The 55,200-nt window shown below is 70.2% G+C and carries 53 protein-coding genes and 1 pseudogene (1 of these 54 only partly in view); 32 read left to right on the forward strand and 22 right to left on the reverse strand.

Annotated elements, in window-relative coordinates:
* Positions 1-345: pseudogene (locus RISW2_RS10400) on the forward strand (heavy metal translocating P-type ATPase); the annotation flags it as partial.
* A 77-nt stretch (positions 346-422) separates the two neighbouring features.
* Positions 423-1,154, forward strand: a complete 732-nt coding sequence (locus RISW2_RS10405; RefSeq protein WP_043770232.1) for an SDR family NAD(P)-dependent oxidoreductase — start codon at positions 423-425, stop codon at positions 1,152-1,154.
* A gap of 8 nt (positions 1,155-1,162) precedes the next feature.
* Here RISW2_RS10405 and RISW2_RS10410 read toward each other — a convergent pair whose 3' ends face one another.
* From RISW2_RS10410 to RISW2_RS10430, 5 genes are all read right to left on the reverse strand, one after another.
* Complete coding sequence (locus RISW2_RS10410; protein ID WP_043770235.1) at positions 1,163-1,687, reverse strand: cell wall hydrolase; 525 nt, start codon at positions 1,685-1,687, stop codon at positions 1,163-1,165.
* A 94-nt stretch (positions 1,688-1,781) separates the two neighbouring features.
* A complete protein-coding gene (locus RISW2_RS10415; protein ID WP_043770237.1) occupies positions 1,782-3,098 on the reverse strand; it encodes a TRAP transporter large permease in 1,317 nt (438 codons plus the stop codon).
* A complete protein-coding gene (locus RISW2_RS10420) occupies positions 3,098-3,652 on the reverse strand; it encodes a TRAP transporter small permease subunit (RefSeq protein WP_043770239.1) in 555 nt (184 codons plus the stop codon). Before RISW2_RS10420 ends, RISW2_RS10415 begins: the two co-directional genes overlap by 1 nt.
* A 63-nt stretch (positions 3,653-3,715) precedes the next feature.
* On the reverse strand, positions 3,716-4,729 hold the full coding sequence (locus tag RISW2_RS10425; protein ID WP_043770243.1) for a TRAP transporter substrate-binding protein: 1,014 nt from the start codon (positions 4,727-4,729) through the stop codon (positions 3,716-3,718).
* Between the two features lie 2 nt (positions 4,730-4,731).
* Positions 4,732-5,268 carry a gluconokinase gene (locus RISW2_RS10430; RefSeq protein ID WP_043770246.1) on the reverse strand — a complete coding sequence of 179 codons (537 nt, stop codon included), beginning with the start codon at positions 5,266-5,268 and terminating at the stop codon, positions 4,732-4,734.
* A gap of 102 nt (positions 5,269-5,370) precedes the next feature.
* On the opposite strand from RISW2_RS10430, the gene gntR reads away from it, so the two are divergent.
* The gene (gene gntR, locus RISW2_RS10435) at positions 5,371-6,405 is read left to right on the forward strand and encodes an HTH-type transcriptional regulator GntR (RefSeq protein WP_043770250.1); all 1,035 of its coding nucleotides are present in this window, start codon (positions 5,371-5,373) and stop codon (positions 6,403-6,405) included.
* Between the two features lie 12 nt (positions 6,406-6,417).
* Here the strand turns inward: gntR and RISW2_RS25040 are convergent, their stop codons facing one another.
* A complete protein-coding gene (locus tag RISW2_RS25040) occupies positions 6,418-6,849 on the reverse strand; it encodes a c-type cytochrome (protein ID WP_043770253.1) in 432 nt (143 codons plus the stop codon).
* 160 nt (positions 6,850-7,009) lie between these two features.
* Between RISW2_RS25040 and RISW2_RS25045 the strand changes: the two genes are divergently transcribed.
* Positions 7,010-7,312, forward strand: coding sequence for a hypothetical protein (locus tag RISW2_RS25045; RefSeq protein ID WP_043770256.1), 303 nt, complete (start codon positions 7,010-7,012; stop codon positions 7,310-7,312).
* Positions 7,313-7,357: 45 nt separating this feature from the next.
* Here the strand turns inward: RISW2_RS25045 and RISW2_RS10450 are convergent, their stop codons facing one another.
* Positions 7,358-8,185, reverse strand: a complete 828-nt coding sequence (locus RISW2_RS10450) for a universal stress protein (RefSeq protein ID WP_043770258.1) — start codon at positions 8,183-8,185, stop codon at positions 7,358-7,360.
* Positions 8,186-8,390: 205 nt separating this feature from the next.
* Between RISW2_RS10450 and RISW2_RS10455 the strand changes: the two genes are divergently transcribed.
* From RISW2_RS10455 to RISW2_RS10475, 5 genes are all read left to right on the forward strand, one after another.
* Positions 8,391-8,807 (forward strand): c-type cytochrome, encoded by a 417-nt coding sequence (locus RISW2_RS10455; RefSeq protein WP_043770261.1) that lies wholly within the window; start codon positions 8,391-8,393, stop codon positions 8,805-8,807.
* On the forward strand, positions 8,804-9,517 hold the full coding sequence (locus tag RISW2_RS10460) for a VIT1/CCC1 transporter family protein (protein ID WP_051491930.1): 714 nt from the start codon (positions 8,804-8,806) through the stop codon (positions 9,515-9,517). Before RISW2_RS10455 ends, RISW2_RS10460 begins: the two co-directional genes overlap by 4 nt.
* 137 nt (positions 9,518-9,654) lie before the next feature.
* Entirely contained in the window at positions 9,655-10,836 is a 1,182-nt protein-coding gene (locus tag RISW2_RS10465; RefSeq protein ID WP_043770264.1) for an efflux RND transporter periplasmic adaptor subunit, read from the forward strand.
* Entirely contained in the window at positions 10,833-13,949 is a 3,117-nt protein-coding gene (locus RISW2_RS10470; RefSeq protein WP_043770266.1) for an efflux RND transporter permease subunit, read from the forward strand. The genes RISW2_RS10465 and RISW2_RS10470 overlap by 4 nt, the downstream gene beginning before the upstream one ends.
* A 103-nt stretch (positions 13,950-14,052) precedes the next feature.
* Positions 14,053-15,072: a hypothetical protein gene (locus tag RISW2_RS10475; RefSeq protein WP_043770270.1), complete on the forward strand. Its 1,020-nt coding sequence runs from the start codon at positions 14,053-14,055 to the stop codon at positions 15,070-15,072.
* Between the two features lie 66 nt (positions 15,073-15,138).
* On the opposite strand, the gene RISW2_RS10480 is transcribed toward RISW2_RS10475, so the two are convergent.
* Both RISW2_RS10480 and katG read right to left on the reverse strand, forming a co-directional pair.
* Positions 15,139-15,792 carry a nucleoside/nucleotide kinase family protein gene (locus tag RISW2_RS10480; RefSeq protein WP_084615335.1) on the reverse strand — a complete coding sequence of 218 codons (654 nt, stop codon included), beginning with the start codon at positions 15,790-15,792 and terminating at the stop codon, positions 15,139-15,141.
* 110 nt (positions 15,793-15,902) lie between these two features.
* Entirely contained in the window at positions 15,903-18,131 is a 2,229-nt protein-coding gene (gene katG / locus RISW2_RS10485; protein WP_043770274.1) for a catalase/peroxidase HPI, read from the reverse strand.
* Positions 18,132-18,405: 274 nt separating this feature from the next.
* Here katG and RISW2_RS10490 point away from each other — a divergent pair, with 274 nt between their 5' ends.
* From RISW2_RS10490 to RISW2_RS10500, 3 genes are read left to right on the forward strand one after another with little or no spacing between them, the layout of a single operon-like run.
* Complete coding sequence (locus tag RISW2_RS10490; protein WP_043770278.1) at positions 18,406-19,332, forward strand: LysR substrate-binding domain-containing protein; 927 nt, start codon at positions 18,406-18,408, stop codon at positions 19,330-19,332.
* Between the two features lie 29 nt (positions 19,333-19,361).
* On the forward strand, positions 19,362-19,598 hold the full coding sequence (locus RISW2_RS10495) for a type II toxin-antitoxin system Phd/YefM family antitoxin (protein ID WP_043770281.1): 237 nt from the start codon (positions 19,362-19,364) through the stop codon (positions 19,596-19,598).
* The gene (locus RISW2_RS10500) at positions 19,595-19,981 is read left to right on the forward strand and encodes a type II toxin-antitoxin system VapC family toxin (RefSeq protein ID WP_043770285.1); all 387 of its coding nucleotides are present in this window, start codon (positions 19,595-19,597) and stop codon (positions 19,979-19,981) included. Before RISW2_RS10495 ends, RISW2_RS10500 begins: the two co-directional genes overlap by 4 nt.
* A 3-nt stretch (positions 19,982-19,984) precedes the next feature.
* Here RISW2_RS10500 and RISW2_RS23485 read toward each other — a convergent pair whose 3' ends face one another.
* From RISW2_RS23485 to RISW2_RS10520, 4 genes are all read right to left on the reverse strand, one after another.
* Positions 19,985-22,147 (reverse strand): sensor histidine kinase, encoded by a 2,163-nt coding sequence (locus RISW2_RS23485; protein WP_051491931.1) that lies wholly within the window; start codon positions 22,145-22,147, stop codon positions 19,985-19,987.
* A gap of 43 nt (positions 22,148-22,190) precedes the next feature.
* Entirely contained in the window at positions 22,191-25,832 is a 3,642-nt protein-coding gene (locus RISW2_RS23490) for a PAS domain S-box protein (RefSeq protein ID WP_084615336.1), read from the reverse strand.
* Positions 25,833-26,212: 380 nt separating this feature from the next.
* Positions 26,213-27,310, reverse strand: coding sequence for a ParB/RepB/Spo0J family partition protein (locus RISW2_RS10515; RefSeq protein ID WP_043770288.1), 1,098 nt, complete (start codon positions 27,308-27,310; stop codon positions 26,213-26,215).
* Positions 27,307-28,611, reverse strand: coding sequence for an AAA family ATPase (locus RISW2_RS10520; protein ID WP_043770291.1), 1,305 nt, complete (start codon positions 28,609-28,611; stop codon positions 27,307-27,309). Before RISW2_RS10520 ends, RISW2_RS10515 begins: the two co-directional genes overlap by 4 nt.
* Positions 28,612-29,098: 487 nt before the next feature.
* On the opposite strand from RISW2_RS10520, the gene RISW2_RS10525 reads away from it, so the two are divergent.
* Positions 29,099-29,782, forward strand: a complete 684-nt coding sequence (locus RISW2_RS10525) for a helix-turn-helix domain-containing protein (RefSeq protein WP_043770294.1) — start codon at positions 29,099-29,101, stop codon at positions 29,780-29,782.
* 11 nt (positions 29,783-29,793) lie between these two features.
* Here the strand turns inward: RISW2_RS10525 and RISW2_RS10530 are convergent, their stop codons facing one another.
* From RISW2_RS10530 to motA, 3 genes are read right to left on the reverse strand one after another with little or no spacing between them, the layout of a single operon-like run.
* A complete protein-coding gene (locus tag RISW2_RS10530; protein ID WP_043770297.1) occupies positions 29,794-30,213 on the reverse strand; it encodes a hypothetical protein in 420 nt (139 codons plus the stop codon).
* Positions 30,210-30,434 carry a hypothetical protein gene (locus tag RISW2_RS10535; protein WP_043770300.1) on the reverse strand — a complete coding sequence of 75 codons (225 nt, stop codon included), beginning with the start codon at positions 30,432-30,434 and terminating at the stop codon, positions 30,210-30,212. Before RISW2_RS10535 ends, RISW2_RS10530 begins: the two co-directional genes overlap by 4 nt.
* Positions 30,434-31,303: a flagellar motor stator protein MotA gene (gene motA, locus RISW2_RS10540; protein WP_043770303.1), complete on the reverse strand. Its 870-nt coding sequence runs from the start codon at positions 31,301-31,303 to the stop codon at positions 30,434-30,436. The genes RISW2_RS10535 and motA overlap by 1 nt, the downstream gene beginning before the upstream one ends.
* A 134-nt stretch (positions 31,304-31,437) precedes the next feature.
* On the opposite strand from motA, the gene RISW2_RS10545 reads away from it, so the two are divergent.
* The 9 genes from RISW2_RS10545 to RISW2_RS10585 all read left to right on the forward strand — a co-directional run bounded on the left by RISW2_RS10545 (position 31,438) and on the right by RISW2_RS10585 (position 41,031).
* Positions 31,438-32,469 (forward strand): hypothetical protein, encoded by a 1,032-nt coding sequence (locus tag RISW2_RS10545; RefSeq protein WP_051491933.1) that lies wholly within the window; start codon positions 31,438-31,440, stop codon positions 32,467-32,469.
* Entirely contained in the window at positions 32,466-33,761 is a 1,296-nt protein-coding gene (locus RISW2_RS10550; protein WP_043770309.1) for a glycosyltransferase family A protein, read from the forward strand. Before RISW2_RS10545 ends, RISW2_RS10550 begins: the two co-directional genes overlap by 4 nt.
* Positions 33,739-35,556 (forward strand): tetratricopeptide repeat protein, encoded by a 1,818-nt coding sequence (locus RISW2_RS10555; RefSeq protein WP_043770312.1) that lies wholly within the window; start codon positions 33,739-33,741, stop codon positions 35,554-35,556. Before RISW2_RS10550 ends, RISW2_RS10555 begins: the two co-directional genes overlap by 23 nt.
* 375 nt (positions 35,557-35,931) lie before the next feature.
* A complete protein-coding gene (locus tag RISW2_RS10560; RefSeq protein ID WP_043770315.1) occupies positions 35,932-36,393 on the forward strand; it encodes a Ros/MucR family transcriptional regulator in 462 nt (153 codons plus the stop codon).
* Between the two features lie 40 nt (positions 36,394-36,433).
* Positions 36,434-37,423, forward strand: a complete 990-nt coding sequence (locus RISW2_RS10565) for a flagellar motor protein MotB (RefSeq protein ID WP_043770319.1) — start codon at positions 36,434-36,436, stop codon at positions 37,421-37,423.
* Positions 37,424-37,844: 421 nt separating this feature from the next.
* Positions 37,845-38,396, forward strand: coding sequence for a hypothetical protein (locus tag RISW2_RS10570; protein ID WP_156943826.1), 552 nt, complete (start codon positions 37,845-37,847; stop codon positions 38,394-38,396).
* An 86-nt stretch (positions 38,397-38,482) separates the two neighbouring features.
* Positions 38,483-39,199, forward strand: a complete 717-nt coding sequence (locus RISW2_RS10575; protein ID WP_043770325.1) for a sigma-70 family RNA polymerase sigma factor — start codon at positions 38,483-38,485, stop codon at positions 39,197-39,199.
* A 140-nt stretch (positions 39,200-39,339) separates the two neighbouring features.
* Complete coding sequence (locus tag RISW2_RS10580) at positions 39,340-40,344, forward strand: flagellar hook-length control protein FliK (protein WP_043770328.1); 1,005 nt, start codon at positions 39,340-39,342, stop codon at positions 40,342-40,344.
* 12 nt (positions 40,345-40,356) lie between these two features.
* Positions 40,357-41,031, forward strand: a complete 675-nt coding sequence (locus RISW2_RS10585) for a flagellar hook assembly protein FlgD (protein WP_051491934.1) — start codon at positions 40,357-40,359, stop codon at positions 41,029-41,031.
* 24 nt (positions 41,032-41,055) lie between these two features.
* On the opposite strand, the gene RISW2_RS10590 is transcribed toward RISW2_RS10585, so the two are convergent.
* The 5 genes from RISW2_RS10590 to flgF all read right to left on the reverse strand — a co-directional run bounded on the left by RISW2_RS10590 (position 41,056) and on the right by flgF (position 44,675).
* Positions 41,056-41,622: a flagellar basal body-associated FliL family protein gene (locus RISW2_RS10590; RefSeq protein WP_043770331.1), complete on the reverse strand. Its 567-nt coding sequence runs from the start codon at positions 41,620-41,622 to the stop codon at positions 41,056-41,058.
* Positions 41,623-41,702: 80 nt separating this feature from the next.
* Positions 41,703-42,452 carry a flagellar basal body L-ring protein FlgH gene (flgH, locus tag RISW2_RS10595; protein WP_043770334.1) on the reverse strand — a complete coding sequence of 250 codons (750 nt, stop codon included), beginning with the start codon at positions 42,450-42,452 and terminating at the stop codon, positions 41,703-41,705.
* Entirely contained in the window at positions 42,449-43,108 is a 660-nt protein-coding gene (gene flgA, locus RISW2_RS10600; RefSeq protein WP_043770337.1) for a flagellar basal body P-ring formation chaperone FlgA, read from the reverse strand. Before flgA ends, flgH begins: the two co-directional genes overlap by 4 nt.
* Complete coding sequence (flgG, locus tag RISW2_RS10605) at positions 43,105-43,890, reverse strand: flagellar basal-body rod protein FlgG (protein WP_043770339.1); 786 nt, start codon at positions 43,888-43,890, stop codon at positions 43,105-43,107. Before flgG ends, flgA begins: the two co-directional genes overlap by 4 nt.
* 41 nt (positions 43,891-43,931) lie before the next feature.
* Positions 43,932-44,675: a flagellar basal-body rod protein FlgF gene (gene flgF, locus RISW2_RS10610; RefSeq protein ID WP_043770342.1), complete on the reverse strand. Its 744-nt coding sequence runs from the start codon at positions 44,673-44,675 to the stop codon at positions 43,932-43,934.
* 98 nt (positions 44,676-44,773) lie between these two features.
* On the opposite strand from flgF, the gene RISW2_RS10615 reads away from it, so the two are divergent.
* The 4 genes from RISW2_RS10615 (at position 44,774) to RISW2_RS10630 (ending at position 50,570) form a co-directional block, all read left to right on the forward strand.
* Positions 44,774-46,636: a hypothetical protein gene (locus RISW2_RS10615; RefSeq protein WP_162164319.1), complete on the forward strand. Its 1,863-nt coding sequence runs from the start codon at positions 44,774-44,776 to the stop codon at positions 46,634-46,636.
* A 126-nt stretch (positions 46,637-46,762) separates the two neighbouring features.
* Positions 46,763-48,067 carry a flagellar hook protein FlgE gene (locus tag RISW2_RS10620; protein ID WP_043770348.1) on the forward strand — a complete coding sequence of 435 codons (1,305 nt, stop codon included), beginning with the start codon at positions 46,763-46,765 and terminating at the stop codon, positions 48,065-48,067.
* Between the two features lie 36 nt (positions 48,068-48,103).
* Positions 48,104-49,519 carry a flagellar hook-associated protein FlgK gene (flgK, locus tag RISW2_RS10625; protein WP_043770352.1) on the forward strand — a complete coding sequence of 472 codons (1,416 nt, stop codon included), beginning with the start codon at positions 48,104-48,106 and terminating at the stop codon, positions 49,517-49,519.
* A gap of 13 nt (positions 49,520-49,532) precedes the next feature.
* Complete coding sequence (locus RISW2_RS10630) at positions 49,533-50,570, forward strand: flagellin N-terminal helical domain-containing protein (protein WP_043770356.1); 1,038 nt, start codon at positions 49,533-49,535, stop codon at positions 50,568-50,570.
* Positions 50,571-50,594: 24 nt separating this feature from the next.
* Here the strand turns inward: RISW2_RS10630 and RISW2_RS10635 are convergent, their stop codons facing one another.
* Entirely contained in the window at positions 50,595-51,305 is a 711-nt protein-coding gene (locus RISW2_RS10635; protein ID WP_043770360.1) for a response regulator transcription factor, read from the reverse strand.
* A gap of 188 nt (positions 51,306-51,493) precedes the next feature.
* Between RISW2_RS10635 and RISW2_RS10640 the strand changes: the two genes are divergently transcribed.
* From RISW2_RS10640 to RISW2_RS10665, 6 genes are all read left to right on the forward strand, one after another.
* A complete protein-coding gene (locus RISW2_RS10640; RefSeq protein WP_051491935.1) occupies positions 51,494-52,612 on the forward strand; it encodes a flagellar basal body P-ring protein FlgI in 1,119 nt (372 codons plus the stop codon).
* An 8-nt stretch (positions 52,613-52,620) separates the two neighbouring features.
* Entirely contained in the window at positions 52,621-52,914 is a 294-nt protein-coding gene (locus RISW2_RS10645) for a rod-binding protein (RefSeq protein ID WP_043770363.1), read from the forward strand.
* A complete protein-coding gene (locus RISW2_RS10650; RefSeq protein ID WP_043770366.1) occupies positions 52,911-53,300 on the forward strand; it encodes a hypothetical protein in 390 nt (129 codons plus the stop codon). Before RISW2_RS10645 ends, RISW2_RS10650 begins: the two co-directional genes overlap by 4 nt.
* 114 nt (positions 53,301-53,414) lie before the next feature.
* Entirely contained in the window at positions 53,415-54,278 is an 864-nt protein-coding gene (locus RISW2_RS10655) for a flagellin N-terminal helical domain-containing protein (protein ID WP_043770369.1), read from the forward strand.
* A gap of 126 nt (positions 54,279-54,404) precedes the next feature.
* Complete coding sequence (locus RISW2_RS10660) at positions 54,405-54,803, forward strand: flagellar biosynthesis regulator FlaF (RefSeq protein ID WP_043770373.1); 399 nt, start codon at positions 54,405-54,407, stop codon at positions 54,801-54,803.
* 4 nt (positions 54,804-54,807) lie between these two features.
* Positions 54,808-55,200 carry the 5' portion of a flagellar biosynthesis repressor FlbT gene (locus RISW2_RS10665; RefSeq protein ID WP_084615337.1) on the forward strand. Its footprint extends 60 nt past the window's final position, so the window shows 393 of its 453 coding nt (coding positions 1-393); the start codon lies at positions 54,808-54,810; its stop codon lies off the right edge, out of view.

Consider the following 55,200-nt stretch of genomic DNA (forward strand, 5'->3'; position numbering starts at 1 on the left):
ACCGGCACCGACGTCGCCATCGACGCGGCCGACGTCGTGCTGATGTCGGGCGACGTCACCGGCGTTGCGAACGCGGTTGCGGTCAGCCGCGCCACCATGCGCAACATCCGCCAGAACCTGTTCTGGGCGTTCGGCTACAACACCGCGCTGATCCCGGTGGCGGCGGGGGTGCTCTATCCGCTGAACGGCACGCTCCTGTCGCCGGTGCTGGCCGCGGGCGCCATGGCGCTGTCGTCGGTCTTCGTGCTGTCGAACGCGCTGAGATTGCGGTGGACCGCACCCGCGCAGGCGGCGGAGCGGGCGCCCCTCCGGGCGTCGCGTCCCGCCGCCGCTTCGGCCGCATGAGCCGCGAGATGGCGTGTTGCCGTGCCGGACGGGCAGTGCGATGGTGAGCCCTCACGGGGCCGGAGGCTGGACACGCGATGACGGGCGGAACGCTACTGCTGACGGGGGCGAGCCGCGGAATCGGGCACGCCACGGTCAAGGTCTTCCAGGCGGCGGGGTGGCGGGTGCTGACCGTGTCGCGCACGGCCTTCGACGAGCGCTGCCCGTGGCATGCGGGATCGACGGACCATTTCCAGGGTGACATCGCCGAGCCCGGCTCGCGCGCGGCGCTCGTCGCGCAGGTGCGCGACACCCTCGGGCCCGAGGGGCTGACGGCCATCGTCAACAATGCCGGCATCTCGCCCAAGGGCCCCGACGGCGAACGCATGGGCATCGCCGAAAGCGACGACGGGCTCTGGCAGCAGGTGCTCGGCGTGAACCTGATCGGGCCCGCGGCGCTCATGCGCGACCTCCTGCCGGAACTCGAGGCGGCGCGGGGCGCGGTGGTGAACGTGGGCTCGATCGTCGGCTCGCGCGTGCATCCCTTCGCCGGCGCGGCCTATGCCTGTTCCAAGGCGGCGCTGGCCGCGCTCACCCGGGAAGCCGCGGCCGAACTCGGGCCGCGGGGCATCCGCGTCAACATGGTCACGCCCGGCGAGATCGAGACCGAGATCCTGTCGCCCGGGACCGAGGAGATGATCGCGGAGATCCCGCTGCGCCGTCTCGGCACGCCGGACGAGGTCGCGCGCGTGGTGCTGTTCCTGTGCTCGCCGCAGGCGTCCTACGTGAACGGCGCCTCAATCGACGTGAACGGGGGCCAGCACGCCTGACGGGCGGCTCAGCCCCCGGTCAGGCCCTCGACCGGCGCGGGCGGTGTCGGCCGCGTGACGAGGTGCGGGCGGCGCTTCTCGTAGAAGGCGTTGCCGCCCGTGGTCACCACGTAATGCATGTTGTCATAGCCCGCCCGGTAGGTCGCCGCGTGGAAGAACCGCGCGCGCTCGATCATCGGGTGACGTTCGCCGGCGAGGGTCGCGATGGCCGTCTCGCGGGCGACGGCGGCCCAGGGGCCGTCCATGGTCCGGGTCAGGACGCCCGGCGCGAACTGGTTGGGCTGACCCACCACGGCGCAGACCGTGTCGGGAAAGTCGGGCGAGGCCAAGCGGTTCATCACCACGGTGCCGACCGCGACCATGCCGTCGCGGCTCGACCGGACGGATTCGAAGAACATCGCGCGCGCCATGCAGTCGACCTCGGTCTGGCGCAGCGACACGATCCGTTCCGACTGGCCGCAGGCCGAAAGCGCCACGAGCGCCGCAAGCCACAGGGCGCCCCGCCGCGCCGTCCGCTGCCGTTTCCCTGCCATTCCGTCCCCCCCGGTCGGTCCTGTCCTCTGTCGCGCCCGTCTCTAACGGGCGGGGGCCGGCGCGGCAATCGTCGCCGCGCCGCGCCGGCGGATCTCAGAGCCAGGCGATGCCCGGAAAGGCTATGAGCACCGCCAGCGCCAGCACCTGCAGCGCGATGAAGGGCAGGAGCGAGCGGAAGATGTCACCGAGGCTGATGTCGGGCGGCGCCACCGATTTCAGGTAGAACGCTGCCGGCCCGAACGGCGGCGACAGGAAGCTCACCTGCATGTTCATGCAGAACACCACCCCGAACCAGACAGGGTCGAAGCCGAGGTCGGTGATGATCGGCACGAAGATCGGCATGGTCAGCAGCGCGATGCCCACCCAGTCGAGGAACATGCCCAGCACGAAGAGGATCACCATCATGAAGATGAGGATGACGTGGGGGTTGTCCGACACCCCGGTGATCAGCGCCGACACGAAATCGATGCCGCCCATGAGGTTGAACACGCCCACGAGCGCCGAGGCGCCGATCCCGATCCAGACGATCATGCCCACGGTCTGCAGCGTCTGCAACGCCGCGTCCTTGAGCAGCGTGAAGGTGAACTCGCCGCGCACGACGGTGGACAGGATCACGCCCGCGACCCCCACGGCCGAGGCCTCGGTCACGCTGGCGATGCCGCCGTAGATCGAGCCGAGCACCGCGATCACCACGAGGATCGGCAGGACGAGCCCGCGCAGGAGCCGGAGCTTTTCCGACGTGGACGGCGCGGGCCCGGTCAGCGCCGGCGCCGCCTTGGGGTCGAGCCAGGCGCGGATCAGCACGTAGGCCACGTAGAACCCCGCGAGCATCAGGCCCGGGATGAGCGCCGCCTGGAAGAGGTCACCCACCGACACGTTCGCGGTCAGCCCGTAGATGATGAGCACGATGGAGGGCGGCACCATGGTCCCGAGCGCGCCGCCCGCGCAGACGACGCCGATGGCGAGGTTGCGGTCGTAGCCGAGCCGCAGCATCTGCGGCAGCGCGATCAGCCCCAGCAGAACGACCTCGCCCCCGATGATGCCCGACATGGCGGCGAGGATCACGGCGACGAAGATCGTCTGGATCGCGACGCCGCCGCGCAGCCGCCCGCCCACCAGCCGCATGGCGTCGAAGAGGTCGCGCGCGATGCCCGACCGGTCGAGAATCGCCGCCATCAGCACGAACATCGGCACCGACACGAAGACGAAGGAACCGACGAAGGAATAGACCCGCGAGGTGATGAGCGGCACCGCCATCGGACCGAACCAGCCAAGCGCGAAGACGAGCGCCACGAGCAGCGTGACGAAGGCGAGCGGGATGCCCGTGACGAGCAGCACCAGCAGCATCGCGAACATCAGGAGCGTCGCGGGACCGACGCCCAGACCCTGCAGAGAACCGAAGATTTCCATCAGCGGCGCCCCCGCGCATGGTTCCACGCCAGCACGACGAACTGGACGGCGAGCGCCGCCATCACCAGCAGGAGGAAGATCTTGACGAGGCCCGGATAGGGGGGGTTCCAGGCGCTGCCCGAGCGTTCCAGCCGGATCGCGCCGTCGGGCGCGAAGGCCGCGCGCGACACCATGAGCCACGCCGCCCACGCGAAGAACGCCGAGGCCACCGCGCAGACGGCGGAGATGGCGATGTCGAAGAGGCGCCGCATGCGCGGCCCGAGCGTGTCGTAGACCAGCACCACCCGGATGTGGCTGTCACGCGCGGCGCAGTAGAGCCCGCCATAGACGAAGGCGACCCCGCACAGGAACACAGTCGTCTCGTGCGCCCAGATCGTCGGGTCGTTGAACACGTAGCGCAGCACGACCTCCTGGATCAGGATCAGCATCGCGACGACGATGCCCGCGGCAAAGACCAGTCCGCCGCGGTCGACCCAGCGTCCGAGCGCGCCCGCCTCGGGGATCGCGCCGCGGTTCTCCCGCACGTCCGGGTGCTCCGGCTCGCTCTCGCTCATGTGGTGTCTCCTCCCCCTTGCGGTCGGCGGGACGCGGAGGCGCCCCGCCGGATCGGTCCGGCCTCAGTTCAGCAGGCCCTGGCTCTCGAGATACGCGGTCAGCGCGTCGTAGACCTTCTGCGCGTTCTCCGACCGCTGGGCGACCTTCTCCCATTCGCCCTGGGCGATGGAGCGGAATTTGGCGCGCTCCTCGTCGGACCAGTCATGCACTGTCACCTCGCCCGAGGCTTTCGCTTCCTCGACCGCGGCCTGGTCCGCCTCGGCCAGCGCCGCGACCTGCGCCCGCGAGAAGTCGCGCACGGACTGGGTGAGCACGTCCTGCAGCTCGGCCGGCAGCGCGTCCCACTTCTGCTTGTTCATGCTGATCTCGACGAGCGGCATGGAGTGGAAGCCGGGATAGACCGGGTGCGGCGCCACGTCGTGCAGGCCCTGCGCCTGGTTGGTCGAGAACACGGTGTAGTCCGCGGCGTCGATCACGCCCTTGTCGAGCGAGGTGAAGACCTCGGAGCCGGGCAGGTTGACCGGCGAGGCGCCGGCCGCCGCGAAGACCTGCTGCACCAGCCCCTCGGGCGCGCGCATCTTCAGGCCCTGCAGGTCGTCCACGCCCTCGAGCGGGACGGCCGAGACGAAGGATTCGAGGCCCGGGGTGGTCGCCCCGATGAAGTGCAGGCCGTAGGGTTCCACGAGCTCGTTCATGAGCTCGGCGCCGCCGCCGTCCTCCATGAAGCCGAACATCTCCTCGGGCGCGGACCACGCGCCGACCGGGTTCGCGATCAGGCCGAAGGCCGCGTCGCGCCCCGCGAAATAGGAGGTGTCGGTGACGTGCCCGTCGAGGATGCCCGCGGCGATGGCGTCCTGCGTCTCGTTGTGCGCGACGATGGATTCGACCGGCAGGAGGTCGATCTCGATGGCGCCGTCCGACATCTCGGCGACGCTCTCGGCCCATTGCTGCTGCAGCTGGAAGTTCGGGTTGCCCGCGGGATCCGAGGACTGGAAGCGGAACGTGTGCTCCTGCGCAAGGACGGCGCCCGCGCTGAGGCTCAGCGCGGTCGCGGCGAGAAGGGTACGGATGGTCATGGTCAGTTTCCTCCATCTGACATGTCGTGGGTCGAAAGGACGCCGGCCCCGAGAAAGGCCAGCGCGGCGTCGACGAGCCGCCCGGTCGGGGCGGCCACGTCGAGGTGAAGGCAGTCCGGTCCCGGCGCGGGCGGCTCCAGAAGCGCGAGCTGGCTGTCGAGCAGCGAGACCGGCATGAAGTGGTCGGTACGGGCCAGCATGCGCTCCGCGAGAAGCGCCCGGTCGCCGTAGAGGTGGATCAGCGTGATCGGGCCGATGCCCGCGCGCAGGCGATCGCGGTAGGATTCCTTCAGCGCCGAGCAGCTGACGATCGCCCCCGGCGTCGCCCGTGCCGCGGCGGCAATCGCGTCGAGCCACCCCGCCCGCATCTCGTCGGTCAGCGGGCGCTGCGCGCGCATGGCCGCCACGTTCTGCGGCGGATGAAAGCTGTCGCCCTCGAGGAACGGTCGCCCCGTGCGCCGCGCGAGCGCGGCCGCGAGCGTCGTCTTGCCGACGCCGCAGGTCCCCATGACGACGATGGTCCGCCCTTGGGCCGTCATGTGATCGCCTCCCTCGAATCTGTATGACAGCGCTTTCATCTAGATGACAGCGCTGTCATCTGTCAATAAAACGTTGCACGTGAACGTGCGGGGAGGTCGGTCTTGTCGGGAACGAAACTGCGGAGGGCTCGGCTCGCCGATGTGGCGCGGGCGGCAGGCGTCAGCGAATCCACGGTATCGCGCACGCTCCGCGACCCCACGCTGGTGGCCGAGGCGACGCGCCAGCGAATCCTCGCCGCCGTCGCCGCGACCGGCTACGTGCCGAGTTACGCGGCGCGCGCGCTGGCCTCGGGGCGCGCGGACGTGATCGGCGTGCTGGTTCCGTCGGTGACGAACCACGTCTTCACCGACGTGCTCGAGGGCATCTATTCCGGGATCGAAGGCACGGGTTTCGACATCCAGCACGGCAACACGCGTTACCAGCCCGAGCTCGAGGAGGGCCTTCTGCGCGTCTTCCTCAGCCAGCGGCCCGCCGGGATGATCATCGCGGGCGTCGACCAGACCGACACCTCGCGGCGGCTCCTGGCCGACGCCCAGTGCCCGGTGGTGCAGATCATGGATATCGGTCCCGAACCCGTCGACATGATGGTGGGCTTCTCGCACGAGGCGGCGGCGCACGCGGCGACCCGGCACCTTGTCGACGCGGGCTACCGCAATGTCGCGTTCCTTGGCGCGCAGATGGACCCGCGCACCCTGCGCCGCTTCGCCGGCTACCGCGCGGCCCTGTCCGAAGCCGGCATGTTCGACGCGGGACGGGTGGAGACCACGGCGGATCCGTCAAGCGTGACGGCGGGCGCGGCGCTCTTCGCGCGCCTCGCCGATCGGTGCCCCGAAGTGGACGCGGTCTTCTGCAACAACGACGACCTGGCGCTCGGCGTGCTGTTCGAGGCGCTGCGCCGCGGCTTCGACGTGCCTGACCGGCTCGGGCTCTGCGGCTTCAACGATTTCGAGTTCGCCGCGGCGAGCGAGCCGGGCATCACCAGCGTGCGCACGAACCGGCGCGAGATGGGACGCCGCGCGGTCGAGCTGCTGCTCGGCCGCCTCGACGGGACGGACCCGGCCGCGCGTGTGGTCGACCTGGGCTTCGAGGTCGTCGCGCGGCGCAGCACAGCCGGACGCGCCGCGATGCCCGCCTGACGCGACCGGTCCTCAGGGCACGCGCCGCCCGGGCGGCGGCACCTGCAGCGTCTCGAGGTATCGCGCGACCGCAACGAGGTTCGCGCGCACCTCGCGGACCATCCCGTTGCCGCTGTCGAAGGGCACGCGCGGCCCCTCGGTCAGCGCGGGCACGACCGGCATGCCGGGCCGGGGCGTGGTGCGGCGCGCGTAGCCGTCGAGGATCGACATGACTTCGAGCACCGGCCAGACCCCGTCCCGCCGCGCCGCGATGCGCGTGAGATCCGCGGGCTGCAGGCCCGCCGCCGCCGGCCCGTCGCCCTGGCCGGACGCCCCGTGGCACCCCGCGCATTGGGCGAGGAACAGCGCGCGGCCCTGCACGACCCCGGACTCGGGCGGCGGTGTCTCGGGCCCGCATGCCCCGAGGAGGATGCAGGCGAGAACGTGGACGGGGCGGACGGACATGGGGCGGCTCCTCTGCATGCGGCACCGCCGCGGAACGGGCGCGGCGGGCAGGGGCCACCCTGACGTCCGCGCCGCGGCGCGTCGTTGACCTCGATCAACGCGCAGGGCGCGCGGACGCGGCAGGATGGACGCGCAAGCGGCGCATCGAAGGAGGAACATCATGACGAGCGCGACGAAGACGGAGCCCGGTGCCGGGACGGCGGCGCCCGAGGTCCCGGCGGGCATCCGGGCGATGCAGGCATGGGTCGAGATCGGCACGGAGCTCTGGGGCTTCCTGGCGGACCGGCTCCTGACCGATGTCGAGACGCAGCGCGCGCTCATGCGCTGCACCAATCCCATCGATGCGCAGGTGGCGCTCCTGCGGCACGGCCACCGGGCGCTCGAGGATTACCACCGCGAGGCCGGCCGGCTGGTGCAGATGCTGCATCGCGTGCCGGGGGCAGCCGAGGCGCTCGACGCCTGAAGCGGTGCCCGGCCGCGGCGCGGAACGCCGCGGCCGGGAGGGTCCTCAATGGGCCACGAGCAGGTTCAGGTCGGTGCGCTGCAGCGCCTCGCGGGTGACGCCGCCGAGAAGGCTCTGGCGCAAGCGCGAATGGCCGTACGCGCCCATGACGACGAGCCCCGCGCCGATGTCGCGCGCGCAGGCGAGGATGTCGCCCGCGACCGACCCGCTGCCCGCCTCCAGCGCGCGCACGTCCGCGTGCACGTCGTGGCGCGACAGGAAGGTCGCCGCGTCGCGCGCGCCCTCGATCAGCGCCTGCCGCGTCGCGCCGTCCTTGACCGACACGGCAAGCGCCACGCTGTCCGCGGCCCGCAACACCGGCAGCGCCGCGCGCGCGGCCGCCAGCGCCACCGCGCTGCCGTCCCACGCCACGAGCACGGTGCGGTAGTCGGGCTGGGCATCGTTCACGGCCACGAGAACCGGCAGCCGCGCATCGAACAGCATCGCGTCGAAGAACACCGAATCCCAGTCGCGCGCGCCGGGGCCCAGGGGCCGTGGCAGCACCGCGATGTCGGCGCAGCGCGACTGCCGGACGAAATCGCGCGCGGCGCCGCCCGCTGGGGCCGGGCGGGTCTGGCAGGTCCAGCGCACGCCCGACCGCTCGAGCCGCATGCGCGCCGCGTCGGCCAGCGTGTCGCACCGGTCCTGCGCGGTGCCGGCGGTGCGCACCAGCATCGCCGTGCCGTAGAGGCCGATGCCCGGCTCGACCTCCTCCTCGGCAAAGCAGCTGACGTCGAGATGCGCGTCCCAGTGCCGGGCGTGCTCGATGGCAGCGTCCAGCGCGTCGGAGCCGTGACGGTCGATGAGCGCGGTCGAAACGGTTCTGTAGGTCATGGGCCTTCCTCCTGTCAGCGGTCCGGTGCGGGCAGCAGGGCGGGACGCCCTGCCGCGGCCGGTCCTGTCGAGTCGTGGGGGCATGATCGCTCGTGCGGACGGCCCGCGCGTTGATGCGGATCAAGGTCCGCGCGGACGATCCGCGCCATGCTCGGGCTCGCGCCCCGCGGCCGATCCGCCGGGGCAATCGCCGAGGAGAGAGACCATGCGCCCCGTTGCCCTTGCCCTGACCGCCCTGCTCGCCGCGGCGCCGCTCCGCGCGGCACCCGACGACGACCCCTCGCCCGAGGCCGGGCACGAGGTCTATTCCGTCTTCTGCCAGAGCTGCCACGGCACCGGGGGCAGGGGCGACGGCGACTTCGCCGACCTGCTGTCGCGGCCCCCCGCGGACCTCACCCGCGTCGCCGCGCGCAACGGCGGCACGTTCCCGGCGCTCGAGGTGATGCGCCGGATCGACGGGCGGGCCGATGTTCCGGGCCACGGCGTCATCATGCCGGTCTTCGGTCCGCTCTTCGAGCTCGAGGTGGCGATCACGCGCACCGAGTCGGGCCAGCCGGTCGTGACCAGCCGGTCGATCGCCGATCTCACCGCCTGGATCGAGAGCATCCAGGTCCCCGAATGACCGCAGCGCCCGAGGGGCGCGTCGCCTCTCCCGGGCCGCCCGCCCACCTGCGCGACGCCGTCTACGGCAGCATCGACGGCGCCGTGACCACGTTCGCTGTGGTGGCGGGCGTGCAGGGCGCGGACCTTCCGCAGCCGGTGATCCTGGTGCTGGGTCTCGCCAACCTCCTGGCCGACGGCGTGTCGATGGCGCTTGGCAACTATTCCGCGACCCGCACGGAGGCCGAGGACATCGCGCGGCTGCGCATGCTCGAGGCGCGGCGCATCGAGCATGCGCCGGACCGTGCGCGGGCGGATCTGGGAGCGCTCCTTGCCGCGCGGGGCTTCGACTCGGCGATCGTGCCCGCGGCGGTCGGGGCGTTCGAGCGGCGGCGCGACGCGTGGCTCGACCTCGTCCTGACCGACCGCTACGGCAAGTCGCTGGCCACGCCGCGGGCCGGCGCGGCGGCCCTGGTCACCTTCGCGGCCTTCGTCGCGGCGGGCGCGGTGCCGCTGCTGCCATTCGTGGCGGGCGCGCCGGCGCCCTTCGCCGCGGCGACGGTCGCGACCCTCGCCGCCTTCTTCGCCATCGGCGCGCTCAAGAGCCGCTGGTCGCTCCGGTCGTGGTGGCGCACCGGGATAGAGACGCTCCTCGTCGGGGGGACGGCGGCCGCGGTCGCCTACGCGGTCGGCGCTGCGCTGCGCGCGCTCGGGGCAGCGGGCAGCGGCTGAACCCCGGCCTTCCCGGGGTCGTCCGCCCGGTCACGTTCGTGTATCCTGCACGCCGCGCGGGTTGCAATCCGCCCGCCAGTCGGCATCTGGGGCCATGGGGCCGATCCCGTCGCGACAGGCAGCGAAGAGGACATCACATGAGCGCTCGAGAGACCGGGCAGCAGGGCGCCGGGGCGTCCGACCTGCGCTTCGACACGGATCGCGGATCGTCGCGGTCGTTCTGGATCGCGCTCCTGCTGCTTCTGGCGATCGTGGGCTGGATGGGCAGCGGCCTAGTCCTGCCCGGAGGTGACGAGGCGCCGGTCGCAACCGAGGCCGCGGCGCCCGAGCCGCCCTCGGTCCTGGTGCGGCAGTCCGAGGCGGAGCAGGTGACGCTGACATTCCGCGCGGAGGGGCAGGCGGAACCCGACCGCGACACCACCGTGCCCGCCGAGGCCGCCGGCAACGTGGTCGAGCTGCCGGTGCGGAAGGGCGACAGCGTCGAGCGGGACGAGGTGCTGGCGCGGCTCTCCTCGGACCAGGCGGAAGCCGCGCTGCGGCAGGCCGAGGAGGAGCTCGCGCGGGCGCGGCGCGAATTCGACAATGCAAGCCAGCTGCTCGAGCGCGGCGTGGCGACGGCCGACCGCGTGGCGGAGGCGCGCGCCACGCTGGCGGCGGCCGAATCCCAGCTCGCGGCGGCGGAGCGGTCGCTGCAGGACCTGACCGTGCGCGCGCCCTTCGCCGGCCGGGTCGAGCGGCTCGACATCAACGAGGGCGAATATGTCGGGACCGGCGAGACCGTCGCCCGCATCGTCGACAACGATCCCCTGACCATCGCCGTGCAGGTGCCGCAGCAGGCCCTGAACCGTCTCGAGGAGGGGCAGTCGGCGCAGGTCAGCTTCATCACCGGGCAGACGCGCGAGGGCACGGTGACCTTCGTCGGCACCGCCGCCGCGTCCGAGACGCGGACCTTCCTCGCCGAGATCGAGGTGCCGAACCCGGGCGGCGAGATCCCCGCGGGCGTGTCGGCGGGCATCGTCGTGCCTACCGGAACCGCGTCCGCGCATTTCGTGCAACCCTCGATCGTCTCCCTCGACCCCGACGGCGAGATCGGCGTGAAGACCGTCGAGGACGGACTCGTCCGGTTCCACCCGATCGAGGTGGTGCGGGCCGAGATCGACGGCGTCTGGGTGCGCGGCCTGCCCGACAGCGCGCGCATCATCACCGTCGGACAGGGTTTCGTCCGCGAGGGCGAGGAGGTCCGCGCCAGCGAGGCCGGAGAGGAGGACGCGGCGCCCGCGGCGGCGCAGGCCGACGCGGCACCGGAGATCACGGAATGAACGCGATCATCGACGCCGCGTTCTCGCGCACCCGCGCGATGGTGATCGTGCTCGGCATGATCCTCGCCGTCGGCGCGATCGCCTACGTGGCGATCCCCAAGGAAGCGAACCCGGAAGTGCCGCTGCCGCTGGTCTACGTGTCGACCACGGTGGACGGGATCAGCCCGAGCGACGCCGAGCGGCTCCTGCTCGAGCCCATGGAGGCCGAGTTCGGGGCCATCGAGGGACTCGAGCAGATGTCGAGCGAGGCGGCCGAGGGCTTTGCCAGCGTGCAGCTCGAATTCGCCGCGGGCGGCGACATCGACGAGGCGCTCGACAAGGTGCGCGAGGCGGCGGACCGGGTCGAGAGCGACCTGCCGCAGGACGCGACCGATCTCAACGTGACAGAGATCAACACCGCGCTCTTTCCCATCGTGACCGCGGTCCTGTCGGGCCCCGTGCCCGAGCGCACGCTGAACGACCTTGCCGACGCGGTGCAGGACCGGGTCGAGGCGCTGCCCGGCGTGCTCGAGGTCGACATCGGCGGCGCGCGCGAGGAATTCCTCGAGGTGCTGATCGATCCGACGGTGTTCCAGACCTACAACCTCAGCTTCGAGACGCTCATCAGCCAGCTGCAGCGCAACAACCAGCTGATCGCGGCGGGCGCCATCGAGACCGGCGGCGGGCGCATCGTGCTGAAGGTGCCGGGCCTCATCGAGGATCTCGAGGACGTCATGGCGATGCCGGTGAAGGTCGAGGGCGACACCGTCGTGACCTTCGGCGACGTGGCGACGGTACGTCGCGCCTTCGAGGATCCGACCGGGTTCGCCCGCATCGACGGGCAGCCGGCGCTTGCGCTCGAGGTGACGAAGCGGTCCGGCGCCAACATCATCGACACGGTGGCCGCGACCCGCGACGCGATCGAGACGTTGCGCACGGACTGGCCCGAAAGCGTGCGCGTCACCTACCTGCAGGACCAGTCGGAGCAGGTGAAGACGCTGCTCTCGGACCTCGAATCGAACGTGATCGCGGCGGTGATCCTCGTGATGATCGTGATCGTCTTCGCGCTCGGGCTGCGCTCGGCGGTGCTGGTGGGGCTCGCCATCCCCGGCGCGTTCCTCGCGGGCGTCGCCGCGATCTGGGCGATGGGCTACACCATGAACATCGTCGTGCTGTTCGCGCTGATCCTCGTCGTCGGCATGCTGGTCGACGGCGCCATCGTGACGGTCGAGCTGGCCGACCGCCGGCTGCACGAGGGCGACAGCCCCCGCGCGGCCTATGCCCACGCGGCCAAGCGCATGGCATGGCCGGTCATCGCCTCGACCGCGACCACGCTCAGCGTGTTCTTCCCGCTGCTGTTCTGGACGGGCCTCATCGGGCAGTTCATGAAATACCTGCCGATCACGGTGATCCTGACGCTGACCGCGTCGCTGTTCATGGCGCTGGTCTTCATTCCCGTGGTGGGCGGGGTGATCGGCCGGGCGCAGCCGCAGACCGCCGCGTCGAAGCGGGTGCTGCACGCGGCCGAGCACGGCGATCCGCGCGACGTGCCCGGGATCACCGGGCTCTATGTCCGGCTGCTGGAAAAGGCGATCCTGCGGCCGTGGACGACGGTCCTGCTGGCGCTGGCGCTCCTCCTCGGGGCGTTCTCGATCTACGGGCAGTTCGGGCGCGGGATCAGCTTCTTTCCCTCGGTCGAGCCCGAGTTCATGCAGGTGCAGGTTCGCGCGCGGGACAACCTGTCGATCTACGAGCGCGACGACCTCGTGCGCGAGGTCGAACGCCGGCTCCTCGGCTCCGAGGGGGTGGAAAGCGTCTATGCCCGGTCGACCATGAGCGCGGGCCGGGGCGACGAGGACGTGATCGGCACCCTCCAGCTCGATCTCGTGGACTGGCAGGCACGGCGTCCGGCCGCCGAGATCGCCGCGGACATCCGCACGGACATGGCCGACATCGCCGGCATCGAGGTGCAGGTCGAGACCGAGAGCGGCGGTCCGGCCAGCGGCAAGCCGGTGAACCTGCGCGTGTCCGCGCGCGACCCGGCGGTCCAGGCCGACGCGGTCGAGACCGTGCTCGCCACGATGGAGCGGGTGGGCGGCTTCACCGACGTCACCGACACTCGGCCGCTGCCGGGGGTCGAGGTCGCGATCAATGTCGACCGGGCCGAGGCCGCGCGCTTCGGCGCGGATGTGAGCCTCCTGGGGCAGGCGATCCAGCTCTTGACCCAGGGGATCACGGTGACCGACTACCGGCCCGCGGACGCGAACGGCGAGCTCGACGTGCGCGTGCGGTTCCCGAGCGACGACCGCTCGCTCGCCGAACTCGGGAACCTGCGGGTGCCGACGTCGGCCGGGCTCGTGCCGATCTCGAACTTCGTCTCTTTTGAACCTGTGGAGCGCGTCGGCGTGATCCGGCGGATCGACGAGCGCCGCGTGACCACGATCGAGGCCAACGTGGCGCAGGGGGCGCTGGTCAACGACCGGATCGCGGAACTGCGTGGCGCGCTCGCGGGCGCGGACATGCCCGAGGACGCCGACGTGACCTTTGCCGGGGAGTCCGAGGACCAGCAGGAAAGCATGATGTTCCTCGCCGGCGCCTTCGTCGCGGCGATCGGGCTCATGTTCATGATCCTCGTCCTGCAGTTCAACAGCTTCTTCCAGGCACTTGTCGTGATGAGCGCGATCATGTTCTCGGTCGCGGGCGTGCTCCTCGGGCTGGTGGTGACCGGGCGGCCCTTCGGGATCGTGATGGGCGGCGTGGGCGTGATCGCGCTCGCGGGGATCGTCGTGAACAACAACATCGTCCTCATCGACACCTACAACGACCTGAAACGGGCGGGCGCGGCTCCGCTCGAGGCGGCGCTCCGGACCGGGGCGCAGCGCCTGCGGCCGGTCTTCCTGACCTCGGCCACCACCGCGCTCGGGCTCCTGCCCATGGTGATCGGGCTCAATGTCGACTTCCTGTCGCGCGAGATCGTCTACGGCGCGCCCTCGACGCAGTACTGGACCGAGCTGTCGAGCGCGATCGCGGGCGGGCTCACGGTCGCGACGGTCCTGACGCTGGTGGTGACGCCCGCCATGCTGATGCTGCGCGAACGGCCCCAGGCCCGCGCCGTCCGGACCGCCCCGGCCTGATCCTGACCGAAAGGCGGAGGGAAATGCTCGAATGGTGCTCTCGCGTTGATCACGTGCGCATGAACTCATGCCCGCACCTGCATGAACGAGGGAGTAACGAGCGATGCCCGTCGGCTACACAACCTTTGGCACACCGGAGGCGCGGACCATCGGGGTGCGCGACCCGATCCTCGTGGGTCTCGGCGACGCGACCTACGATTTCGGCGTCACCGCCAACAAGAGCTTCCTGTGGTCGTTCCTCGACGGCGACCCGACCAACAACGGGACCTGGGCCTCGCTGCCGCAGCTGCTCGCGTTCTCGCCGATCGCGCGCGGCGACAAGGTGCTGACGGATTTCGACCCCGACGCCCACGTCCTGCGCTTCGACCTGATGGGCAGCTATTTCGGCAAGACCTGCCTGCAGATCGACAGCTCGGAAGAGTTCACCGACTTTCTCGCGCTGGTCGACGCGGCCGGCGCGGCGAAGGGCCACGGCCAGAGCTACGTGACCGTGCACGGCAACGACATCGTCGTGCGCATCGACGCCGACAAGAGCGGCCTCGGCGACCTGCGGCTGACCTTCGACGACCTGGCCGACGGCGTCGACCTTTCCGGCCTGCTCAAGGTGGTGGACTTCGACGACTTCGCCCTGCCGGACGGCGGCGAGGCGTCGCTGCTCGAACTGAACGGCGGCAGCAACTGCTATGCGGGCTTCGAGTGGTCGCAGCTCGGCATCTTCAATCCCGCGGGCGACGCGCAGATCGGCTACGACCCCACCTCGGACCCGAACGTGGGTTTCATCGGCGAGAAGGACGGGACCGATCAGCCCGGCTACGACGGCTACGGAGCGGAAGCCGGCTCACCGCTCGAGATCTACAGCGCGGACGCGTTCAACTTCGTCAGCGCCGCGTTCAACGCGGTGAACGTCGATGCCAGCGCCGTCGAGCGGGTGATCACCGTCACCGCCTACGCGGACGGCATCGCGGAAGCGGTGGGGCAGATCAGCTTCGTCGCCGACAACGTCGGCGCGCAGGAGATCATCGCGTTCGGCAGCCAGCTCGACGGCGAGCGGTTCGAGAACATCAACCGCCTCGTGATCGACGCCGACGGCTATTTCGGCATCGACGACCTCACCTACATCTGACGCAAACCCCGCGCGCGGCCGTCCGGTCGCGCGCATGCGGTTTTGCGGATAATCTGTCTTATGTAATCATCCGGGCGAGCGAGGCGTCATGACGTAATCCGCCGCCCGGCTCGAGGTGCGGACAAGGCGTCCGTTCGGCAGGTCGTTCTGCTCGAGCTTGGCGCGGATCGCTTCCGGCGCCAGGCCGTGGCCGGTCCAGCGGGCCTCGAGGCGGCGGCGCAGCTCGTCCTCGGCCACGTCGATGAACACGGTCAGGTCGAACACGCCCGCAAGCCGGGTCCAGGGATCGCGGTCGAGCAGCAGGTAGTTCCCCTCGGCGAGGATCAGGTCGGCGGAGGCCGGGATCGCCCGCGCGCCGGCACGCGCGACCTCGATGCCGCGGTCGAAGACCGGGACGATGACCTCGTCCTCGTCCTGCGCCCTGAGCCGCCGCAGGACATGGTAGAATCCGCCCACGTCGAAGGTTTCGGGCGCGCCCTTGCGCGCCAGGAGGCCCCGCGCGGTCAGGAGACCGTCGTCGTAGTGGAAGCCGTCCATGGGCAGGACCGCGGCGCGACCCGGCGTTCGGGCCTCGAGCGCGGCGAGGATCGTGTCGGCCGCCGTAGACTTGCCCGATCCCGGCGCGCCCACGATCCCGACGAGGGTGCGGCGGTCGCGCGGCATTCCGGCCAGCCGGTCGACCAGCTGCGCCTCGGTGGTGGGCATGGGGGATGCGGTCATGGCGCGGCCTCCGTTCGGCACAAAAGGCGGCCCGCCGCGGACAGGCCGCGAAATGTGGGGGCGCCGCCGGAAGGCCGGCGACGCCCCTCACTCGCATGCGGTGCGCCGCGTCAGGCGGCGACGTCGAAGCGGTCGGCGTTCATCACCTTGGTCCACGCCTTGACGAAGTCGCGGGCGAATTTTTCCTTCGCGTCGTCGCAGCCATAGACCTCGGCCAGCGCGCGCAGCTCGGAGTTCGAACCGAACACGAGGTCGACGCGCGTGCCCGTCCACTTCACCGCGCCGGTGGCGCGGTCGTGGCCCTCGAACACCTGCTGGCTGTCGTCGACCGCGGTCCAGACCACGCCCATGTCGAGCAGGTTCACGAAGAAGTCGTTCGTGAGCGCGCCCGGACGGTCGGTGAAGACGCCGTGCGACGTACCGTCGAAATTGGCGCCGATGGCCCGCATGCCGCCGACAAGAACCGTCATCTCGGGTGCGGTCAGCGTCAGCAGCTGCGCCTTGTCGATCAGCAGCTCCTCGGTCGGAACGGTGAAGTCGGTCCGCAGGTAGTTGCGGAAGCCGTCCGCCATCGGCTCGAGCACGTCGAAGGACTCGGCGTCGGTCTGGTCGTCCGTGGCATCGGTCCGGCCCGGCGTGAACGGCACCTCGAGCGAAATACCCGCGTCCTTCGCCGCCTTCTCGACGCCGACGGAACCGCCGAGCACGATCAGGTCTGCGAGCGACACCTTCTTGCCGCCCGTGGCGGCGCCGTCGAAGTCGGCCTTGATGCCCTCGTAGACCTTCAGCACCTCGGCGAGCTTCGCGGGCTCGTTCACCGGCCAGTCCTTCTGCGGCGCAAGCCGGACGCGCGCACCGTTGGCGCCGCCGCGCTTGTCCGACCCGCGGAAGGTCGAGGCCGAGGCCCACGCGGTCTTGACCAGGTCCTGCACCGACAGGCCAGAGGCGAGGATGCGTTCCTTGAGATCGGCCACGTCGGCCGCCTCGATCTGCGGGTAGTCCGCGGCGGGCACCGGGTCCTGCCAGATCAGGTCCTCGGCCGGGACTTCCTTGCCGAGGTAGCGCACCTTCGGGCCCATGTCGCGGTGCGTCAGCTTGAACCAGGCGCGCGCGAACGCATCCGCGAACTGGTCGGGGTTCTTGTGGAACCGCTCGGAGATCTCGCGGTAGGCCGGATCGACCTTCATCGCCATGTCGGCGGTCGACATCATGGGAATGACCTTTTCGTCCGACCCGTCGACCTGCGGCGCCTTGTGCTCCTCGCGGATGCCGACCGGCGTCCACTGGTTCGCGCCGGCGGGGGACTTCGTCAGTTCCCACTCGTAGCCGAGCAGCAGGTCGAAATAGCTCATGTCCCACTTGGTCGGCGTCGGCGTCCACGGACCCTCGAGACCCGAGGTGATGGCGTGCTTGCCCATGCCGCTCTCGTAGGTCGAGAGCCACCCGAGACCCTGCGCCGCGATGTCGCCGCCCTCGGGCTCGACACCCACGAGCGAGGCGTCGCCCGCGCCGTGCGCCTTGCCGAAGGTGTGCCCGCCCGCGGTCAGCGCGACAGTTTCCTCGTCGTTCATCGCCATGCGCGAGAACGTCTCGCGGATGTCATGTGCCGAGGCCTGCGGATCGGGACGGCCGTCCGGACCCTCGGGGTTCACATAGATGAGGCCCATCTGCACGGCCGCCAGCGGGTTCTCGAGCGCGCGTCCCTCTGCGTAGCGGCTGTTCGGCTCGTCGGAGGTGGCGAGCCACTTCTCCTCGGTGCCCCAGTAGATGTCCTCCTCGGGTTCCCAGATGTCCTCGCGACCGCCGCCGAAGCCGAAGGTCTTGAAGCCCATGGATTCGAGTGCGACGTTGCCGGTCAGCACGAAGAGGTCCGCCCACGACAGCGCGCGGCCGTACTTCTTCTTGATCGGCCACAGCAGGCGGCGGGCCTTGTCGAGGTTGCCGTTGTCCGGCCAGGAGTTCAGCGGCGCGAAGCGCTGGGTGCCGGAGGACGAGCCGCCGCGGCCGTCACCGGTGCGGTACGTGCCGGCCGAGTGCCACGCCATGCGGATGAAGAACGGTCCGTAATGCCCGTAGTCCGCCGGCCACCAATCCTGGCTGTCGGTCATGAGCGCGGTCAGGTCGGCCTTCACCGCGTCGAGGTCGAGCTTCCGGAACTCTTCCGCGTAGTTCAACTCGCCGCCCATCGGGTCGGTGAGCGGGGAGTTCTGGCTGAGGATCTTGAGGTTCAGCCGGTTCGGCCACCAGTCCTTGTTCGAGCGGACGCTGGACGTCGCATGCTTGAACGTCCCGTGGATGACCGGGCATTTCCCGCTGTTCTCGATGTCGTTGCCGTCCATGGCTCTCTCCGTCTCTGGCTCGGTTGGTGTGTTGCGGCGTCAGTCCGAGGGACCCCGCCGGCATTCTGGCGAAAACGTGTGTCGCGTCGAAGAACACGACAACCCTTGACGCGCGGGTTCCGGGGTCCGGGCGGCGATGCGCCCCGTCCCGAAGACAGGTCCGATCCCGCGTCCCGCGATTCCCGCATGTCCGTTTCGCAACATGCCCGTCTGCTAGCAGATCGTGTCCATTGGCAAAAGTTGCATTTTCCGATCGTCGCGATAACTCTGCCTTATGAGCAACCTCACCCTGAAGCAGCTCCGCTATTTCGAGGCGCTGTCCAGGCATGGCCATTTCGGCCGCGCCGCCGAGGCCTGCGCGATCTCGCAGCCGGCCCTGTCGGTGCAGATCCGCGAACTCGAGGCGTCGCTCGGGGTGACGCTGTTCGAGCGCGGCGCCCGGCAGGTGCGGCTGACCGGGTTCGGCGAGGATTTCGCGCTGCGCGCCCGCGAGATCCTGCGCGCCGTGGACGAACTGGGCGACCTTGCCCGCGCCGCACGCGAGGGCCTTTCGGGCCGGTTGCGGATCGGCGTCATCCCGACCATCGCGCCGTACCTCCTGCCCCGGATCGTCGGCGCGATCGCGCACGCCTATCCCGACCTCGACGTGCACGTGCGGGAATCCGTGACGCCGCGGCTGGTGGACGAATTGCGCGCCGGGCGGCTCGACGCGGCCATCGTCGCGCTGCCGATCTCCGAACCGGACCTGACGGAGGTGGCGCTCTTTTCCGAGGCGCTGGTGCTCGTGCGCACGGCCGAGGAGGCCGGCCTGCCGCCGCCGCCGCCGGACCGTCTGCGCGACATGCGGCTGCTGCTGCTGGAGGAAGGGCACTGTTTCCGCGACCAGGCGCTGTCGTTCTGCAGCATGCGCCCTGCCCTGCCCCGCGACGGCCTCGACGGATCGTCCCTGTCGACGCTGGTGCAGATGGTCGGCGCGGGCCTCGGCGTCACGCTGATCCCCGAGATGGCGGTGCCGGTCGAGACGCGGTCGGCCGACGTGTCGGTCACCCGCTTCGCCGCGCCGGAACCGACCCGGACCGTGGGCATGGTCTGGCGCGGGTCCTCGCCCCTCCAGGGCCAGCTGTCGCAGCTCGCCGCCATCGTGCAATCGGCGGCTCAGGACCGACCTGCGGATCTTGCGAAGCCGGCCCGCTCGGACTAAGTTGATCGGACTAAGTCCGGGAGAGCGCCATGAAGGTGGTCAACATCCACGATGCCAAGACCAACCTGTCCCGGCTGATCGCCGCGGCGGTCGCCGGGGAGCCGTTCGTCATCGCGCGGGCGGGCAAGCCGCTCGTGAAGGTGGAGGCGATCGCCGAGGCGCCGCGCGCGGCCGGGCGCCTCGACATCCTGAAGGGCGCGATGCGCGTGCCCGACGATTTCGACCGCATGGGCGGCGAGGACATCGCGGACCTCTTCGGCGGATGAGCCTCCTTCTCGACACGCATGTCCTGCTGTGGGCCGCGGGCGCGTCGGAGCGTCTGCCCGTCGCGGTGCGGGCGCGTATCGACGATCCGGCCGAGACGCCGGTCTTCAGCGCCGCGAGCCTCTGGGAGATCGCGATCAAGTCCGCGCTCGACCGCCCGGATTTCGAGGTGGACGGCGCGCGCCTGCGGCAGGCGCTGCTTGCCGCAGGCTACGTGGAACTCGCCGTGACGGGGCTGCACGCGCTCGAGACCGGCCGGCTGCCGCCGATCCACCGCGATCCGTTCGACCGGATCCTCGTGGCGCAGGCGCGCGTGGAGGGGCTGACGCTCCTGACCGCGGACGCGCAGGTCGCGCGCTATCCCGGCCCGGTCGAGGCGATCTGACCCTCACGCCTCGGGCAGGGGCAGCGTCACCTCGGCCAGAGTCCCCTCGCCCGGCGTGGACTTGAACCGGACATCGCCGCCCATGATGCGCGACAGCCCTGCGACGATGGTCAGCCCGAGCCCCGATCCGCTGTGGCGCCGCGTGGTGCTGCGGTCCGCCTGCCAGAACGGCTCCATGAGCTGCGCGAGACGGGCTTCCTCGACCCCCTGCCCCGTATCGGTCACGGTCAGGACCACCGGGCGTCCCTTGCGGGCCGACACGGTGACGGTGACGACGCCCGTCTCGGTGAACTTGATGGCGTTGCTCGCGAGGTTGCGCAGGATCTGCGCCACGCGCGCCGGATCGCCAAGCCGTTCGATGTCCGCCTCGGCCGAGGCGAAGACCTCCCATTCGAGGCCCTTCTCCTCGGCCTGCTGCGCGAAGGCCGCGTCGATCTGCGCGGCGATGTCGGCTGGCCGGAAAGCGAGCGTTTCGAGCCGCATCTCGCCCCCGTCGAGCCGCGCCGCGTCGAGCACGTCGTTCAGCATGTCGAGCAGCATCCGGCCTGAATTGCGGATGACGTCGACCTTGCGCGCCTGCTCCGGCGCGAGCTGTCCGTCCGACAGCAGTTCGGCCATGCCGAGCACGCCGTTCAGGGGCGTCCGGATTTCGTGGCTCATCAGCGCGAGGAACTGCGACTTGGCCCGGTTCGCGGCCTCGGCGCGCTCGATCTGCGCACGCAGCGCCTCGGTCGCGCGCTCCTCCTCGGTCACGTCCGTGACGCTGCACACGACCTTCGTCCCCTCGGAATCGGTAAAGGGCAGCGCGTTGATCGAAATGATCCTGCGCGAGCCATCCGGCAGCACGAGTGCCACGCGCACGTTGTTTACGGCCGACCCCGAACGCAGCGCCTGCGCCGCCGGGTACTCCTCCGGGCGGAGCTTCTTGCCGTCGAGGTCCACGAGGTGCCAGACCGGTCGGTCGATCCCCCACGACAGGATGTCCTTCTGCGAGCGGCCGGTGATCTTCTCGGCCTCGTGGTTGGCGTAGAGGATGCGTCCGTCCGCGGCGATGATGAAGAAGCCGATGCCGCTGCTTTCCATCACGTTGACGAGGTGGTCGCGCTCCTCGGTCAGCGCGTCCGAGAGCTGCAGCAGGTCGGTCGCGTCCCGCAGCGTCAGCACCCAGCCCATGACCCGGACCCGCCGGTGCAGCGGCCGGTGGATCGGGATGAGACGCATGTCGATGGCCCGGCCCTCCATGCGCACGAGGTGGGGCGCCGGCGCCTCGTCGTCATCGATGTGGCGCGCCGCGTAGTCCCAGATCGGCCCGCCCCTGGGCAGCGGCTGGCCCGCCCGCCCGAGCGCCGGACCGAGCAGGTCGCGCGCCGCGTCGTTGCAGCCCGACAGCGTGCCGTCGACGCCGTAGACGATGACCGCGTCGAGCGCGTTGCGGAACAGCACCTCGCAGCCGATCGTGTCGAGGTCGAGCACCCGGCTGACGAGGAGGATGCCGCCCAGCAGAAGGAAGGTGAACACGAACAGGAACGGCGTCGGATCGAAGCCGAAGATGGTGAGCCCGAAGACGACGTAGCCGAAATTCCCGGCGAGCGGGATCAGCGTCACGAAGAACAGCGTTCGGAAGAACGGACGGTAGAGCACCTGCGCGCGCAGCGAGGCGTAGGCGAGAACCCCGACAGTGTAGATCAACGCGACGTAGAGGAACGCCGCCGCGAGGTAGAACAGCGGCCCGTGCTCGTAATCGTTGTAGGCAAGCCCCGAGTCCCCGACGAGCCGCGTGCCCTGCCCGTAGAACGCCCAGTGCCAGCCGTTCGTCGCGGCGAGCAGCGTCACCACGACAGGTGCGGCGAAGACCGCCGCCCAGTAGCGCCGGTCCCGGTCGTGCCGCGTCTCGAAGCAGAAATCGGTCAGGAACATGGCCCAGGCGGCCGGCACCAGCGCGATCCCCGGCCACGTCGCCTGCGCCCAGACGAGTTTCGCGTCGCGCGTCTCGGCCGACAGTTCGAGCGCCGCGGCGCAAAGCCACCAGATGACCGCCACCAGGGTGACGAGGAAGAACGGCTTGCCGTTGAAGAACGCGCGGGCGAACAGGCCGAGCACCAGGACGGCCATCGCCGCGGCGTTGCCGAGCGCGAAGAGGACGGGTGTCTGGGCGAGGTCGATCACGGGCGCACCAATCGTGCGCCGCGCGGCCGTGGCGTGGAAGTCTTCATTCGGTCCCCATGAGCGTACGCACAGCCCGCGCGAATAGCCGGGAATCGATCGGCTTCGGCAGGTACAGGTCGGGTTCGGCACGCGCGGGGCTGCCCGCGCGCAGGTCGGTCACGTCGCCGGTGGCGAGAACCATGGCCGTGGCCCGGTTCGGCGTCTCGCTGCCGCGCAGGGCGCGGATCACGCGGTCGCCGCTGAGCTCGGGCATCTTGCGGTCGATGACGATCAACCCGAAGGGCCGGCGCAGCGCAGCCGTCAGCGCCTGCCGTCCGTCCTCGACCGCCACGACGTCGAACTGGCCGATCCCGTTCAGGAACTCGGCGAAGATCTCGCGCGTGATCGCGTCGTCGTCGGCCAGGAGCACGCTCGGCAGCGCCACGCGGCGGCGCGGGGCCGCGGGCGACAGCGCCGGCCCGTCCGCCGGCGGCGGCAGGAGGGTGTGCAGCACCGCGTGCAGCTCGCTCTTGCGGAACGGTTTCGCCAGCACGCTGTCGAACCCTGCCAGCACGTAATCGACCACCTGTTCGGTCATGACGTTCGCGGTCACCGCGACGGCGGGAGCGGGCGGAAGGTTCGCCGCCGCCTCGGCCGCGCGGATGCGGGCGAGCGTCGTCACCCCGTCCACCCGCGGCATGGCGATGTCGAGCAGGAGCAGGTCGAACCGGCTGGTACGCGACGCCTCGAGCCACAGATCGACCGCCTGCCCGCCATCCTCGGCGCGCACCAAGTCGATCCCGGTCTCGTGCAGCATGCCGGTCGCCACGGCGAGGTTCGTGGCGCTGTCGTCGGCGATCAGGATGCGCCGCCCGGCCAGGACCTGGTCCGGCCGCGGCTCGCCCGCGGCCGCGTCCGCGGCATCGACCCCCGCGGGCAGCGGCACCTCGGCCAGCGGCAGCGTGATGCGGAAGGTCGTCCCCTCCCCCGGCGCGCTCTTGACGTCGATGGTGCCAGCCATCAGCGCCACGAGTTCGCGCACGATGGACAGGCCGAGCCCCGTGCCGCCGAACCGCGCGACGATCTGGCTGTCGGCCTGCTGGTAGGGGTCGAAGACCGTGCGCACCTGGTCGTCGGTCATGCCGATGCCGGTATCCGATACCTCGATGATCACGGGCTTGCCCGGCCGCGCCGACAGCCGGACGGCGACGCGCCCCTCCGAGGTGAACTTGAACGCGTTGCTGACGAGGTTCTGCAGCACCTGCTGCAGGCGGTGCGCGTCGCCCACGCGCCCGGCATCCGCGCCGGGCCCGAGCAGGAGGTCGAAATCGATGCCGCGGGATTGCGCCTGCGCGGCATAGATGCGCGACGCGCCCTCGACGAGCCGGCGGAGGTTCAGCGGCTGGCTTGCGAGTTCGAGCTGCCCCGCCTCGATCTTCGACATGTCGAGCAGGTTGTTCAGCATGCCCACGAGCATTTCGCCCGAGCCGCGGATCGTCGCCAGCATCTCGCGCTGGCGATCGCCGGTCACGTGCGCCTCCATCAGCTCGGCCATGCCGAGGATGGAATTGAGCGGCGTGCGGATCTCGTGGCTCATGGTGGCGAGGAGCTTGCCCTTCGCGCGGCTCGCGTCGAGCGCCCGCAGCCGTTCGGCATTGAGCGCGGTCACGTCCGACCCGACGCCGCGATAGCCGAGGAAGCCGCCGTCCGACGCACGGAAATGCGGCGTCAGCGACAGGCGCAGCCACGACCGGGCCCCCTGCTCGCTGCGCCGCGCAAAGAGGAACCCGGTATACGGCCTGCGCGCCGCGAGCTCCGCCTCCAGGGACGGCCAGTCCGCCTCGTCCACCGCCAGCCCGGCCAGGTCGCGCAGCGGACGGCCCAGCATCTCGGACGCGCAGGTGCCGACGATGTTCTCGAAGTTCTCGGACACGTAGACATGGCCAAGCTCGGCATCCAGTTCGAAGAACCAGTCGTCCGAGATGGCGGCGATGTCGCGGAACCGCCGTTCGGCCGCCTCGCGGTGTTCGATCGCGTCCTGCAGCCGGGCGTTGATGCAGCGCAGCTCCTCCTCGGCCGCCTTGCGCTCCGAGATGTCCATGAGCACGCCCGCGACGCTGTCGGCCATGCCGTCCGCGCGGCGGGCCATCACGCGCCCGCGCACCTCGACCCAGACCGGCGTGCCGTCGGCCGCGCGCATGCGGAACTCGGTATCGAAGGTCGCGCCCGCGCCCACGCGCAGCCGCTCGAGCACCGCGAGGACGTTCTCGCGGTCCTCGTCGACGATCAGTGCCATCAGGTCCATGACCGGGATGTCGGCAAGCTCGGCGTGCGGGCGGTTCAGGATCTGCGCGAAGCGCTCGTTGACCCGCACGCGGTCCCTGCCCCGCTTCCAGTCCCAGGTGCCCGCGGCCGCGCCGTCGATGATGTTGGCAAGCCGGTCCCGCGTGCGCTTGAGCTCGGTCACGTCGGTGGCGACGTTGATGACCACCGGATCGCCGTGGCTCAGGTCGCGCGCCTCGCTGATGTTGAGGTCGACCCAGTAATCCTCGCCCTCGCGCGTGCGGTTCACCAGCTCGCCGGTGAACTGGCTGCCGGCCTCCATGGCGCGGGCGATCCGGGCGGCGATTTCGGGATCGGTATTGGGGCTGCGGGTGAAGTCGTAGATCGGGTGGCCCAGCATCTCGTCCAATGCCCAGCCCGAGCGTTCGATGAAGGCGCGGTTGGCCCAGAGGACGGTGCCGGCGCGGTCGGTCAGCACCACGTGGTTCGTCATCATCTCGGCCGCCTTGCCGAGCCTTTCGAGCCTGCGCCGCGCCATCTCGTCACGGGTGACGTCGCGGATGTGGCACATCACCCCGCCCTCGGTGCCGATCGGGGCAAAGACGACCTCGTGCCAGAGCCGGCGGTCGTTGTGCTCGATGCGGTACCGGCGGGGACGGGACACCATCCCGCCCTCGGCCTCTTCCATTCCCGCGGCAAACTCGGCCGCCACGTGCGGCGGCAGCACGTCCGAGATGTGACGCCCGATCCGCTCCTCCACCGGCACGATCATCATGTCGGTCGGCCCCGCGGCGCGGCCGGTATAGCGACCGCCGGCATCGAGTTCGAAGACGAGGTCCGGCATCGCCGCCAGCAGCGCCGACATGCGGTCGGTCGTCTCCTGCTGCAGGCGGTCGGCACGCACGCGGCTGAGCGTGCCCCAGACGAGGTCCGCCGCCGCCGCTAGGAGGGCCACCACCTCGCCCGGAAAGGATCCGGTGGTGCGGTTGTTGTCGAAGCCGATGAACCCGTGCACCCCGCTGTCGTCGGCGAAGGGCACGACCAGGACGGCCCGGATCCCCTGCGCCTCGAGCAGCGGCTTCACCGTCGAGGTCCCGGGCAGCGCGGCGACATCGGGCAGGTGCACCGGCTGGCCCTCGCGGAACACCTCGAACCATTCGGTCAGCGCGTCCACCGGCACGGCGCTCAGGTTGTCGATCTCGGGCGCGATGCCGTCCTCGACCCATTCGAAGGTGTTGCGCACCGTGGCATCGGGCTGCACCTCGAAGATGTAGCAGCGGTCGGCATGCGCGAAGCGGCCAAGGTCGCGCAGGGCGCGGGCGAAGGTCGCATCGAGTCCGTCCGCCGTTGTCCGTGCCATCGCCCCGAGAAGGCGCAGCACCAGAGCTTGCCCTCCGGCAGGCAGGCCGACGTCTTCAGGCATCTGGGGCACCCCTGAACGGCATGACGCGATCACGATCCGGTAATACAGGGCCGGGCCACGAAGCCCTGGCGGCGCAACGTCGCCACGGCGTGACGCGACCCTGTTATGAATTGCGCATCACCGCGTCAATACAACTGCGGAGCGGCACCGTCCGCAGTCCGCCCGGTGCGGCATCGAGGTTCCGGCCCGCGATCGAGCGCCCTGCCCCGCCCCGGTCCCCGCGGGGACGGCCGGGACCTTGCGGGGTGGGTTCGGCGCATTCGGGCGGATGAACCCCCGAAATGCCTTGCAGGGATGCGCGGAAACAAACCAAGGCATATTTTCCGTCACTCCGGACGTCGTTCTTCGAGGCGCACGATCCGCCCGACCGCGACGCCAACCTACTCGTCGAGCGACGCCATGAACGCCGCGACCGCGCGCTCGAGCCGGTGCCGGTCGATGCCGGAGAAGTCGCGGTCTGCGGCGATCTCCACCCTGCCCTGCCGCGCCGACAGGCGCACCGTCCCCGCGGGGACAGCGACCCGGAGCGTGGTCTTGGCCGCCGCATCGGGCGCGGTCTTGGCCGGCGCCTTGGCCCCCGAACGCGGTTCCGCCGCGGGCGCCGCGAGACCGCGCAGGACCGCGAGTTCCGCCTCCGCGTCGGCGGGCCTCGCGCGCGCCAGCGCGCGCCGCACCGCGTCGGCGAACCCGGGCTCGGCCCGCATCCGCTTCTCGAGATCGAGCCCCAGAGCGCGCGGCAGCGCCTCGGGGAAAGACAGCGCATCGCCCAGCCCCGACAGGAGCGCCGCGAAGTTGCGGACATAGACCCGCTTCTGCCGCCCGGCAGACGCGAAGAGCGTCGCGACCGCCGCCTCGACGGTGTCCGCCGACGTCTCGGGATCCTCGGCATAGGCGAGCGCGAGCCGGGCCATCTCCGCGAACGAGATGTCGCGGCGCACGAGGTTCTCGTCGACCATCCGGCGGTAAAGCGCCTCGAGCGCCTCGCCGCTCGCGACGATGCCCGCGGGAATCGTCGCGAAGGCTTCGTCACCGGTCTCGTCGTGGAGTTCCCGGTAGGCGCTGAGACGGCGGAAGCCCTGCACCAGTTCGTAATGCTCGCCCACCGCCTCGACCCGGATCGGGTTCGACAGACCGATCTCTCGGATCGACAGTTTCAGCTCCTCGAGGTCGGGATCGGGACCCGCCCCGCGGTCGCGGGTCAGCTTCGTCGTGCGGACCTTGTCCAGCGGGATCAGGTCGGTGATGAGCCCCGCCCGTTTCAGCCGGACGTGTTCGTGCGCAAGCCTGTCGTTCTCCTCGCGGATGGCGCGTTCGGTGTCCGCCCGGGCGCGCAGGGCATCGGCATTTTCCGAGATCGCCGCCGCCATGGGCGAACGGCGCGACTCTCCTGTCCCCGCGGGGACACCCGGGTCCGAGCGCTCCGGAACCTGCGGCTCCTCGTCGGGGAAATCGATGTCGAAGACGCGGCGCTTGCTCATGCGGCCTCCTCCAGCTCGGTCCATGCCTCGATGGCGTGGCCCTTGAACTCGTCATAGGCGCGATCGAACGACGCCCGCGCCCGTCGCCAGGTCTCGCGCGTCATCTCGCGGTAATCGATCTCGTAGATCGAGGACAGGAAACGACCCGATTGCTCGACCGCGCGTGTCATCTCGATCGGATGCTCGGTCATGCGGTCGCCGAACACCTTCTGGAAGGCGGCGCGCATCGCCCGATGCAGGTCGTTGCCGGATTCGTAGCGCGTCAGCAGGAAGCGGATGTCCCGGAACGCCTTGGGCAGACCCATCGTTCCCGCGGGGACAATCGAGGAAAACGCCGACAGATCCTCGAGCGCTTCGGAAAGCTGGCCGATGAAGGACGTCGTGGAATCGTATTCCCAGTAGCCGGGACCGGACGGGATGTAGAGGATGTCGGCCGCGAACACCGCGTTCATCGACTGGTAGCCGATGGCCGGCGGGCAGTCGAACAGAACCATGTCGTAGGCATCGGGCGGCAGTGCATCGAGATAGCGCGACACCGCGGCGAAGAACGACCATTCCGGGTTCAGGTGCCGGTACTGCGCCGAGGCGAACTCGACGAAGGCCGCGTTCGCACAGGACGGGATGATGTCGATGGTGGACCAGCTCGTCCGCTTGATGAAGTCGGTGTAGCGCAGATCCGACAGGCCCATCGACGTGACCGTTTCGGGCAGCCGTCGCTGGGGCAGGGCGGAACCGCTCTCGGCCCCGCGCGCGTTCGAGTTCATGCGGTTCGTCTCGCGCACGAGGTCACGCGCCATGATGCCCCACACCGTGTATTCCTCGGTGACATCCGACAGCCCCATGGAATGGCTGAGCGTCGCCTGCGGATCGAAGTCCACGCAGAGGACCCGGTAGCCGTCGAGCGCCGCCGCGTGCGCGAAATGCAGCGCCACGGTCGACTTGCCGGCCCCGCCCTTGAAGTTCGCGATCGCCGCCCGGATGGCCCGGCGGCCCGGCGGCCGGTACGGCATCATCGATCGTCGGTTCACCTTGAGCCGGCGCCGGATCTCGTTCAGTTCGTCCAGCGTGTACCAACGCTGGCGCCCCTCTTCCTCCACGTGCCCCTGGGGCAGGGAGGGATCGGCCGCCAGCCGGCCCCGCAGCGTCGACTGGTTGACGCGAAAGATCAGTTCGGCCGCCTCCCAGCTCGAGAAGCGCCGCAGCGTCTTGGTGTTCTCCGGTGAAAAGGTCTGCTGCCGGATCCAGCCCTGCATCTTGAGCGACTGTGCCTGCAGCCGCGCGAGGTCCTCATGCGTGAACATCCTGCCTCCTGTCCCCGCGGGGACGCTAATTGCTCGATGCCGATCATTTACGCCGGATTTGCGATTCATGCAAAACCCATTATCGTCGAACCATCGAGATGAGGATTTCTGCGTATCGTCCTGACGACACAGGGCTTCGCAGGACCTGACAGCGGCGGGCGATTCGCGGACCCCGGGCGCAAGGACGCATCAGATTGCGGGACAGCGATCGGCCCGCAGCAAGATATTGGGGGACAAAAGCACCCCGATTACGGGACATCCAGCCTGTCCCCCAATACCAAGACGATACCGTTTTTCTTGAATTGATCCGGGTTCGGGGGCCGACCGGACATCGGATTGCTTGACAGAATCGGAAAACAGGACGCTAATCGCCCCACGATCACGAAAGTCGCCGAGTTCCCCGACGACCCCCCGTGACGAGGGCCGGAAGAGCCCGACCAAGAGGCACGGCGCCCGAGGGGCGTCCGGACAGGCAAAGGGCAGGGCGATGCGCGCCACCAGACCCGCCGGGCGGAACGCACCGGCGCTGAAATACGACATCCTGACCGCCATGGGCACGCATGCCTTGCGTCTGTCCAAGGGGCCTCAATGCCTTGTGCTGCGATTCATCACCCTTCTGACCGCCCGCTACAACTGGATGCGCAACGAGCTCTGCGTCGGGCAGCGTGAGATCGCTGCGCTCTGGAATGTCGACGAACGGACGGTGAAGCGGGAGATGGCGAAACTGCGCGCCATGGGATGGATCCGGGTGCGCCGTCAGGGCGCACGGGGCAGGGTGACGGAATACCAGCTCGACCTCGACGTCATCCTCGAGGCGACGCGGCCCTGCTGGCCCGCGGTGGGTCCCGACTACGCGCTGCGGATGGAGGGAACCGACGCGCCGCCCCGCAACGTCGTCGCGTTGCCGCCGCGGGGCGAGGTGGCGCCGCCCGACGTGACCGAGGGCACCGAATGGGCGCTGGCCCGGGCCGTGCTGCACGCCGAGGATCCGGCCGGTTACGGCGCATGGTTCGCGGCGCTTGTCCGGGAGGGCAGGGCAGGGGGGCGGCTTGTCCTGCGCGCGCCCTCGCGGTTCCACGCGACCTACGTGGCGACGCACTTCGCCACGGCGCTGCTGGCGGCGTGCCGGTCGGTCGACGAGGACGTCGACGACGTGGCGGTGATCGCGTGAGGGGCCGGGCCTCAATCCGCGTCGGGAAACCGCGTCAGGAAGGGGTCGAGGTCCGCGCGCTCAGCCGCGGCCGTCGCCTGATCCGCCTCTGCGCGCCGGCGGGCACGCAAGGTTTCCGAGGTCTTGGCCTCGCGGAACGCTTCGGCCACGCGGTCGGTCGCGCGGTCGATCTCAGGGCGCATGCGCACGGCGGCGGCGGACAGCCGCTGCGTCTCGGCGCTGAGCGCGCGCATCCAGGCCGCGCGGTAGGGCGCGCCCTCGGCGTCGGGCGCGGTCCGGTCCTCCAGCATCTGCGTCAGAAGCGCGTCGCGGTCCCGCACGAGCCGCGACTCCTCGGCGCGGAGCGCGCCGAGCTCGCGGGCGGCGTCCTCGACCGCGAGCCGGTTCAGCCGGCCGAGCAGCGCGAGCGTGCGGTCGCGTCGGCGCGTCATTCCGACCCGGCATCCTGCTTGGGCATCGAGGCCCGGTCGACGAGGCGCTCCCGCATCCGCTCGAGCACCTCCTCGGGCAGGCCGCTGTCGGGGACCGGCCGGGTGACGACGAAGGGCGCGCCCTCTTCCGGCGCCGCGTCCTGCGGTGCGTCGTCGGTGGGGGCCGACGCCGTCCAGCCGGCGCCCGGCAGCAGCAGGAGAACAAGGAGCAGCCGCCGCATCACGCCGCCTGCGCCAGCTCTTTCTGCGAGGCCTCGACGGTGTAGAAGTCCGGCTGCTTCGGCGTCGGGATGTTGCCGCGCCCGATCTCGATGCAGATGTTGGGCGGGTGGTCCGACACCATCGCCACGAACACGTCGCGGATGATGAGGTAGTAGGCGTGGTCCTCCTCCTCGATCTGCTTCAGCCGGCCGGCGATGGGCTGGACGATGCAGTAGGCGAGGAACACGCCGAGAAAGGTCCCGACCAGCGCGCCACCGATCATGCCGCCCAGGATCTCGGGCGGCTGGTCGATCGAGGACATGGTCTTGATCACGCCGAGGACCGCCGCGACGATCCCGATCGCGGGCAGCCCGTCTGCCATGGTCTGGATCGCGCCCACGGGCACGAGCGATTCCTTGTGATGCTTGCGGATCTTGCGGTTGATGACCTCCTCCGTCTGGAACCGGTCGTCGAACTGCATCGCGAGCATGCGGAAGCTGTCGGTGATGAGGTCGATGGCGAAATGGTCCGCCAGGATCCTCGGGTAGCGCTGGAAGATGTCCGACTCCTTCGGCGCCTCGATGTGCGGATCGAGTTCGAGGATGCCCTTCGTCTTGTAGATGCGGGCCATCTCGAACAGCAGTGCCAGCAGATCCGAATAGTCCGCCGCGCTCCACTTCGGGCCCTTGATCACCTTGCCGAAGCCCTTGCCGGCCGACTTCACCACGCTGAAGGAGTTGGCGATCACGAAGGCGCCGATCGCAGCGCCCCCGATCATCATGCCCTCGTAGGGCAGGGCGTGCAGGACGATGTCCATCTTGCCGCCCGACAGCATGAAGCCTCCGAACACGAGTCCGAAGACCATCACCACGCCGATGAGAATGGTCATTGTGTTGCCTCTTTCACTGCCTCGGGCCCGTTCGTGCCGAGCCGGATCATTTTTTGTTAGTGTTTGACACGCGGACAAGTATAAACAAGAATAAATAGAAAAAACGCAAAAAATAAAACGGGCTTGAGGCAGAAATGGATCGTCTGGCTTATCTCTTCGAGGAGGCCGAGCTCGACGGCATGGTCGCGGACTGGCCGCCGGGCATGCGGCTTGCGCTGTGTCTTGAAAAAGGCGGCGCCATGCAGATCGTGCTCTACCGCTCCGACGAGGTCGACCGCGTGGCCGAACGGATCGCGACCGCGACCGGCTGGAGCGCGGGCAGCTTCGCCGCGGTGCCGCAGCTCGGCGACCTGCCGCGCATGCGCATCCTCTATTCCGAGGCGCAGTGGTTCCTGCACGTCGTCGCGGCGACCGACGGCCTGGGCGACATGGCGCGCGCCTATCTCGACCCGCCGAAGCCGCCGCAGCCGGCCCTGCCGCGCACCGTCCCGCTGGCCCGCGCACCGATCGCCTCGAGCGGGCTCGTTCCGCGCCGCGTGCTGGGGCAGCGCCGCGCCGGCGAGGCGCTGCCCGACGGCTACCGCCCCGCCCGCGAGATGACCGGCCGCAAGGCCGAGTTCGTGGCCGGCCGGCTCTCGACCTCGGGCGCCCGCATCCGGCTGACCATCGAGCCTGACGCCGCGGACGAACGCACCCTGCCGGTGCGCGCGCGGCCGAACGGCTACCGCGACGACCTGCGCGCCTTCGTCCTCGACGTGGCGGCGCTCGACGGTTGGGTGCCGGGCACGGCCGCGATGATCGACATGCCGATGGAGGATTTCCCGAAACCGCTCGCGGACCGCTTTGCCCGGCGCAGCCACGTGGCCGAGGTGACGGTCACGTCCGACGGCATCTTCGTGCAGCCGGGCGCGCCCGAGCTTGCCGGCACGCCCGGCTCCGAACCGGCGCGGCCGCCCCGGACCGGCCGGCGGGGCTGGTCGCTCCGCGCCGCGGCGCTGGCCGTCGTGGGACTCGCCGTCGTGTCGGGAACCGTGGTGACCGCGCTCACCCTGCGGGAAGACCCGCTGGCGGCGCGGCTCGCCTACAGCCCGGCCGACGGCAACACTGCCCTGAACGTGCTCGAGGCCTTTGCCCTGTCGTCGAACGCAGACGGAGACGGACCATGATCTGCGCCATCATCACGCCCGTCGGTCCGGGACATGCCGAAAGCTTCGCGCGCATCTGCGCGCCCTCGGTGACGCGGGCGCGCGACTGGTCCATGGGGCCGTTCTCCGAGATCCGGCACCTGATGATGGACGACACCGAGGGGCGGCATGGCCGGTCGCGGCGGCGCAACGACGCCCTGGCGCAGGCGCTCGCCGACGGAGTGGACTGGGTGTTCTTCCTCGATGCGGATGACGTCATGACGCCCAACGCCTTCGCGGCCTTCGGGGGGGTGCTGGACGCGGAACCCGACCTCGACGCCGTCTGGGGCCTGATCTGCGAACAGGACCCGCAGGGCGAGCCGCAGCTGCGCGCGGGCCAGCCCGAACGGATCGACGACCGCGCGGGCTTCCTGTCGGTCGCGCCGTATCTCGCCGTCCAGATCGGCGCCTTCGTGCGCACCGGGGTCGCCGCCGCCATCGGTTTCGACACGGACATGGACACGGGCGAGGACTACAGGTTCTATCGCGCGCTCTGGAACGGACACCGCTGCGCAAAGCGGCCCGAAATCTTCTTCCTCAACCGCCGGGGTTCCCACAGCACCGGCCCGCGCGCCGCCACAGGGCGCGACTGGTCGGACAGCGTCACCGCGCAATGGCGCGAGGAAGTGCAGCGCGCCTCGGTCCGCGTCACGGTCCGGCACGGCGGCAGCGACCTCGTCCTGCGCCTGACCGATCCCGCCGATCCCGATCAGGTGCCGCTGCTCAGGGGCGAGATGCCCATGGGCGCCTTCCTCGAGCGGATCGAGCCGCGCCTGCCGCTCGGCCTCTCGATGCTCGTTGCGGGCGCGGTGAGGGGACCCGTCGCGCTCTGGGCGTTGCGCCATCTCGGCGCGTCGCAGGTGCAACTTGCCGACGCGGACGCCGCGGCGCTCGATGCGCTGCGCGCCGAGGCTGACGCGAACGACGTCTCCGCGCGCCTGTCGCCCCGTCTCCTGTCCCTAGGCGCTGTCGCGCCCGCGGGCGATCCGGATGTCCGGCCCGAGGCGCCGGTCATGCCCGACCGCGTCGACCTCCTGCACGTGGCGCAGGGCATCGCGACGCCCGAACATCTGGCCGGGCGCCTCGCCCCGGTGATCGCGCGGCACCGTCCCGCGATCCTCGCCGAGGTGCCGCAGGAGGGCATCCTGAGCTTTGCCCGCGGCTGGTGCCGAAAGGCCGGCTACGAGCTCGTCGACAGCGCCGAGGTGCGCGACGGCATGATCTATTTCGCCCTGCCATCGGAGACCCACGATGCCCCAGACGAGAGCCGCTGAGCGGCGCACTTCCGGCGCCGTCGACCACCGTGCCACCACCGCCTACGCCGCGCTTGCGGCGAACGACCTGCCGCGCGCGGTGCGGCTCGCGCACGGGTTGACCCAGGCGCGGCCGGACCGCCCCGACGGCTGGCTCGTGCTCGGCGGCGCCGCGCTGGCGCGGAACGAGGCCTCGGCTGCGCTGCGCTTCTTCACCGAGGCCGCGCGCGTCGCCCCCGGGGACGCGCTTGCCCACGAGGGTCTGGCCAAGGCGCAGCTTCTGTCCGGTGATCCGGTGCGGTCGCTCGCGGCCGCAGAGGAGGCGCTGACGCGCGGCAGTTCCGATGTGGGCCTCGTGCGGATCTACATGGAACTCATGATGCTCTTCGGCTGGAGCGGCCGGATGGACGAGGCGGCGGGCGTCGCGATCCGCCGCAACCGCGACATCGTGCTGGTGCGGCTTCTCGCGAACGCGCTGCTCGGCGCCGACCGCCCGGCGGCGGCGGTCGAGTGGCTGAACCTGTCGTGGGAAATCGACCCGGCCGCGCCCGAGAGCGCCGACATGCGGCTCCTGGCGCTCCTCCTGACCCACCAGTTCGACGCCGCGCTCGCCTTCCACGCGGAATGCCGCGACGCCGGCCGGGCCAGCGACTTCCAGGTGGGCTGCGCCATGCGTGCTCTGCGCGAGACCGGCCGCCACGGCGCGGCGCTCGCGCTCTTCGACGAGCATCCGTTCGAGGACCTGATGGCCTACAAGATCGCGGCCTCCGTCGCGGCCAACATCCACCAGGACCTCGGCGACGCCGCCCGCGCCGAGGCCGCCTACCGCGAGGCCATCACGCTGACGACGATGCCCGGGCCGGTGCCCAAGGCGTTCGGCGCGTTCCTCTTCCGGCAGCGGCGCCTCGCGGAGGGTCTGCCGTACTACGCGCGGCGGATCCCCGAATCCGGGCGCCGCGTGATCGCCGAGGCGAACGCCGCGCCCGAGAACCTCGCCGCGCGCGACCGTGTCTTCCTGTTCGGCGAACAGGGCATCGGCGACCAGCTGGCGCTCCTGACGCTGCTCCGGGACACGCCGCTCGACCCCGCGCGGCAGGAACTGTTCCTCGTCACCGACGAGCGCTTCGCGGCGGTGCTCGAGGGCTCGCCGCTCGGCCTGACCGTGCTGCCCGAAGCACGCGTTACCCGCATGCTCGGTGCGATCGACGGCCGCGAGATCGTCTACCTTGGCGATCTCGTGCGCTACCTCGCCCCCGAGGCACGGCGTCCCGCGCCGATCCTGCGCCCGGATCCGGGCCGGGTCGAGGGCATCCGCCGGCGATATCTTGCCGAAGCGCCGAACGGACGAATCTTTGGTGTTGCATGGTCCACCGGCAACCCGATCGGCCATCTGCGCAACCTCCCGCTCGAGCGGGTGCTGGCGCCGATCCCCGCCGGATCGCTGGTGGTCGACCTGCAATATGGCGACCATGCGGCCGAGATCGCGGCGGCCCGCGCGGCCCGGCCCGACCTCGCCTTCGTGACTGATCCCGAAATCGACCAGATGCACGATCTTGCGGGTTTTGCAGCGCAGATTGCCGCGCTGGACACGGTGGTAAGCATCGACAACACCACTGTCCATGTCTGCGGTGCGCTCGGGCATCCCGATACCCACGTGCTGCTGCCGACCGGGTCGGAATGCATGTGGTACTGGGGCGCGGAGGGCACCCGCGATCCGTGGTACGGCGCCCTGACCCTGCACCGGCAGCCGCGCTTCGGCGACTGGGACGCGGCGCTCGCGTCGGTTGCCGCCGCGCTGGCGGGGACGGCGGCGTGAGCGGCGACATTCCGCGTAGGTCCGTTGGCGCCATCGGCCAAACGCCGCCTTACCTCAAAATCGTGCAGACTTTGACTTATTCTTAAACAGCTATCCGTATATTGTTTGCAAAGACTGACCTCAGGCCAAGGATAGGATCGGCAGGCAAAGGTATCGCTTACGTGAGTTCCGGAACTTCGGCGCCGCGCGGATGTTCAAGAAGGAGTGGAAACGCTGTTTCTTGCCCGTCTTGTGAAGGCCGGCGTTCGGGCAATGTGCGTGGTCGGTTCCGGAACTTCCGCGGTGCGCAGAACGCAATCCGCCGGCCAAGAGGTGACCGGTCTGCAGGGCCCCGTGTGGAGCACGGGCGCTGCGGGATCGCAAGAAGAGGTTGAAATGACCACAAACGACAAGAACCGGGATTTCATCGCGTCCATCGTGGCGGCCTATGCCGCGCGTCCGGATGCCAAGCCCGACGACATCGTGGACCTCGCGCGCAAGCTGGAACGCGAATTCGGCTCCGCCGGAGATCCCGCGCCTGCCGAGGCGCCCGAGGCGCGGCCGGCCACGGATGTGCGGCCGGCGCTTCCCCTCGACCAGGCGCTGACCCGCGACAAGGTCTTCTGCCTGTGCTGCGGCAAGGGGTTCAAGATGCTGAAGCGTCACCTCGGGTCCGAGCACGGCCTGACGGAGGCGCAGTACCGCCGCATGTTCGGCTTGTCCGACGACACGCCGCTGGTCGCGCCCAGCTATTCCGAACGCAAGGCCGAGTACGCGCGCCGCGCGGGCCTCGGCAAGCACGAGCGGACGCAGGCGCAGACCCGCGACGCCGACCAGGACGTGCAGCTGCCGTCCTGATCCGACCCCGGCCGCCTGAGCACAGCACGGAGCCACAGAGATGGCAGAGCAGCAGATCATCGTGAAACGGTCCGAGGAGGACGATCACGACAGCCATCACGGCGGTGGCTGGAAGGTCGCCTATGCGGACTTCATGACCGCCATGATGGCGTTCTTCCTGCTGCTGTGGATCCTCAACGCGGCGGATGAGGACAAGCTCAAGGGCATCGCCGAATACTTCACGCCGGTCCTGTTGACCGAGGGCGGCGGTGGGCCGAACGTGCTGAACGGGGACCTCCTCGAAGCGAGCGGCCGTCTGGTGGGAGGCGCGGACCCGGCCAAGGAGCCGCCGGAGTTCCCGACCTTCGGGCAGGAGGATCCGCTCAAGGTCTTCGACAGCCGGCTGCGCTACGAGGACTCGCCCGATGTCGTGGTGGAATATTCCGACGAACCCGCGCCGGCGCCCGCGCCGGTCGAAGCCGGCGCGCAGTCCGAAAGCGGCGCCGCAGCCGGGATGACGGCCGAGGGTGTCGATGCCGAGACCGCGACGCAGGTCGCCGCGGCGGCAGAGGCACTGGCGGCGCAGGAGGCGGCGCTCGACGCGGTCGAGCGCGAGATCGCCGCCGCGGTCGCCACGCGCTCGGAATTCGACGGGCTGTCGCGGAACCTGCGCATCGACCGCACCGAGCGTGGCCTGCTGGTGCAGATCGTGGACGATGCCGGTCAGTCGATGTTCACGTCGGGCAGCGCGCGCATCGCGCCGCGAACCCGCGCGCTGATCGAGGCGATCGGCGGCGCCATCGCCGACATGCCGAACGCCGTCGAAATCTCCGGTCACACGGACGCGGTGCCGTTCGCCAATTCGGCCGCATATGACAACTGGGAGTTGTCTTCTGACCGTGCGAACGCGACGCGACGCGTGCTTGTCGCGGCCGGGCTCGATCCGCTGCGCGTGCAGCGCGTAACCGGCATGGCCGATACTGCGCCACTCGTGCGCGACCCCGAGGCGCCCGAGAACAGGCGGATCAGCGTCCTTCTCCTTGCGCCTTGACGAAGAACGCCTCGCAACCCCCTGAAATGTGATCCATTTGCCACGCCGCAACCTCTCCGTTGCGGGGCCCGGCGAACGAGCCGATTATTTTGCGCCGTCGTGTAAAGCGTTTTAAAACAATAACTTAAATGGTGAATCTTAAGGGGACCTTAACTGACACCGCGTAACTTACCCGTTTTGCGGGTGGCGAAAATTAGACTTTTGAAAGTCTGCACTTTGCCGATTCGTTAATTCCGGGTACAGATCAAGAAAAGTAATGAAAAAAAACTGGTACGAGCGGTAAATGAACAGGCGAGCACTGCTAGAAAGCGTGTGGGCCGGCCAAGTATGCTTGGCTTCCGGACCTACTTCCTTGCGTTTTTCTGAAATCATGAACGGCCTTCTGCCCGTCCGGTCCGTGTTCCTGCGGACCTCGGCGCCGATGGTCGACGGCGTCACCGTGATGACCGACGACGCCTTTGTCCTCACGGACCTGCCCCTCGGCGACCTCCTGGCCGAAGAGCTGAACATCGACGTCCCCGGCCAGTCGATCGTGTTCATCCTTCCCGGGACCTGCCTGGACGAACGGACGAGCGACGCGGAACTGTCGCTGACGGCGGGCCGCGCCGTGGCGCAGGCGTTGCGGCTGCTGGTGGCCGACGGCAATCTGAGCTTCGCCCGCGAGGCGAGCGCCCTGGTCGAGGCGGCGCGCATCTACGGCACGATCGCGACGGCACACCGGCTCGAGGCCCTGGGCCTCGAGCCCGCATCGTTCTGTGCGGGGCTTGCGGCCGAGCTTCAGCCCGACGTGGCCCGGCACGGGCCCCCGGACGCCCGCAATGGCGGCGCGGCCCGCATCTTTGCCGTCGAGGCGATGCTCGCCAGCGGGTGCCGGATGGCTTTCGGCCTCTTCGCCCGCATGATGCTTGCGATCCATGCCGGTCCCGCCGGCGCCCCGACCGATGCATCGGCGCGACAGAGTGGGCCTGTTTAATCCAAGCTAAACCATAGTTTTCTTTGTTCGGAATTTGGTCTGTGTTTCTCTGTCCTTACAAAACAAAAAAGTTTGGGGCAGGAACCATGTTCACCACGTTCGGCGCCGCGCTGCGGCAGCCGCTTCTCGACCATGAATCCGAACGGGACGCCATCCGCCGCTGGCAGACGGCACGGGACCGTGCCGCGCTCGAGATCCTGTTGCGATCGCACGCGCGACAGGTCTGGTCCCTCGCGCGGCGCTGGACTGACAATCCCGCGCATCTCGAGGATCTCGTGGCCGAAGGCATGATCGGCCTCATGCGGGCGGCGGGCCAGTTCGACCTCGACCGCGACGTCCGCTTCGCCACCTACGCCAAGTGGTGCGTGCGCAGCGAACTGGCGGCCGCGCGTGCCCGGCTTGCCGGAGTGGGCGAGGCCTCGGCGGGCGACGCCGCCGGCATGCGGGACGTGCCGCTTCCGCACGTTCAGGGCCAGCTTGCCCTCGACACCGCGTCCGAGGACGGCCTGTCCGCCCTCGACCGGCTGCCGAGCGAAGCGCTGTCGCCGGAAGAGGAGGTGCTGCAGCGCTCGAGCGAACAGGCGTGGCGGCAGGTGCTCGACGCGGCACTGTCCGAACTCGACGACATGGAAGCCGAGATCGTCCAGCGGCGCCGCCTTCAGGTGGTGCCTGAGCCGCTCGCCGACATGGCCCGCGACCTCGGGCTTACCGTCGTGCGCCTGCGCCAGATCGAGACCCGCGCGTTGAACCGGCTGCGGCACCTGCTGATGGCGCGCGGCTTCTGCATGTCGTTGCTGCATTGATCCGGGCTTTCGACCTCCTGCAGGGCGCGGCACCGCCCGGCGGCAGCACCCCGGCGCTGCAGGCGCTCCGTCCGGGCGGAGCGTTTCCGAGCCTTCTCAGCGGCGACGCGACGCGCCCGCAGCCCGCGGCCCCTAAGGACATGCCGCGGCTGACGCCCGAGGAGGCGGAGACGCTGGCGGAGACTCTGCGCAAGGTCGCGGACGACCTCGCCGCGACGCTCGATCCGGACATGCCGCTGTCTGCGGCCGGTCTGGACCGCATGGCGCAGGACGCGATGGCGGCCTTCGCCGCGGCGCTTGCGGAGTTCGACGCGGCCCACGGCACCTCGGTCGCGCCGGCGCTCGGGGCGGCGCTGGCGGAACGGCTGTCCGACTCGGCCGCCGCCGCGCCAGATGCCGCGCTCCGCATGCTCGACCGCAAGCTCGGCGCGATGGCGGAGATGCTGCAGAAATTCGCGGCAGGCGGGCCGGGGCAGGGGGGCGACGCCCGCGTGCCCGGAACGCCGTCCGCGATCCTGGCCGTGGCCGGCCGGACCGAAGCCGCGCCGGGCGGGCAGGCCATGGGCCTCCAGTCCGCCGGGCCGGAGCTTCCGACCCGCGGGGCCGAGGCCGCGATGGTGACGCGGGCCGACCCGATCATGCCGCCGCTGTCGCCCGAGGCCCGCGGGCCGGTGCCGGCCGTGCAGGCGATGGCGCAGCCCGAGGCGGCGCCGCGCGCCGAACCGCCGACGCCGCACGAGTTGTCCCGCCACCTCATGGCGCAGATCGCGAGGTCGAGCGTGACCGAGGGGCGCACGCGGATCGAGCTGTCGCCGGCCGGGCTCGGCGCACTCGAGATCGAGATCGAGACCGGGGCAGACGGTCAGCTGCGGGCGGTCCTGCGGGCCGAGAACCCTGCGGTGCTGGCCGCCCTGCGCGGCGACCGTGCGGGTCTTGCCGCCGCCATGAGCGATGGCGGACTGGCGCTCAACGACGCCGGCCTCGACTTCGAGGACCTGGGCGAACCGCGCCACGGGGCGGCTGAGAACGCCGACCTCCCGCGCGGGGGACGTCCCGGTGACGACGCGACCGACGAGCCGCCGCCGCCCGACCCGGTGCGACCGCACCGCACCGGCGGAACCGGACGGCTCGACATCCTGACCTGAAGGGAAACGCCCATGACCATCGACCCGACCACCGGCGCGGCCCTGTCCGCCTCGACGACACCCCGTGCCGATACCGCGCGGGCGACGCTCGGCGCCGATTACGAAAGCTTCCTGAAGCTCCTGACCGCGCAGGTCTCGAACCAGGACCCGCTCGAGCCCATGGATTCCACGACCTTCGTTTCGCAGCTCGCGCAGCTGAGCCAGGTGGAGCAGTCGATCCAGACCAATGCCGGGCTCGAACGCATCGGCGCGCAGCTCGCCGCCTTCGGTGCGGTGTCGGAGGCGGGGATGATCGGCCGCACCGTGCGCGCGCCGGGTGACACCTTCACGCTTGCGGACGGCGGCACCGTTCAGCTGGGCTTCGAGCTTTCGAAGGATGCGGAGGCCGTCACGGCGACGGTGGTGCATCCCGACGGCACCGCGCTGCGCCAGCTCGAGAACCTGCCGGCGACGTCCGGCACGCGCCACACCGTCACCTGGGACGGCAAGGACTTCCAGGGGCTGCCCCTGCCTGCAGGCGAGTACCGCATCCGGTTGAACGCGCGCGACGCGGCCGGCGACGCCGTGTCCTACACGAGCTTCACCCAGGGCAAGGTCGACAGCGTCGTGTTCAAGGACGGCACGCCGATGCTGCGGCTCACGAGCGGCGAGGAAGTGCCCTCCTCGCTGGTGGTCGAGATCCGCTGACCCGGCGCGGCCGGACGCCCGATCTCAGGCGTTCGGCACGTCGTGCTTGTAGAACTGCAGCAGCAGCACGTCCTCGACGCCGGGCTGAAGCTCGGCGAGCGCGTCGCGCAAATGCGCCGACAGCGCTTCGGTGTCGATGGCCGGGCCCTTGAACGCATCCGACTTGGCGCGCTCGGTCAACTCGACCAGAAGCGCGTCGCGGAACCGGATCGTGTGGTCGAGCGTGCCGTATGCCTGCGCCTGTTCCGGGCTTTCCATCGCGATGCCGAACTCGACCACGATGTAGCTCGTGCTGCGTGCCTTGCGGACGGGCACCGTCATGCGGCCCACGCGGATCACGCGGCCCTCGAGCATCGGCTTCGGCAGCGCCGTCTCGTCGGAGCGCGCGGCGGCCTGGACGATGTCGGCATCCTCGGCCGGCGCTTCCGCGTGGGTCTCGGCATGCGGGGCAGGGCGCTCCTGCGCGGCATGCCTCGTGGCGGGCGACGTGCTCGCGTGGTCGTTCGGCGTCTCGAAGACCAGACCGGCACCGAAGCCCGCGGCGACGCAGATCGTCGGCAGGCCGACGAGAAGGCAGAGGATTCTGAACATGGGACTCCGGTCTGCAGCCGTTTCTGTACGAGACGCAGACTGGACGCCGATTCAGGCGAAACCTTGTCCTTGAGGGACAGTTAATAAGGAAGGATCACGTCCATCACGCCTTCGCCGTAGCTGACCTGCTGCTGCCGCGACAGCTGTCCCTCGCCGCCATAGGTGATGCGCGCCTCGGCGATCTTGTCGTACCGGATCGAGTTGTCGCGCTGGATGTCCTCGGGCCGGATGATGCCCGCGACGCGCAGGTCGCGCAGTTCGTGGTTGACCTTTACCTCCTGCCGGCCGGCGATCACGAGGTTGCCGTTCGGCAGCTTGTCGACCACCAGCGCGGCCACGCGCAGGTTCACCGTCTCGTTGCGCCGGATCCGGCCGGACCCGGTCGCGCTCTGCCCGCCAGACACCGCGATCAGGTCCTTGTCGGCAAGGTCCTCCTCGTCGACGCCGGGCAGGATCTGCCCCAGCTGCCGGCCGTAGCCGAAGAGCGAGGGCGTGCCGAGGTTGACCTGCCCGTCGCGCTCGCGCTCGGTCTCGTTGCGCAGCGACGCGCCGTCGTCGATCTCGATCACGATGGTCAGGAGGTCGCCGACCTCCTCCGCGCGCTGGTCGGCGAAGAACCCGCCGGAACCCGTCTGCCACAGCGACGCCTCCTCGGCGCGGTAGGCGACGCGGGACACTTCTGGCGGCGGCATCGGCACCTGCACGCGTTCGAGCTGCTGGACGCCGGTGCCCACCTGCGACGGTTGCGGGTCGAGCCCGGCATGGAAGCCGCCGCAGCCCGACGCGACGAGCGCGGCCGCAAGCGGGGAAAGCCTGGTCACGATCTTCATCGCGTCACCGTCACGCTGCCGTCGGCGCCCGCGACGCCGATCACCGTCTGGTTGCTCACCACGTTGACCACCTTCACCTCCTGGCCTTCATGGGCGTCGCGCAGGGCGCGTCCCGGCGCGCTCAGCGCAAGCTGCCCGTCGTCGAAGCGGATCGTCACCGACTGTCCGCGGGCGACGACGAGGGGTTTCTGGATCGACTGCGCCATGACCGGCCGCCCCTGGGCCAGCATCGAGCGCACCTCCATGCCGACGAGCCGTTCGGCCTGCGGCACGGCGAAGCTGCCGAGCCGGCCCTGCGGCAGCTCGATCACCTGCAGATCGTCGGCGGTCACGATGTCGCCGGGCATGAGCCGCCGCACGGGCACCGCGACCGGCACCCGCACCACCGCGTAGCCGGTCAGCCGGTGGATGGTGCCGCCGTCGTCCACCGCATTGGCGATGAACTGGCCGGTCTCCTCGTCCATCCAGTAGGCCGAGAGGACCATCGCGTCCTCGACGCCCGCATGGGTGAAGGTGACGCGCACCTCGCCCTCGTCGGGAAAGCGGGGGCCGAGCGCCTCGCGCGTCCTCTCCTCGACCAGCACCGCGACCGCCTCGGCCGCGGCGGCCGAAGCCGCCACGGCGAGCGTCCCGGCGATGAGTGCCGCGCGGATCATTTGATCTGGTTCGCCGTCGACATCATCTGGTCGGCGGTCTCGATCGTCTTCGAGTTCATCTCGTAGGCGCGCTGCGCCGAGATCAGGTCGGTGATCTGCTGGATGATGTTGACGTTGGAATTCTCGAGGTAGCCCTGCCGCACCACGCCGATCCCCGGATCACCCGGGTTCGCGGCCTGCGCGTCGCCCGAGGCCACCGTCGCCTCGAGCAGGTTCGAGCCGAGCGCCCGCAGCCCGCTGTCGTTCACGAAGGTGGCGAGCGTCAGGCGGCCGAGCTCGACCGGCTGGGGGTCGTTCTCGACGAAGGCCGACACCGTGCCGTCCTCGGCGATGTCGAGCTGCACGGTGTTCTCGGGGACCACGATGCCCGGGTCGACCTCGTAGCCCTGCAGCGTCACGAGTTGCCCCTCGGCCGAGATCTGGAACGCGCCGTCGCGGGTATAGGCCTGTCCGCCGTCCGGCATCAGCACCGTGAAATAGCCGCGCCCGTCGATGGCGATGTCGGTCTGGTTCTCGGTCTGCGCGAGGCCGCCCTGCGTGTTCAGGCGCACGACGCCCGCGGTCCGCACGCCGAGACCCACGTCGACGCCGGTCGGCCGGGCGGACCCGGCCTCGGCGGTCAGTGTCCCCTCGCGCTGGCGGTTCTCGTAGATCAGGTCCTGGAACGCCGCGCGCCGCGCCTTGAAGCCCGTGGTGTTCGCGTTGGCGATGTTGTTCGAGATGACGTCGACGTTCGTCTGCTGCGCCAGCATGCCGGTCGCGGCGATACCAAGTGCCTTCATGGGTCAGTCTCCTCTGGAGGAACGCGCGGTCCGCGCAAGGGTCAGGCCGGACGGCCCAGCCGCTGGATCGTGTCGCGCTGCAGGTCGCTCGCCGTCTGCGTGAGCTTGGTCGCCCGCTCGTAGGCCCGCTGGATCTCGATCATGCGGGTCATCTCGACCACCGGCTGCACGTTGCTGCCCTCGACCGCGCCCTGGATCATGCGCGTGGCCGCGGCCGGAACCGCCGCCGCCGCGCCGTCCGGCGCCACGAAGAGCCCGTTGCCGAGCCGTTCGAAGGATTGCAGGTCGGGAATGTCGAAGAGCCCGATGCGGCCCAGCATCGCGCCGTCGGCGCCGGTCATCGTGCCGTCCTCGGCGATCGACACCGTCGTTGCCAGTTCCCGCGCGAGCGCCACAGGCGCACCGCCCGCGTCGAGAATGCGGGCGCCGGCGAGCGTCACGAGGTTGCCCTGCGCGTCGACCGTGAGCCGCCCGTCGCGCCCGTAGGCGCGCTGGCCGTCCTCGGTCTCGTAGCCGAACCAGCCCGCCCCCTCGATCGCGAGGTCGAGCGGGTTGCCGCTGTGCTTGAGCGCGCCCTGCGCCGGGTCGACATAGGACCCGCCGTCGACCACGTAGGACATGTCGCCCTCAGGCCCCGCCGCGGCGTTGTGCACGTAAGATTCGAAGGCGACACGCTCGCGCTTGAAGCCCGCCGTGTCGGCGTTCGCGATGTTGTTCGCTGTGACATCCAGATCGCGCCGCAACGCGGCCGCGAGCGATATCGGTATGTAAGCCGAACTCTCCATGACTCGTCTGCTGCCTGCCTCTGGCTGCTTTTATTATACTTGCTTATTTTGAATAAATGACCGATTTTTACGGTTACAGCAAGTATAGAGTTGATCTCGTGTCCGTCTATTCTTGGATCTTTCTCGCGCTGGCCGGTGGAACCGGGTCGTCGTTGTCGTTGCCGGGGGTGCCCCCGGCCGATCTCGCACGCCCTGAGACCCCGCTCGTCTGGCCCGGTGCTGCGCCCGACGACGTCGCCGCCCCCCCGGACGCGGCCGAGACGGTTCCGCCCACGCCGCCCGCGCCGCGGCGGCTGCCCGCGCTCGACCTTGGCCCGCTCGCCGAGGCTCCGTATCTCGAGACCCGCGCCGGCATGCTCGAGGCGCTGGCGGCGGCGCGCGAGTCGCACCGCGCCGGGGTCCTGATCGGCCTCGCTCGCCTGCACCTCGCCCACGGCATGTTTCCCGAGGCGCGGTCGTTCCTGCGTCGCGCCGAGGCCGCGGGCGAGGCGTCGCCGGTCTCCGAGGTGCTGGACCTGGCGCTCCGGGCCTTCGATCCCCGGCGGCACGACCCGGTCCCGGCGGCGGACGCGGCTCCCGAGGGGCCGGACGTGCCGCTCTTTTCGGCGCTCCTTGCGATCGCCGAGGGGCCGACCGGCCCCATCCCGGACTTCGCCGAGGCCATCGACCGCATCGACGCGCTGCCCGTGGCGCTGCAGGCGGTGGCGCTGCCGCCGATGCTCGACCACGCGGTCGGCGCCGAGCGCTGGTGGGAGGCGCGCAAGCTCGCCGGCCGGTTCGAGGAGATCGACGCGCTGCGCGAGGGCAGCGTCTACCACTACCAGCTCGGCCGCGTGGCGGAGGCCGGACGCGAGGACGTCGCGGCCTTCGACAGCTACCTGCGCGCGGCCACGGGGCGGGACGCCGCCGCGCAGCGCGCGCGGCTCGCCCTCGTCGCGCTCGGCCAGCGGACCGGCACGCTCGAGCCGGCCGAGGCGGCCGAAATGCTGCGCGCGGCGCGCAGGCTCTGGCAGGGCGGGCCGCTCGGGCGGCAGACGCTGGCCGCGCTCGCGGCCGCGGACCTCGCGGCGGGCGACCGGGTCTCGGCGCTCGTCGTGCTGCACGACATCCTGCGCGCCTATCCCGACTCGCTCGACGCCCAGAAGGCGCGCGCCGAGGCCGAGGCGCTCCTGGCGCAGGTCTACGGCGAGGGGCTGTCGGGCATCATGCCGCTGCCGGTCTTCATGCAGGCGCACCAGCGTCTGGCCGAAGATTTCCGCATGTCGGGCCTCTTCGATGCCTATTCCGAGTCCTATGCCGGGCTCCTGATGTCGCACGGCTTCACCGCCGCGGCGGCAGAGGAGCTGTCGGTGCTGCGCGACCACGTGGCGGTGGCGCAGGACCTGGGGCTCGGGAAGGCGGAGCCCGCGCGGGACGACCGGCTGCGGCTGGCCGAGGCCGAGGCGCTGATCGCCGGCGGGCGACCCGAGGAGGCGGTGCCGCTCCTGGCCGCGCCTCTCGGCGCCGAGAATCCCGAGCTGTCCGAGCGGCTCTTGCACCTGCGCGCAAGCGTCTTCGAGGCGTCGGGCGACACCGAGGCGCTTCTCGACGCGACGCCGCCCGAGCCGTCGGAGCGGTTCCTGCGGCTCAAGGCCGATGCGCTCTTCGCCCGCGAAAGCTGGTCCGAGGCCTACGAGACCTACCGCGCGCTCTGGGAGCGGGCGCCGGCCGCCATGGCGCCCTCGCGCGCCGCGCGCATGCTGCTTGCCGCCCATCGCAGCGGCAGCAGCGCCGACATCGGCGCGATCGTCGACGCGTTGCCGCAGCTGGCCGAGACGCCCCACTGGGCGGCCATCGCCCGCGAGCTCGCCGCCGACCGGCCTGAGCTCCTGCCACTGCGGCAGAGCATGGTCGAAGCCGAGATCGCCGACGCGCTGCGCACGGTCGAGCGCATCGACAGCCTGTCCGAGCCCGACGGCTGAGGATTGTGGCCAAGGACAGGTCAAGGAATAGCGCGGCAATTCTTTAAACCAGATGAAATCTTTGCCGCCCATCTTGGACCCGAGGCAGGTCCCACAACACCCGGCAAACGGGACAGGAGACAGACGATGAGCATTTCGCAAGCCATGCAGATCGGCGTCAGCGGCCTGACGGCGAACGCCGATCGCGTCGGCAACATCTCGCAGAACATTGCGAACGCGAATACCGACGGCTACCGCCGCAGCTTCTCGCAGCTCGTGACCGAGGTCACCATGAGCCAGGCAAGTTCCAGCGGGGCGGGTGTGCGCGCCGAGGACCGCGCCGAGGTCACGCGCGGCGGCGCCGTGCGCAATACCGGCACCGCGACCGACCTCGCGATCTCGGGCGACGGGTTCTTCGCCGTGTCGCGCAACGCGAACGACACCAACCAGGCGAACTACATGCTGACGCGGGCCGGGTCCTTCCGCGCCGACGACGACGGCAACCTCGTGAACGCGGCCGGCTTCTACCTGTCGGGCTACGCCTACGGACCGGACGGCACGCTCGGCACGCCCGACGGCGCGAGCTTCGGCGACCTCCAGACGGTGAACGTGGGCGGGCGGTCGATCAACGGCGAGGCCTCGACCGCGATGCGCCTCGCGGGCAACCTGCCGTCGCAGGCCACGGGTCTCGCCACGCCGGGCGATCCGTTCGCGTCCTCGGCCGAATACTACACGCCGCTCGGCGCGGCGGAGCGGCTGCGCTTTTCCTGGCAGCCGGGTGCGGCCGACAACGCCTGGTCGCTGACGGTCTCCGACGATGCCGGCCTGCCGCTCGGCTCGGTCGACGTGAGCTTCAACGACAGCGGCGCTGCGGCAGGCGCACCGGCCGCCTATGCCAACGTCACGAACCTCGCCACGGCGCCGTCGGCCTTCGCCTTCGACGTGGCGACAGGCACCGCGACGATCACCGTCGACAACGGCACGGCCCCCCAGGACATCACCCTCGACCTCGGCACACCGGGCACGTTCGACGGGATCACCCAGTTCGCCGGCGACTATACCGGCCTCTCGACCGATGTGGACGGCCGCGAGGCGGGCGTGCTGGCCCGCACCGAGATCGACGAGACGGGCACCGTCTACGGCATCTTCGACAACGGGGCTCGCGTGCCGCTCTACCAGATCCCGCTCGCGACGGTTCCGAACGCCAACGGCCTCGCCCGCGTGGACGGCAACGCGTTCCGGCTGTCGCAGGACAGCGGCCCGCTGAACCTGCTCGCGGCCGGCACCGCCGGCGCAGGCAGCATCAGCGGCGGCGCGCTCGAGGGATCGAATGTCGAGGTCACCTCCGAGCTGACCGACCTCATCCAGGCACAGCGCGCCTATTCCTCGAACGCCAAGATCGTGACCACCTCGAACGAGATGCTGGAAGAGACGCTGCAGCTCAAGCGCTGAGCCTGATCTCTCGCCCGCGCAACAGGGACGCCCGCCATGAGCATCACCTCCGCCTACATGACCAGCCGCAGCGGCCTGACCGTCGCCGCGGGACAGGCAGAACTGGCCTCGTCGAACATCGCCAATGCCGGTCGCGCCGGGTATGTCCGGCGTGACGCCGCGACCAGCGAGGCGCGGTTCGGCGGCGGCGCCGAGATCACCGCGATCCGGCGCGACGTGGACCTGACGCTGCAGTCCCGGCAGCGGATCGAGGGGGCGGGCGCGGCGTTCCAGACCGCGACGGCCTCGGGGCTCGCGGTCTATACCCGCGCGCTCGGGGAACCGGGCGACGGGCGCAACCTCGGCGACCGGATCGGCGAGTTGCAATCCCGGCTCGACCTCCTGTCGGCTGAGCCGGGCGACGCCAACGCGCAGGCCGCGGTGGTGCGCGCCGCGGCGGCGCTGAGCGACACGCTGAACGAGAGCGCGCGTGCCGCGGACACCGCGCGCGAGACCGCGGGCAACGCGATCGATGCCGACATCCTCGAGGCGAACGACCTCCTGGGCGACATCGCGGCCCTCGATTCGCAGATCCGCCTGCAGCCGGGCGGCGACATGTCCGCAGCGGGTCTGCGCGACCGCCGCGACGCGGCGCTCGAGCGGCTTTCGCAGATCATGGACGTGCGGGTACAGACCCGGTCGGACGGCGGCATCGACCTGCACGCCGCGGGCGGCGCGGCGCTGGTCGAGGACGGCGAGGCGGCGACGCTCGTCTACGATCCCGGCAGCGGAACGCTCAGCGCGGGCGGCGTCGACGTGACGCCCGGCCGCGAGGGTGCGCGCGGCATCTCGACCGGATCGCTGTCGGCGCAGATCGTCCTGCGCGACCAGACGCTGCCGGAGATGGCGGCGGCGCTCGACGAGCTGGCCCGCGGCGTCATCGCCACCTTCGAGGCGGCGGACGCGAGCCTCGCGCCGGGGCAGGCGGGCCTCTTCACCGATGCCGGCGGCGCGCTCGATCCCGCCGCGACCGGGGGCCTCGCCGGGCGGATCGCGGTCAACGACGCCGTGCGGCCCGAGGCCGGCGGCGACGTGCGCCGGGTGCGCGACGGAATTGGCGCCCCCGCGGCAGGGGCAGAGTCGGACCCGACGCAGGTCCTGGCCTTCTCCGACGCTCTGAGCGGGACGCAATCCTTCGACGCTTCATTCGGCTTCGGCGGATCGGTCCGGGTGGGCGACTTCGCCGCGCGGCTCATCTCGGACCAGGCGGGCGCCACCTCGGCGGCCTCCAGCGCGGCCGAGGCGCAGCGCGCAGCCGTGGCCTCGATCGCGGCGGAACGCGCCGCGGCCGAAGGCGTGAACATCGACGACGAGCTGCAGAAGCTGCTGGCCATCGAACAATCCTACGCCGCCAACTCGCAGGTCATCACCGCGCTCACGCGCATGGTCGACACCCTGCTCGCGGCGGTCTGAGAAAGGCAGCACCATGGGGATCCCGATTTCCGCTCCGGCAACCTTCGCCTCGCAGATGATGCGGCGCGAGAGCGTCGCGCGCCTGCAGGGCGAGATCGACCGCGCCGCCCAGGAAGTGTCGACAGGCCGCCACGCCGACGCCTACGGCGCGCTCGGCACGCAGGCCGGCCGCGCCATCGGCCTGCATGCCGAACTCGCGCGGGTCGACACGTTCCTGTCGTCGAACAAGATGATCGAGGGTCGGCTCGCGGCGATGGAGGACGCGCTCGGCGCCATGTCCGAGACCGCGCAATCGGTGCTCACGCTGGCCGTCCCGAACCGGGACGAGCCCGCGTTCAGCGCGGCGGAACTCCAGGTCGCGGCGCGCGACGCGCTGACCCGGATCGCAGACATCTCGAACACCACCCATGCCGGGCGGCGGCTCTTCTCGGGTGTCGACAGCGACGGCCCCGGGCTCGTGTCCTGGGGCAGCGCCGGCAGTGGCGGCACCTCGCCCGAGGCGGCGATGCAGGCGATCGTCGCGGGCGGCCCGGCCTCCGCGGCCGATGCGGCGGCGAAATCCGCGGCGGTCGAGGCGCTGTTCTCGGGCGGCTACGAGGGCGTGTTCTACGAGGGCGCGCCGGCAACCGGGCCGCGCCTGTCGGCTGCGATCGACACCGGCGCGGTGCTGGAATACGGCATCCAGGCCGATGACCCGGGCTTCCGCGACGTGGTGCGCGGCCTGTCGATGCTGGCGTCCACGGACGTGTCGCAGATCGAGGACCCGGAGGCCTATGCCGCGTGGATGGGCGATGCGCTCGACGCGCTGTCGCGCGGGATCGACGGCCTGATCCAGGGCGAGGCCCGCACCGGCGAGGCGCGCGGCCATCTCGAGGCGACGACGCTGCGCCTGCAGGACCGGCGCGACCTGCTGCACGGGGAATCGAACGCGCTCGAGGGGGTCGATCCCTACGAGGCCGCGACCCGCATGAGCGACCTCGAGACGCGGCTGCAGGCAAGCTACGCGGTCACCGCGCGGCTGGCGCAGATGTCGTTCCTGAACTTCCTCTGACCATGGGTCGCGGGACGGCGGCGGTCACTCCGCCGCCGTCGCCTGCACCGGTTGCGGCGCGGTGAGCTTGTAGCCCCTCCGGTGCACCGTCTCGATGTAGACGTGGCCCGACGCCGCCGCCGCGGACAGCTTCTTCCGGATCTTGCAGATGTAGACGTCGATCACCTTGTCGAAGGGTTGGTCCTCGGACAGGCCGTAGACGGCGTCGTAGAGCACCTGCTTCGACACCACCCGCGTCGCGTTCAGCGCCAGGTGGCGCAGGATCGCGTGCTCGCGCCGCGACAGGTGCACCGCCACGCCGCAGACGTCGGGATTGCGGCCGTCGAAGTAGACGGTGACCTCGCCCACGGTGGTGCTTTCGGCGGCGTGACCGCCGGCGCGTCGCAGGATCGAGTTGATGCGCGACCGCATCTCCACAGCCTTGATCGGCAACACCACGTCGTCGTCAGCGCCGGCATCGAGCGAGTCGGCCGTGGCGCGCGCGTTGCGCAGGTCGCGCATCACCAGGATCGGACCGTGCAGCTCCGCGCGCCTGAGGTTACGGATGTAGTCGAGCGTCTCCGGCGTGTCCGCCAGCAGGAATGCCGCCCCCTCGGGGCAGGCCACCCGCAGCGTTTCGGGCGGGCGGTCGAGGAAGCGGGCATCCGCGGGCACGGCGACGATGTCGGCCCGCGCAAGCTCGTCGGCCAGCCCCCGGTGCCGCGCGTCGCGCGGTTCGTAGAGATAGATGTTCATCTTGTTCTGCCTCAGGTCGCGCGGACGGTCTCTTTTCCGGATTCCGCCGCCCTGCGCATTTCTGCTCTTCTTGTGACCCCTATAAGAATAGACAAGAATAAAAATGGCAAGAATTGTTTTTTGTTCTGTCATTTCTTGTCCATATGTGGTCTTGTTCACGCAAAAGAGGCAGGAAAAACGAGGCAGAGATGGCGCGCTGGAAATTCGGCGCGCGGGCCGTCTGGGCCGTCCTCGCGCTGTGTGCGGGGCTGGTCGCGGAAGGCGCCGTCGCGCAGGTGCGGATCAAGGACATCGCCACCTTCGAAGGGGTGCGCGAGAACCAGCTCGTGGGATACGGGCTCGTGGTCGGCCTCAACGGCACGGGCGACAGCCTGCGCAACAGCCCGTTCACCGAGAAGAGCATCGAGGGCATGCTGGAACGCCTGGGTGTCGGCAACCTGTCGGACGACAACATCCGCACGCAGAACACCGCCGCGGTGATGGTGACGGCGATGCTGCCGCCCTTCGCGCGCCGGGGATCGACCATCGACGTGGTCGTGTCGTCGCTCGGCGATGCGAGTTCGCTCCGGGGCGGGACGCTGATCGTCACGCCGCTGTCCGGCGCGGACGGCGAGGTCTACGCCGTGGCTCAGGGCCCGATCGCGGTCGCGGGCTACGCCGCGCAGGGCCTCAACGCCTCGATCGTCGAGGGCGTGCCCACGGTGGCCCGGATCGAGAACGGCGCGACGGTCGAGAACGAGATCGGCTTCGAGCTTGATTCGCTGCGCTCGATCCGGATCGCGTTGCGCGATCCCGACTTCACAACAGCGGTGCGCGTGGCCGACGCGATCAACCGCGCGCTTGGCGGCAATACCGCCCGCGCGCTCGACCCTTCGACGGTCGAGGTCGAGCCATACGGCAAGACCGACCTCATGGGCGCGATGGCCGCGATCGAGCGGCTCGAGGTCGAACCCGACGTGCGTGCCAAGGTGGTCATCGACGCGCGGTCCGGCACCATCGTCATGGGCGGCAACGTCCGCATCGACGAGGTGGCGGTCAGCCAGGGCGGCCTCACCGTCATGGTGCGCGAGGAGATCCAGGTCAGCCAGCCCGAACCGATCTCGATCGGTGAGACGGTCGTGGTGCCGCAGACCACGGTGGAGGTCACCGAACAGCCGGCACGATTCGCCATTCTCGACGGCGGCGTGAGCCTGCAGCGGCTGGTGGACGGGCTGAACGCCATCGGCGTCGGCGCGACCGAGACGATCTCGATCCTGCAGGCGATCAAGGCGGCGGGCGCGCTGCACGCCGACATGGAAATCATCTGAGGCAGATCATGGACATACCCGTGTCGATCCCGCCGCTCGCGCCGATGGCGTCGCGGCCCGAGAATGCCGCCGATCCCGCGCAGGCCGCCCGCGACTTCGAGGCTGCCTTCCTGTCGCAGGCGGTGGACCAGATGCTGCAGACCGCGGGCGAGGACATCATGGGCGGCGGCCAGGCCGGCGAGGCGTGGCGGTCCTTCCTGTCGAACGCGGTCGCGGACGCCATCGCCGACCAGTCGCGCACCGGCATCGCCCAGAGCGTCGCGGCGGCCATCGGCGCCTATCGCCGGGGGGCGGGCGCATGATCGGGCGCAAGGGCGATCCGGACCTGCACGCGCTCCGCGCGCTGCTGGAACGCGAGAACACGGCACTCGACCGCGGCGACACGCGCAAGGCGCTGGCCCTCGTGCCCGAGAAGGAGGCGCTGCTGTCGCGGCTCGAAAGCCGCGGCACCGACCTGCGCGCGCGCGCCGAGGCCGACGCCGCGCTGCGCGCGTCGCTTCTGTCGCTGCAGGCGCTGCTGGCGCGGAACGCCGCGCGCATCGACCGGCTGCGCATTGCCGCGGGCGAGATGGCGGCCGACCTCGTGCGCCTGCGCGAGCGGCACGGGCTCGGCGGGCTTTATGGCCGGGACGGCGACGCACGCCAGAAAGACGTGGCCGCGATGCCACGCATCGATCGGGAGGTCTGACGTTAACTTCGGTGAAACTTCTTCACCCAACTTCCGACACGTGGACCTGACAAAGAAGGTCTGCAGGCCGTCAGAAGGACAGCCAAGAAACAGGAAAGTACAGGAGCAGAAACCATGTCTTCCATCAATACCAACGCTTCGGCGATGACCGCGCTGTCCACCCTCCGCAACATCAACCGCGACCTCGAGGGCGCGCAGGACCGCATCTCGACCGGCCTCAAGATTTCCTCGGGCAAGGACAACGCCGCCTATTTCGCCATCTCCAAGACGATGAGCGGCGACAGCAGCATGTACAAGGCGATCGACGAGAGCCTGACGCTGCAGCAGAACTCGGTCTCGACCGCGCGCCTTGGTGCCGAAACCGTTGCCGACCTGGCCGACGAGTTCCTCGAGCGCGTCGCGTTCGCCCAGGGCTCGGCCGGTGACCAGTCCGCGCGCACGGACATCCAGACCGAACTGAACGAGCTGGCGGCACGGATCCAGACCGTGATCGACCAGTCCACGTTCAACGGCGAGAGCCTCGTGAAGGGGGCCGTCGACAGCGTCACCGCGGTGACCGTCGTCACCGGCATCACCCGCAGCGCATCGGGCGTCAGCACCACGACGATCACCTACGACCGTCAGGACCTGACCGCCATCCAGTCGACGCTGGCCAACATCGACATCAGCAGCGCGGCTTCGGCGGCCTCGGCCGCCACGGTGCTGTCGCAGGCGCTCACCGATGCGCAGGGCGCGCTCGACGCGGCGATCACGTCGGCCACCGCGCTCGGCGTGGCGGAAAAGTCGATCGAGACCCAGAAGCAGTTCCTCGGCGAACTGACCGACCGGATCGACGTCGGCGTGGGCTCGATGGTCGACGCCAACATGGAGGAAGAGGCCGCGCGGCTTCAGGCTCTGCAGGTGCAGCAGCAGCTCGCCACGCAGTCCCTGTCGATCGCCAACCAGGCCCCGCAGAACATCCTCAGCCTCTTTCGCTGACCGGGTCTCTTCTCCGTTCGAGTAACGAGTGACGTCGGACCCGGCACCGCCGGGTCCGACTGACGAACGGCCGGACACAGAAGCCGGTCCAACGGGCGAACAGACCAGAAGAGGCAAGAGGAAAACATGAGCATCGCAGCCTACAAGCAGACGATCCGGGAAAGCGAATCGCCCCGTCAGATCGAACGCCGCGTGCTGACCCGCGTCACCGCCGCCCTCGAGCGGCACGCGGAAGGGTTCGACACCGCCGTCCCGGGACGGCGCCATTTCATCCTAGCGCAGGGCCTGCGCGAGGCGCTGACCGACAACCAGGCGCTGTGGCGCGCGCTGCGCCACGACCTCGCCGACAGCGGCAACCGCCTGCCCGAGGGCATCCGCGCCGCGCTCATCTCGATCTCGCTCTGGGTCGACCGCCAGTCGACGCAGGTCCTGGGCGGCAAGCCCGGCCTCGACGCCCTGATCGAGGTCAATCGCCGCATCATCGCCGGCCTCGCGGGCCAGGCGCCGCGTCCAGGGGAGGTGTGATCCGATGCCGCTCAGCCTCACGCTCCGGCCGAACGAACGGTTGGTGGTCAACGGGTGCGCGATCCGCAACTCGAACCGCCGTCACACCATCCTCATCGAAAGCCGCGCGGATGTCGTGCGCTCCTCCGACCTGCTCGAGGAAAGCTCCGCGAACACGCCGGTGACCCGCGTCTACTTCAAGATCCAGACCGCGCTCATCTACGCCAAGATGCGCGACGACCTCGTGCCGCTGATCCAGCGCGGACTGGCCGAGCTTGCCACCGTGTTCGGCGGCGCCTCTCTGTCGGCGATCTTCGAGGCGGCCAACTATGTCAGCCAGGCCAATTACTACATGGCGCTGGCCGAACTGCGCCCGGTGATCGAGCACGAGGCCAAGCTGCTCGAGAAGATCGCGCAC

This window comes from Roseivivax isoporae LMG 25204, assembly GCF_000521865.1.
In the GTDB taxonomy this organism is placed as follows: Bacteria; Pseudomonadota; Alphaproteobacteria; order Rhodobacterales; family Rhodobacteraceae; genus Roseivivax; species Roseivivax isoporae.

What these genes read in the sequence shown, in the direction of transcription:
- RISW2_RS10405 (WP_043770232.1), top strand. Translation starts at nt 423, where the DNA reads ATGACGGGCGGAACGCTACTGCTGACGGGGGCGAGCCGCGGAATCGGG.
- RISW2_RS10410 (WP_043770235.1), bottom strand. Translation starts at nt 1,687, where the DNA reads ATGGCAGGGAAACGGCAGCGGACGGCGCGGCGGGGCGCCCTGTGGCTT.
- RISW2_RS10415 (WP_043770237.1), bottom strand. Translation starts at nt 3,098, where the DNA reads ATGGAAATCTTCGGTTCTCTGCAGGGTCTGGGCGTCGGTCCCGCGACG.
- RISW2_RS10420 (WP_043770239.1), bottom strand. Translation starts at nt 3,652, where the DNA reads ATGAGCGAGAGCGAGCCGGAGCACCCGGACGTGCGGGAGAACCGCGGC.
- RISW2_RS10425 (WP_043770243.1), bottom strand. Translation starts at nt 4,729, where the DNA reads ATGACCATCCGTACCCTTCTCGCCGCGACCGCGCTGAGCCTCAGCGCG.
- RISW2_RS10430 (WP_043770246.1), bottom strand. Translation starts at nt 5,268, where the DNA reads ATGACGGCCCAAGGGCGGACCATCGTCGTCATGGGGACCTGCGGCGTC.
- RISW2_RS25040 (WP_043770253.1), bottom strand. Translation starts at nt 6,849, where the DNA reads ATGTCCGTCCGCCCCGTCCACGTTCTCGCCTGCATCCTCCTCGGGGCA.
- RISW2_RS25045 (WP_043770256.1), top strand. Translation starts at nt 7,010, where the DNA reads ATGACGAGCGCGACGAAGACGGAGCCCGGTGCCGGGACGGCGGCGCCC.
- RISW2_RS10450 (WP_043770258.1), bottom strand. Translation starts at nt 8,185, where the DNA reads ATGACCTACAGAACCGTTTCGACCGCGCTCATCGACCGTCACGGCTCC.
- RISW2_RS10455 (WP_043770261.1), top strand. Translation starts at nt 8,391, where the DNA reads ATGCGCCCCGTTGCCCTTGCCCTGACCGCCCTGCTCGCCGCGGCGCCG.
- RISW2_RS10460 (WP_051491930.1), top strand. Translation starts at nt 8,804, where the DNA reads ATGACCGCAGCGCCCGAGGGGCGCGTCGCCTCTCCCGGGCCGCCCGCC.
- RISW2_RS10465 (WP_043770264.1), top strand. Translation starts at nt 9,655, where the DNA reads ATGAGCGCTCGAGAGACCGGGCAGCAGGGCGCCGGGGCGTCCGACCTG.
- RISW2_RS10470 (WP_043770266.1), top strand. Translation starts at nt 10,833, where the DNA reads ATGAACGCGATCATCGACGCCGCGTTCTCGCGCACCCGCGCGATGGTG.
- RISW2_RS10475 (WP_043770270.1), top strand. Translation starts at nt 14,053, where the DNA reads ATGCCCGTCGGCTACACAACCTTTGGCACACCGGAGGCGCGGACCATC.
- RISW2_RS10480 (WP_084615335.1), bottom strand. Translation starts at nt 15,792, where the DNA reads ATGACCGCATCCCCCATGCCCACCACCGAGGCGCAGCTGGTCGACCGG.
- katG (WP_043770274.1), bottom strand. Translation starts at nt 18,131, where the DNA reads ATGGACGGCAACGACATCGAGAACAGCGGGAAATGCCCGGTCATCCAC.
- RISW2_RS10490 (WP_043770278.1), top strand. Translation starts at nt 18,406, where the DNA reads ATGAGCAACCTCACCCTGAAGCAGCTCCGCTATTTCGAGGCGCTGTCC.
- RISW2_RS10495 (WP_043770281.1), top strand. Translation starts at nt 19,362, where the DNA reads ATGAAGGTGGTCAACATCCACGATGCCAAGACCAACCTGTCCCGGCTG.
- RISW2_RS10500 (WP_043770285.1), top strand. Translation starts at nt 19,595, where the DNA reads ATGAGCCTCCTTCTCGACACGCATGTCCTGCTGTGGGCCGCGGGCGCG.
- RISW2_RS23490 (WP_084615336.1), bottom strand. Translation starts at nt 25,832, where the DNA reads ATGCCTGAAGACGTCGGCCTGCCTGCCGGAGGGCAAGCTCTGGTGCTG.
- RISW2_RS10515 (WP_043770288.1), bottom strand. Translation starts at nt 27,310, where the DNA reads ATGAGCAAGCGCCGCGTCTTCGACATCGATTTCCCCGACGAGGAGCCG.
- RISW2_RS10520 (WP_043770291.1), bottom strand. Translation starts at nt 28,611, where the DNA reads ATGTTCACGCATGAGGACCTCGCGCGGCTGCAGGCACAGTCGCTCAAG.
- RISW2_RS10525 (WP_043770294.1), top strand. Translation starts at nt 29,099, where the DNA reads ATGCGCGCCACCAGACCCGCCGGGCGGAACGCACCGGCGCTGAAATAC.
- RISW2_RS10530 (WP_043770297.1), bottom strand. Translation starts at nt 30,213, where the DNA reads ATGACGCGCCGACGCGACCGCACGCTCGCGCTGCTCGGCCGGCTGAAC.
- RISW2_RS10535 (WP_043770300.1), bottom strand. Translation starts at nt 30,434, where the DNA reads ATGCGGCGGCTGCTCCTTGTTCTCCTGCTGCTGCCGGGCGCCGGCTGG.
- motA (WP_043770303.1), bottom strand. Translation starts at nt 31,303, where the DNA reads ATGACCATTCTCATCGGCGTGGTGATGGTCTTCGGACTCGTGTTCGGA.
- RISW2_RS10545 (WP_051491933.1), top strand. Translation starts at nt 31,438, where the DNA reads ATGGATCGTCTGGCTTATCTCTTCGAGGAGGCCGAGCTCGACGGCATG.
- RISW2_RS10550 (WP_043770309.1), top strand. Translation starts at nt 32,466, where the DNA reads ATGATCTGCGCCATCATCACGCCCGTCGGTCCGGGACATGCCGAAAGC.
- RISW2_RS10555 (WP_043770312.1), top strand. Translation starts at nt 33,739, where the DNA reads ATGCCCCAGACGAGAGCCGCTGAGCGGCGCACTTCCGGCGCCGTCGAC.
- RISW2_RS10560 (WP_043770315.1), top strand. Translation starts at nt 35,932, where the DNA reads ATGACCACAAACGACAAGAACCGGGATTTCATCGCGTCCATCGTGGCG.
- RISW2_RS10565 (WP_043770319.1), top strand. Translation starts at nt 36,434, where the DNA reads ATGGCAGAGCAGCAGATCATCGTGAAACGGTCCGAGGAGGACGATCAC.
- RISW2_RS10570 (WP_156943826.1), top strand. Translation starts at nt 37,845, where the DNA reads ATGGTCGACGGCGTCACCGTGATGACCGACGACGCCTTTGTCCTCACG.
- RISW2_RS10575 (WP_043770325.1), top strand. Translation starts at nt 38,483, where the DNA reads ATGTTCACCACGTTCGGCGCCGCGCTGCGGCAGCCGCTTCTCGACCAT.
- RISW2_RS10580 (WP_043770328.1), top strand. Translation starts at nt 39,340, where the DNA reads ATGCCGCGGCTGACGCCCGAGGAGGCGGAGACGCTGGCGGAGACTCTG.
- RISW2_RS10585 (WP_051491934.1), top strand. Translation starts at nt 40,357, where the DNA reads ATGACCATCGACCCGACCACCGGCGCGGCCCTGTCCGCCTCGACGACA.
- RISW2_RS10590 (WP_043770331.1), bottom strand. Translation starts at nt 41,622, where the DNA reads ATGTTCAGAATCCTCTGCCTTCTCGTCGGCCTGCCGACGATCTGCGTC.
- flgH (WP_043770334.1), bottom strand. Translation starts at nt 42,452, where the DNA reads ATGAAGATCGTGACCAGGCTTTCCCCGCTTGCGGCCGCGCTCGTCGCG.
- flgA (WP_043770337.1), bottom strand. Translation starts at nt 43,108, where the DNA reads ATGATCCGCGCGGCACTCATCGCCGGGACGCTCGCCGTGGCGGCTTCG.
- flgG (WP_043770339.1), bottom strand. Translation starts at nt 43,890, where the DNA reads ATGAAGGCACTTGGTATCGCCGCGACCGGCATGCTGGCGCAGCAGACG.
- flgF (WP_043770342.1), bottom strand. Translation starts at nt 44,675, where the DNA reads ATGGAGAGTTCGGCTTACATACCGATATCGCTCGCGGCCGCGTTGCGG.
- RISW2_RS10620 (WP_043770348.1), top strand. Translation starts at nt 46,763, where the DNA reads ATGAGCATTTCGCAAGCCATGCAGATCGGCGTCAGCGGCCTGACGGCG.
- flgK (WP_043770352.1), top strand. Translation starts at nt 48,104, where the DNA reads ATGAGCATCACCTCCGCCTACATGACCAGCCGCAGCGGCCTGACCGTC.
- RISW2_RS10630 (WP_043770356.1), top strand. Translation starts at nt 49,533, where the DNA reads ATGGGGATCCCGATTTCCGCTCCGGCAACCTTCGCCTCGCAGATGATG.
- RISW2_RS10635 (WP_043770360.1), bottom strand. Translation starts at nt 51,305, where the DNA reads ATGAACATCTATCTCTACGAACCGCGCGACGCGCGGCACCGGGGGCTG.
- RISW2_RS10640 (WP_051491935.1), top strand. Translation starts at nt 51,494, where the DNA reads ATGGCGCGCTGGAAATTCGGCGCGCGGGCCGTCTGGGCCGTCCTCGCG.
- RISW2_RS10645 (WP_043770363.1), top strand. Translation starts at nt 52,621, where the DNA reads ATGGACATACCCGTGTCGATCCCGCCGCTCGCGCCGATGGCGTCGCGG.
- RISW2_RS10650 (WP_043770366.1), top strand. Translation starts at nt 52,911, where the DNA reads ATGATCGGGCGCAAGGGCGATCCGGACCTGCACGCGCTCCGCGCGCTG.
- RISW2_RS10655 (WP_043770369.1), top strand. Translation starts at nt 53,415, where the DNA reads ATGTCTTCCATCAATACCAACGCTTCGGCGATGACCGCGCTGTCCACC.
- RISW2_RS10660 (WP_043770373.1), top strand. Translation starts at nt 54,405, where the DNA reads ATGAGCATCGCAGCCTACAAGCAGACGATCCGGGAAAGCGAATCGCCC.